We start from the raw sequence: 41,758 nt of genomic DNA, 5'->3' as shown, positions 1-41,758 counted from the left end.
GCGCAGGCTGCGGATCCCGCACCGGAGGCAGGTACGCCGTCTCCGCAGCCGCCACGTCCACCGCAGGCTGCGGCTGCGCGTCGCGGAACCAGGCGTCCGGGACCGCGGACTGCGGCCGGTCCCGTCCCGGCCCCGGGTACGGCGGCAGGTACGCCGTCTCGGCGGCGGCGCCCGCGGCGCCCCCGGCGGAGGCGTCCGGCCACGGCACGCCGCCCCCGGTCCCCTGCGGCGGCCCGGGCTGCCGTACGGGCGGCAGGTACGCCGTCTGGGCGGCCGCGTCGGCCTGCGCCGGGGACGAGGACGGGGGCTGCGCGTCGCGGAACCACGCGTCCGGCACCGCGGACTGCGGCTGCTGCGGCCGGGGCTCCCCCGCACCGGGGTACGGAGGCAGGTACGCCGTCTCGGCGGCGGCGCCCGCAGCGCCCCCGGCGGAGGCGTCCGGCCACGGCACGCCCCCGCCGGTCTGCTGCTGGGGCTGCCCCGACTGCGGCTGGGCGTCGCGGAACCACGCGTCGGGCACGACCGGGGCCTGCGGCTGCGCCTGCCCCGGGTACGGCTGCGCGTACGCGGCGCCGCCACCCGCGGAGGCGTCCGGCCACGACACCCCGCCACCGGTGCCGCCGGCCTGCTGCTGCCACCCCTGCTGCCCCTGCGGAGCAACGGGCGGGGCAACGGGCGGGGCCGCCTGCCCCGGCACCGAGCCGAGCGGCGGCTGCACCGGCTGGTACCCGGTCTCCCAGGTGTCGGCCTGCCAGGTCTGCGTGCTGTACGGGTCCTGCTGGGCGGCGGCCGCCTGCTGCTGCCGCCGCTGCTGTTCCTCGGGAGTGCTCATCTCCACCTCACCCGCCCGCGAACGGCGGGAGCACCTCGACGGTGCCCCCTTCCGTCAGCAGGACGGCCTCGTGCGGGCGCTTGCCCACGGGCTCGTCGTTCACGAGGAAGGAGCAGCGCTGCAGGACCCGGGTCAGCTCCCCCGGATGGCGTTCCCGCACTGCGTCGAGCGCCTCGGCCAGTGTGCGCGCCGAGTACGGCTCCTCCGCCGTCTTGGCCGCGGCCTTGGCCGCCGCCCAGTAGCGGATGGTTCCGGTTGCCACTGCAGCTCCTATCGTGTCGGGCTCCGTCGGATCTCCACCGTCGGCCTCCATGATGACCCCTCCGGCTCGTCACCCCGGCGTGCCTCCGCGCGCCGTCCGTGCGCCCGGGCGGCCCGCAGGGGGTCCACCGATCCGGTGAAACCAGGGCATACGCAGGAGGAAGGCGTGGCGCGAACCACAGAATGCGGTGCATGGCGGCCCTCGGCCCCGAAAGGGCGGGTGGGCTATTCTGGCGGCGTAGAGGATCCGGGCAGTGTGGCCCCCGGGTCCTTTTGTGCTTTCAGCACGTTGAACGGACCGAGAACAGTGGTATCCATCCGGACCCCAGGGCGCGGGGGCCGGACGGCATGCCAGGCAAGTCGTACGAAGCCTTACCACGCACGTCCTCGACGGGACCGAGGAGGAACCGACGTGATGGACCAGCGAAGCAAACAGGGGCACGACCGCCCGACCCGGGCAGGTGGTCGGGCGTGAGCTCTCTCCTGCTGCTGACCAACGCCCTGCAGCCGTCCGCCGAGGTGCTGCCCGCACTCGGACTGCTGCTGCACAACGTCCGGGTGGCCCCGGCCGAAGGACCCGCCCTGGTGGACACCCCCGGGGCCGACGTGATCCTCGTCGACGGCCGCCGCGACCTGCCGCAGGTGCGGTCGCTCTGCCAGCTGCTGCGGTCCACCGGACCCGGCTGCCCGCTGATCCTCGTGGTGACGGAGGGCGGGCTCGCCGCCGTCACCGCCGACTGGGGCATCGACGACGTGCTCCTCGACACCGCCGGCCCGGCCGAGGTGGAGGCCCGGCTGCGGCTGGCCACCGGCCGCCAGCAGCTCGGCTCCGACGACTCCCCCATGGAGATCCGCAACGGCGACCTGTCGGTCGACGAGGCGACGTACTCCGCCAAGCTCAAGGGGCGGGTCCTGGACCTGACCTTCAAGGAGTTCGAGCTCCTGAAGTACCTCGCCCAGCACCCGGGCCGGGTCTTCACCCGCGCCCAGCTCCTCCAGGAGGTCTGGGGCTACGACTACTTCGGCGGCACCCGGACGGTGGACGTCCACGTCCGGCGGCTGCGCGCCAAGCTCGGCCCCGAGCACGAGTCGCTGATCGGCACCGTCCGCAACGTCGGCTACCGCTTCGTCACCCCGGAGAAGGTCGAGCGGGCGGCGGCGGAGGCGGCGGCCCAGGCCGAGCGGAAGAAGGCCCCGGCCGACCGCGGGCAGGCTCCTGCCGAGGCCGCGGCCGAGACCCCGGCGGCCGTCCCCCATTAGGAGGAGCCCCTGTGACCATCCACTCTCCAGGACTCCCTGCCCAGAGGTAGGTCACCCCGCGTAGACTTCCGCGCGTGGCCAAGGTGACGCGGGATGACGTTGCACGACTTGCGGGTACGTCTACCGCCGTCGTGAGCTACGTCATCAACAACGGACCCCGGCCGGTCGCCCCGGCCACGCGCGAGCGTGTACTCGCCGCGATCAAGGACCTGGGCTACCGCCCGGACCGGGTCGCCCAGGCGATGGCGTCGCGGCGCACCGACCTCATAGGCATGATCGTCCCGGACGCGCGCCAGCCGTTCTTCGCGGAGATGGCGCACGCGGTCGAGCAGGCCGCGGCCGAGCGCGGAAAGATGGTCCTGGTCGGCAACTCCGACTACCGGGACGAGCGCGAGGTCCACTACCTGCGCGCGTTCCTCGGCATGCGGGTGTCCGGGCTGATCCTGGTCAGCCAGGGCATGAGCGAGCGCGCCGCGTCGGAGATCGAGGCCTGGGACGCGCGCATCGTGCTGCTGCACGAGCGTCCCGAGGCCATCGACGACGTGGCGGTGGTCACGGACGACATCGGCGGCGCGCAGCTCGCGACGCGGCACCTGCTGGAGCACGGCCACGAGTACGTGGCCTGCATCGGCGGCATCGAGAACACCCCGTCCGTCGGCGACCCGGTCGCCGACCACGTCGAGGGCTGGCGGCGGGCCATGCTGGAGGCCGGCCGCTCGGTCGAGGGCCGGGTCATCGAGGCCCCGTACAACCGCTACGACGCGTACCGGGTCGCCCTGGAGGTCCTGGCCCGCCCGGACCGGCCGACGGCGATCTTCTGCGCGACGGACGACCAGGCGATCGGTGTGCTGCGCGCCGCGCGCGAGCTGCGCATCGACGTGCCCGGGGAGCTGGCGGTGGCCGGCTTCGACGACGTGAAGGAGGCGGCGCTGACGGACCCTCCGCTGACGACGGTCTCCTCGGACCGCCCGGCGATGGCCCGCGCGGCGGTGGACCTCGTCCTGGACGACGCCCTCCGCGTGGCGGGCTCGCGCCGCGAGCGCCTCAAGCAGTTCCCGTCGGCCCTGGTGATCCGCCGCAGCTGCGGCTGCCGCTGACGCGGTTCCCCTGTGACGGGCGGGGTCGCCGCCCCGCCCGTCGCCCGCTCCCCCGGGGCCGGGCCCCGGCCTTATATCGGGCATACACGGTTCTGTCGGGCTTCTCAGCCGGGACTCAGGAAGCTTTCATGATCCGGGGACAGAGTCACGGACATGACCGACAACTTCCGCCGCGAAGGCGAGTACCCGCAGGAGAACCGTCCGGCCCCGCACTCGCCCTTCGGCGAGGAGTGGCAGCGGGGGCGTGACCGGCTGGCCCACGACGCGATGGGCGACGGGTCCTACCCGCCCCCGCCCGCGTACCCCCCGGCGGACCCCGCCCCGGGATGGCACGAGGCGCACCGGCCCCAGGCTCCGGCCGCCCACGGCGCCGACGACCACGGCCACACCGGCCACACCGGCCACACCGGCCACACCGGCCACACCGACGCGAACGGTGCCGCCGGCGGCACCGGCGGGCTCAGCGGCCTCGGCGGGCTCGGCGCCGATAGCGCCCCCGCAGCCCCCGCAGCCCCCGCCGGATGGGCCCACTGGGGAGCCGAGGCCCCCGCCCCCACCCCCGCGCCCCGCGCCAAGCGCCCCGTCGCGCTGCTCGCCGCCGTCGCCCTCGCCGCGGCCGTGGTCGGCGGCGGAACGGCGGCCGCCGTACAGCAGTTCCTCGGCCAGAACGGGTCGGGCGGCGGGGGCTTCAACGGCACCAACGTCTCCCAGTCCAGCAACGGCACCGTCTCCGGCGTGGCCGAGCAGGTCAGCCCGTCCGTCGTCCGCATCGACACCCGCACCGGCTCCGGCCAGGGCACCGGCTCCGGGATCGTGGTCACCGCCGACGGCGAGATCGTCACGAACAACCACGTCGTCAGCGGCGCCTCCGAGATCCAGGTGACGATGAGCGACGGGAAGAAGTACGCGGCCAGGACGCTCGGCACCGACCCCGACAAGGACCTCGCCCTGATCAAGCTCCAGGGCGCGAGCGGCCTGCGGCCCGCCAAGCTCGGCAACTCCGACAACCTCAAGGTCGGCGACCAGGTCGTCGCCATCGGCTCCCCCGACCGCCTCACCGGCACCGTCACCAGCGGCATCGTCTCCGCGCTCGACCGCGAGGTGAACGTGCCCAAGTCGGAGGACCAGCAGCAGCAGCGCGGCCGGCAGGGCGGCGGGGGCGGCGGCTGGCCGTTCTCGTACGACGGCCAGCAGTTCAACGGCAACACCGGCTCGAACACCACCTCCTACAAGGCCATCCAGACCGACGCCTCCCTCAACCCCGGCAACTCCGGCGGCGCCCTCGTCAACATGAACGGCGAGATCGTCGGCATGCCCTCCGCGATCTTCTCCCCCTCCAGCGACAGCTCCAGCGCCGGCAGCGTCGGCCTCGGCTTCGCCATCCCCGTCAACACCGTCAAGGCCGACCTCGACTCGCTCCGCAAGGGCGGCAGCGGATCCGGCGCCGGCTCCGACGGCGGCTCCGACGGCAGCAGCCGCGGCGGCAACGGGTTCGGCATCTCCCTCGGATCCTTCTGACACCCTGGGACGGGACCCGGACGGGCCCGGCCCCGTCCCGCGCACCGACGACCACCACCCCTGGGGGAACCGAATGAATCCCGCCGAAGGCGACCCGCAGCGGATCCTCGTCGTGGACGACGAGCCGGCCGTGCGCGAGGCCCTGCGCCGCAGCCTCGCCTTCGAGGGGTACGACGTGCGGACCGCCGTCGACGGCATCGACGCCCTCGACCAGGCGGCCTCGTACGCCCCCGAGCTGATCGTCCTCGACATCCAGATGCCCCGCATGGACGGGCTGACGGCGGCCCGCCGGCTGCGCGCCGCGGGGGCCGTGACGCCGATCCTGATGCTGACCGCCCGCGACACCGTCGGCGACCGCGTCACCGGCCTCGACGCGGGCGCCGACGACTACCTCGTCAAGCCGTTCGAGCTGGACGAGCTGTTCGCCCGCGTCCGCGCCCTGCTGCGCCGCAGCTCCTATGCCGCGCCCGCCGCCGGCCCCGTCCAGCCCGAGGACGTGCTGACCTTCGGCGACCTGCGCATGGACCTCGCCACCCGCGAGGTCACCCGCGCCGGGCGGCCGGTGGAGCTGACCCGTACCGAGTTCACCCTGCTGGAGATGTTCCTCGCGCACCCGCGCCAGGTCCTGACCCGCGAGCAGATCCTCAAGACGGTCTGGGGCTTCGACTTCGAGCCCAGCTCCAACTCCCTCGACGTGTACGTGATGTACCTGCGCCGCAAGACCGAGGCGGGCGGCGAGCCGCGCCTGGTCCACACCGTGCGCGGGGTCGGGTACGTGCTGCGGGCCGGCGAGGGCGGGCCCGAATGACGAGTCCGGCCGCCCGGTTCCGCGCGTTGCCGCTGCGCTCCCGGCTGGCGCTGCTGGTGACCGTCGCCGTCGCCGTCGCCGTCGCGGCGGTGGCGGGGGTGTGCTGGGTGATGGTGCGGGCGCAGCTCAACGACCAGCTGAACCAGTCGCTGCTCGCCACCCAGCCCGACGAACAGGTGGTGCGCACCCTGCGCGAGGGCTGCGTGACCCGCCCGGCGGTGGGACCGCCCAACATCGCCGAGGAGCTCGGCCCGACCGTGCAGATCGTCACCGCGGACGGCTCCCGCTGCCTGGTGAGCGGACGCAGCGACCTGCCGGTCTCCGAGGCCGACAAGGCCGTGGCCGCCGGCCTGAGCGGCAAGACCCTGCACGACGCCTCGACCTCCGACGGCACCAAGATGCGGGTGTACACGATCAACAAGCGCCTCACCACCGGCGCGAGCTTCGGGGTCTCCATCGCCAAGCCGCTGGCCGACATCGACCAGCCGCTCTCCACCCTGACGTGGGTGCTGCTCCTGGTCTCGGGCATCGGCGTGGTCGGCGCGGGCGCGGCCGGACTGTGGGTGGCCCGGACCGGGCTGCGGCCCGTGGACGAGCTCACCGGGGTGGTCGAGCACATCGCCCGCACCGAGGACCTCACCGTCCGGATCCCCGACGAGGGCGACGACGAGATCGCCCGCCTGTCGCGGTCCTTCAACTCCATGACCGCCGCCCTGGCCTCCTCCCAGGAGCGCCAGGCCCAGCTGATCGCGGACGCCGGGCACGAGCTGCGGACCCCGCTCACCTCGCTGCGCACCAACATCGAGCTGCTCGCGCGCAGCGAGGAGACCGGCCGGGCCATCCCGCCCGAGGACCGCCGGGAGCTGCTGGCCTCGGTGAAGGCGCAGATGACGGAGCTGGCCTCGCTGATCGGGGACCTCCAGGAGCTCTCCCGCCCGGACGCGGCCCCGCACGCCCCGCTCGGGGTGGTGGCCCTGCACGACATCGCCGGGACGGCCCTGTCCCGGGCCCGGCTGCGCGGCCCGGAGCTGCGCTTCGGCGCGGAGCTGGAGCCCTGGTACGTACGGGGCGAGGCGGCCGCGCTGGAGCGGGCGGTGGTCAACCTCCTCGACAACGCCGTGAAGTTCAGCCCGCCCGGCGGGGCCGTCGAGGTCTCGCTGCGGGCGGGCGAGCTGACCGTGCGCGACCACGGGCCGGGCATCCCGCCCGAGGACCTCCCGTACGTCTTCGAGCGGTTCTGGCGCTCCGAGTCGGCCCGCGCCCTGCCCGGCAGCGGGCTCGGCCTGTCCATCGTGGCCCGTACGGCCGCCCGCTCGGGCGGGACGGCCGAGCTGCGGGCGGCGGCGGACGGGGCGGGCGGCACGGAGGCCGTGCTGCGCATCCCGGGCGCCCCGGCGCCGCCGCCCTCGGCGGATCCGCGGCCGCAGGGGTCAGTTGTGCCGGATCAGTGAGGCGACCAGGCCGGAGCGGGTGTTCGGGAAGTCCATGGGGACGATGCCGAGCCCGGTCCGGCCGGCCAGCTCGGAGCCGTCGACGAAGGCGTGGACCTGCGGATTGAGCCGGTCGGAGTTCCAGCGCGGGGGCATGTAGGCGGCGGTGCTGGTGTAGTTCACGAAGAGCCTGCCCGGCTGCTGGACGGCCTTGCGGAACTGGTCCTGGATCCGGCCGATCTTGCCGAAGGGCTCCGTGTTGTAGTCGTCCTGGATGTCGAAGACCCCGCCGTCGCCGTAGCGCAGGCCCGGCAGGCCGGCGTTGTCGGCGAGGAGCACCACCCTGCCGCGGGCCTGGCCGAGGGTGGGCAGGGTGTCGGCGATCCGGAAGAGCGGGCGCCAGCCGCGGTGGTCGAGGTAGTCGTCGAAGACGGCACGGAAGGTGGCGTCGCTCTCGGTGGAGTACTCCTGCTTCACGCGCATCAGGACGGTCTCCGAGGGGTGCGCGGCGAGGAAGTCCGCGCAGGCGACGAGGACGTCCCCGAACATCAGGTTCTGGAAGAACGCGGCGTGGTGGATGGCGAAGGAGCCGCCCGTCACCCGGCAGCGGACGTCGAGGAAGCGGATGCCGGAGTCGAGCTGCTCGGCGATCGAGGTGTTCTGGCAGGCGACGTAGAGGCCGCCCTGGCGGGCGCCGGAGTCGTGGGTGCCGGGGATGGTCATGCGCTGGAGGGCGGTGGAGTCGCCGAGGCCCGCCATCCAGTCCTGGGTGCCGAGGGTTCTCGCGGCCCGGCCTCTCGCGGCGGGTCCCTGCGCCGCGGCCGGGGCGGCCGTGCCCAGTCCGAGTGCGGCGGCTCCCGCTCCCGCCGCCAGTGCGCCGGTCAGGAAGGTCCGTCGGTCCAGTGCCATGCCCGCCCCTTTGTCCGCAGTCCGGTCGTCCGGCCACCGTGGCCGGACGGGATTATGGCGTGCGGAGCGCGGGGTTACTACCCGTCGGTACGGGCCGGTTCGCCGAGCAGCCCGACCATCGCGCGCAGCCCCCGGGCGAGTTCCGCCCCGGTCGGCGCCTGCTCCGGGTCGGTCAGGACCTGCACCATGACCCCGCTCAGCAGGGCGATGTGCAGGGATCCGAGGGAGCGCACGTCCTCCTCCGTCACCGCGTCCTCGGGGACCCCGCGCAGCGCCGCGGCCACCATGCGCCGGTTGCGCCGCTGGCCCTCCGCGAGGATCGCGAGCAGCTCGGGTGAGGACTGGGCGTGGACGAAGGCCTCGACGGACGCGGTCCACAGCCAGCGCATCTCGCCGAAGTCGCGGATCTTGCGGTCCCAGGTGTCGGCGTAGCGCGCCTCGCTCGTGTCGCCCTGCCCGACGAGCCGGCCGGCGCCGGCGGCCCACTCCTCCATGGCGGCGAACAGCGCCTGGTTGAGGAGCACCTCGCGGGAGCCGAAGTGGTAGCCGATCGCGGCCATGCTCACCTGCGCCGCCGAGGCGATGTCGCGCACGGTCGTGCGCAGGTAGCCCTTCTCCTCCAGGCAGCGGCGCGCTCCGGCCAGCAGGTCCTCGCGATTTCCCATGCCGGGATCGTAGCCGGGCCACTGCATTTGGGCGCCCGCCCTACACGTGCGTATTGCGCACTTGCCCAAACCCTGTCAGGCTGAAGCCGTCACCGAGCACCACAGCCGGCAACGAACGGGGAGAGCCGAACCATGCGCCACACACTGGACATCGACGGACGCGCACTGTCGTACCTGGACTTCGGCGGCACCGGCCGCCCGCTGCTCGCCCTGCACGGCGGCATGTCCGAAGCCGCCGCCTTCACCGCCCTGGCCGCCGCCCTCGGCGACGCGTGGCGGGTCATCGCCCCCGACCAGCGCGGCCACGGCGACTCCGACCGCGCCCCGCACTACCGCCGCGAGGGATACGTCGCCGACGCCGTCGCCCTCCTCGACCACCTCGGCCTCACCGAACCGGTCGCCCTCCTCGGCTACTCCCTCGGCGGCCTCAACGCCTACCACCTGGCCGCCGCCCACCCCGACCGGATCGGCGTCCTGATCGGCGTCGACGCCACTGTGGCGATCAACGTCCCCACCGGGCCGAACTGGTTCGACTTCCTCGGCACGCTCCCCTACACCGCGCCCACCCGCGAGGAACTCCTCGCCGCCGTCGACCCGGCCGCCCTGCCCTTCGTCGCCGACGGCGTCCGCCCCCTGCCCGACGGGAGCGGCTGGCGGCTCGCCTTCCACGGCCAGGACATGCTCGACTCCATCTACGCCTGCAACGGCGACCACTGGGACACCTGGCTCGCGAGCACCTGCCCGGCCCTGCTGGTCCACGCCGCCCGCAGCCAGGCCCTCCGCCAGGACGTCGCCGACGCCATGGTCGCCCGCCGCCCCCACACCTCCTACACGGCCCTCGACGGCGACCACTTCGCCCCGTTCACCGACCCGGACGCCTTCCACGCCGCCGTCGCCAAGTACCTCGCCCAGGTCTGAGGACCGGCCGCCCCCGGACATGCGGAAGGGGCGGCGGGCCGCTCCGGCCCACCGCCCCTCCCCGTCCGCTCGCCGTCGGGCGCCGCGGGGCGCCGCCCGACGGCGACTACGCGGCGACTACTTGACGACCGTGATCCGGTCCGCCTTCGGCGGAGCGATCGGCGAGGCCGCCGTCGACTTCGCCAGGAGGTTGTTGAACGCCTCCAGGTCCGGCACGCCGACCAGCTTGTTCTTGTGGTCCTTCAGGACGGTGAAACCGTCGCCGCCGCCCGCCAGGAACTCGTTCATCACGACCCGGTAGGACTTGGCCGGGTCGATCGCCGCGCCGTTCAGCTTCACCGAGTCCACGACGATCCGGTCCGCGCCCGACTTCGTCATGTCCAGGGTGTAGGTCAGGCCCTTCGAGATCTGGAGGATCTTCGGGTTCGGGCCGTTGACCGGGCCGCTGACCTGCTGCTGGAGCGCCGTGACCAGCTGCGCGCCGGTCAGGTCCACCACGTTCAGCAGGTTGTTGAACGGCTGGACCGTGTACGACTCGCCGTACGTGACGACACCGTCGCCCTCGTCACCGGCCGCCTTGTACGCCAGGTCGGCACGGATGCCGCCCGGGTTCATGATGGCCAGCTGCGCCCCGCCCCTGTCGGCCGCGGAGGTCGCGTCCAGCTGCGCGTCGGCGATCAGGTCGCCGAGCGGCTTCTCCGGCGCCTCCGAGCCGCGGCCCGCGATGTCGGCCGAGATGTAGCCCATCGGACGGTTCGCGACCGGGGCCGCCAGCTTCTTCCAGCGGTCGATCAGCTCGGTCATGTCCGGGGCCTTCGGCAGGTCCCGGCTGACGACCTTGTTCACCGGCTTCGGCGACTGCACCGGCGTACGGACGATGTCCTTCGTCGCCTTGTCGTACGTCAGCGTGGTGTCCGTGAACAGCCGGCCGTACGAGGCCGCCGAGGTCACCGTGCGCGGGTTGCCCGCCGGGTCCGGGATGTTGCACGAGTACGCCTGGTGCGTGTGGCCCGTCACCAGCGCGTCGACCTTCGGGCTGACGTTCTTCGCGATGTCGACGATCGCACCCGAGATGCCCGCGCCGGCACCCGGCACGTTGCAGTCGTAGTTGTACGCGCCGCTCGCCGGCAGACCGCCCTCGTGGATCAGCGCCACGATCGACTTCACGCCCTGCTTGTCCAGCTCGGCGGCGTACTTGTTGATCGTCTCGACCTCGTCGCCGAACTTGAGGCCCTTCACGCCGTCGGCCGTGACGACGTCCGGGGTGCCCTCCAGGGTGACGCCGATGAAACCGATCTTCACGTCCCCCTTCTTCCAGATGAAGGTGGGCGACATCAGCGGACGCTTGGTCTTCTCGTCCGTCACGTTCGCGGCGAGGTACTTGAACTCCGCTCCCGTGTAGGTCTTGCCGTACTCGAAGCAGCCTTCGACCGGGTGACAGCCGCCGTACGCCATCCGGCGCAGCTCGTCCTTGCCCTCGTCGAACTCGTGGTTGCCCACGCTCGTCACGTCGAGGTTCAGCTTGTTCAGCGCCTCGACGGTCGGCTCGTCGTGGAAGAGACCGGACAGCATCGGGCTGCCGCCGATCATGTCGCCGGCCGCGGCCGTGACGGAGTACTCGTGGCCCTTGCGGGCCTCGCGCAGACCGGTCGCCAGGTACTCGACGCCGCCTGCGGGTATGGACTTGGTGGTGCCGTCAGCCTGCAGTTCGCCGACCGTGCCCGAGGAGCCCTGCGGGGGCTCCAGCGTGCCGTGGAAGTCGTTGAACGACAGCATCTGTACGTCGACGGTCCGGCCCTTGGCCGGCACACCGCCGCCACTCGCGGCACCGGCCGGCAGTGCGGCGGCGACCATCGCACCGGCACTCGCGGTGAGGGCGAGCGCGCCGAAGGTCAACCGGCGGGCCGTGCGGTGCCGTTGTGGCTTCGCTGACATCTGTTCCCCTTTTTGGACAGCGAGACAACTGGGAAGTGCCCGCAGCCTATGGTCAACGCGCGTAGCGCCAACAGGGGGGTACGGGTTGCGAGCTGGTTACGCGCAACCGTCGGGGGATGTCGGTCGTAGGCTCGGAGCATGACTGACGCAGCAACGGCCCTGGAGCCGGGACGGCACATCGAGATCCTCGACGAACTGACGGAGGAACAGGCCGAGGCGGTCCTCGGGCTGATCCACGAGGCGGCCCGCACCGACGGCACCACCGCCGTCTCCGAGCAGGGCCGCCTCCAGCTGCGCGGCGGCCCCCGCGAGGGCATCCGCCACTTCCTGACCACCGCCGACGGCCGGCTCGTCGCGTACGGGCAGCTGGAGGACACCGACCCGGTGGAGGCCCCCGCTGCGGAACTCGTCGTCCACCCCGCGCTCCGCGGCCGCGGACACGGCCGGGCCCTGGGCACCGCCCTCCTCAACGCCTCGGGCAAGCGCATCCGGGTCTGGGCGCACGGCGGCAAGTCCGCCGCCCGCCACCTCGCGCAGGTCCTCGGCCTGACCCTGTTCCGCGAACTCCGCCAGCTGCGCCGCCCCCTGGGCCCGGACTCGCCGCCGCTCCCCGAGCCGGCCCTGCCCGCCGGGGTGACGGTCCGCACCTTCGTCCCCGGCCAGGACGACGCGGCCTGGCTCGCCGCCAACGCCGCCGCCTTCGCCCACCACCCGGAGCAGGGCTCCCTGACGCAGCGGGACCTCGACGACCGCATCGCGCAGCCGTGGTTCGACCCCAAGGGCTTCTTCCTGGCGGAGCGCGAGGGCGAACTGGTCGGCTTCCACTGGACGAAGGTCCATGCCGAGGAACAGCTCGGCGAGGTCTACGTCGTCGGCGTCCGCCCGGGCGCCCAGGGCGGCGGCCTCGGCAAGGCCCTCACCGCCATCGGCCTCCACCACCTGGCGGGCACGGGCCTGCCGACGGCGATGCTCTACGTGGACGCCGACAACCCGGCCGCCCTGGCCGTCTACGAGGGCCTGGGCTTCACGACGCACGAGGTCGACCTGATGTACCGCACGGAGAGCTGAGGAACCCGCCCGGCACGACCCGCCATCGCCCCCCTGGGGGGGGCGGGGCGGGGGTTCGGCGGCGCACCCGGCCGTGCGGGGGCGGGGACGGCGGGCCGGGACCGGGGGAGGGCGGGACGTGGGCGGGGCGGTCTCAGGGAGGGTTGGGGGTTTCCCGCCAGTCTCATCGTCCTTCCGCGTCGGGCCGGCCTGTCAAGGGCGCTCCCTTCGGTCGCGTCGCTGCGCGATGGCCTTCGGCCACCCTTGACAGGCCGTCCCGCCACGAAAAGCCGAAGACTGCCGGGAACCCCCCAAAGGAACGGGACGGAGCAGAGACGGACACACGGCGGGAGCCGCGATGAGGCGAGGTCGTCGGGGGCCGCCTCACCACTCCTCCGGGCCGACATCCAGTGGAGACCGGGGCCACCCCCACGCATCAGATCGCTACGCGCTCCTCCCATCTCAGCGTCCGCAGCCCGTCCGGGGCCGATCCCCCCGCCGAAGGACGACCGGATCGTCATCCGAGGGGGCGGGCGCATCAGATCGCTACGCGCTCCTCCCATCTCAGCGTCCGCAGCCCGTCCGGGGCTGATCCCTGCACCAGGCGACGACCGGATGGGCATCCGGGGTGGGTGGGCGCAACAGATCGCTACCCGCTGCCCCCGCCTCGGCGCCTGCGGCCCGCCCAGGGCCGATCCCTGCACCAGACGACGACCGGATGGGCATCTACCTGTGCCAAAGGACTGCCTGCGGGGCATCCCAGCCCCAGACGGCCGTCAGACGCTGGGACGGCAGGAGCGCGTAGCGATCTGCGGCGCCCAGACGTCCCGGATGGCCACCTGGTCGCCCTTTGGTGCAGGGATCGGCCCCGGACGGCCGTCGGACGCTGAGACGAGAGAAGCGCGTAGCGATCTGACGCGTGGGGGCGGCCCCGATCGATTCATCAGGCGGCCCGGAGGGGTGGTGAGGCGGCCCCCGACGACCTCGTCTGATTTCCGGCCCCGCCGCGTGTCCGTCTCTGCTCCGTCCCGTTCCTTTGGGGGGTTCCCGGCAGTCTTCGGCTTTTCGTGGCGGGACGGCCTGTCAAGGGTGGCCGAAGGCCATCGCGCAGCGACGCGACCGAAGGGAGCGCCCTTGACAGGCCGGCCCGACGCGGAAGGACGATGAGACTGGCGGGAAACCCCCACCCCTCCCTGAGACCGCCCCGCCCACGTCCCGACCACCCCCGGTCCCGCCCTCCCCCGGTCCCGGCCCGCCGTCCCCGCCCCCGCCCGGCCGGTGCGCCGCCGAACCCCCGCCCCGCCCCCGAACCCCCCACACCCCATCCACCAGCCGGAGCCTGGAAGCCATACGCCATTAACCGGGCATTCAGACGCGCTTGCGAGCCTCCCAGCATGCAGCCCCGACTCCGACTGACGGCGAACACTTCCGACGCGCCTGTCCTGCCCCGTGCGCGGAAGAATGGAGTCATGAGCCACCAGCCCAGCGCAGGCCCCACCGAGGTCCCCGCACAGCACCCGTCTCACCGTTCCGCCTCCTCCTCCGCCGCCTCCGCGACACCGGCGAAGGCCCAGGACAAGGCAGCGGCGAAGACATCGGCAAAGGCAGAGGAAAAGACGGAGGAAAAGGCGCCCACGAGGTCGCGCCTCGGCTCCATAGCCGCCCACCGCCCCCACACCCCGCACGCCACGGGCGGCACCGCCCGCGTCGACCTCGATCCCGACCTCGACGCCGACCTCGACGCCTACGAGGACAAGGACGACGACGGCGAGCTCCCCGCCAACCGGTTCCTCGACCGCGAACGCAGCTGGCTGGCCTTCAACGAGCGCGTCCTGGAGCTGGCCGAGGACCCCACCACCCCGCTCCTCGAACGCGCGAACTTCCTGGCGATCTTCGCCAGCAACCTCGACGAGTTCTTCATGGTCCGCGTCGCCGGCCTCAAGCGCCGCATCGCGACCGGGGTCGCCACCCGCTCGGCCTCCGGCCTCCAGCCCCGCGAGGTCCTCGACCTCATCTGGACCCGCTCCCGCGAGCTCATGGCCCGGCACGCCGCCTGCTACCAGCAGGACATCGCCCCCCAGCTCGCGGAGGAGGGCATCCACCTCATCCGGTGGCCCGACCTCACCGAGAAGGAGCAGGCGCGCCTCTTCACCCTGTTCCGCAACCAGATCTTCCCGGTGCTCACCCCGCTGGCCGTGGACCCCGCGCACCCCTTCCCGTACATCTCCGGCCTCTCCCTCAACCTGGCCGTCGTCGTGCGCAACCCCGTCAGCGGCCACCGCCACTTCGCCCGGGTCAAGGTCCCGCCCCTGCTCTCCCGCTTCCTGGAGGCCTCCCCGCAGCGCTACGTCCCGCTGGAGGACGTCATCGCCGCGCACCTGGAGGAGCTCTTCCCCGGCATGGAGGTGCTCGCGCACCACATGTTCCGCGTGACCCGCAACGAGGACCTGGAGGTCGAGGAGGACGACGCCGAGAACCTGCTCCAGGCCCTGGAGAAGGAGCTCATGCGGCGCCGCTTCGGCCCGCCGGTGCGCCTGGAGGTCGAGGAGTCCATCGACCCCGGCGTGCTGGACCTGCTCGTCCAGGAGCTGAAGGTCTCCGCCGCCGAGGTGTACCCGCTGCCCGGCCCCCTCGACCTGACGGCCCTCTTCGGGATCTCCTCCCTCGACCGGCCCGAGCTGAAGTACCCCAAGTTCGTCGCCGGCACCCACCGCGACCTCGCCGAGGTGGAGTCCGCCTCCGCGCCGGACATCTTCGCCGCGCTGCGCGAGCGCGACGTCCTGCTCCACCACCCGTACGACAGCTTCTCCACGTCCGTCCAGGCCTTCTTGGAACAGGCGGCCGCCGACCCGGACGTCCTCGCGATCAAGCAGACGCTGTACCGCACCTCCGGCGACTCCCCCATCGTCGACGCGCTGATCGACGCCGCCGAGTCCGGCAAGCAGGTCCTCGTCCTCGTCGAGATCAAGGCCCGCTTCGACGAGCAGGCGAACATCAAGTGGGCGCGCAAGCTGGAGGAGTCCGGCTGCCACGTGGTCTACGGCCTGGTCGGCCTCAAGACCCACTGCAAGCTCTCCCTCGTGGTCCGCCAGGAGGGCGAGACCCTGCGCCGCTACAGCCACGTCGGCACGGGCAACTACCACCCCAAGACCGCCCGCCTCTACGAGGACCTCGGCCTGCTCACCGCCGACCCGCAGGTCGGCGCGGACCTCTCCGACCTCTTCAACCGGCTGTCCGGCTACTCCCGGCGCGAGACCTACCGCCGGCTGCTGACCGCCCCGAAGTCCCTGCGCGACGGGCTCATCGCGCGCATCGACAAGGAGGCGGACCACCACCGCTCCGGCCGTCCGGCCTCCGTGCGGCTGAAGATGAACTCGATCGTCGACGAGGCCCTGATCGACGCCCTCTACCGGGCCTCCCAGGTGGGGGTCCCGGTCGACATCTGGGTGCGCGGCATCTGCGCCGTGCGCCCCGGGGTCCCGGGGCTCTCGGAGAACATCCGGGTCCGCTCGATACTCGGCCGCTTCCTGGAACACTCCCGGGTCTTCGCCTTCGGCAACGGCGGCGAGCCCGAGGTGTGGATCGGCAGCGCCGACATGATGCACCGCAACCTCGACCGCCGCATCGAGGCGCTGGTCAGGGTCACCGACCCCGGCCACCGCGCGGCCCTGGACCGGATGCTGGAGACCGGCATGTCCGACGCCACCTCCTCCTGGCACCTGGGCCCGGACGGCGAATGGACCCGGCACAGCACCGACGCCGAGGGCCAGCCGCTGCGGCACGTACAGGAGATGCTCATAGACGCCCGGAGGCGCCGGCGTGGCTCAGCCAAACCATGACCCGACCGCAGGTGACGTGCTCGGCGTGTACCTGCGTTCCCAGGCCACCGCTTTCCTGCGCGCGCTGCGCCTGCATGACGCAGGCGCGGCGGGCGCGGGGGGCGGCCCCGACGCCGGGGACGGGGCGGAGGCGGCGCACGGCCTGCGGGGGGCCGCGCGCCGCATCGCCTCGTCCCTGAGCACGTTCCGGGTCGTCACCCAGTCGGGCTGGGCGGACCCGCTGCGCACCGAGCTGGTCTGGCTCTCCTCCACCCTGGCGGACGAGCACGCGTACGCGGCCCGGCTGTCGCGCCTGATGGAGGCCCTGCAGCGGCTCTCGGCCTCCCCGGAGGTCCCGGCGCCGCGCGGCACCGCCGCGGGCGCGCTCACGGTCGGCTCGGCGCGCGCGGGCGCCCTGCTGGAACGGCAGCTGACCCTCGCCCGGACCCGCGCGCACTCGGCGACCCTCCAGGCGCTCGGGTCGGCGCGGTTCCACGCGGTGGCGGACGCGGTGGCGGTGCTCGCCTCGGAGGTCCCGCTGGACCCGGTGGCGGCCGGCGGACGCCTGCCCGACGTCCTCACCCCGCTGGCGGCGGTGGCCCGGACCCGTCTGGAGGCGGCCGTGGACTCCCTGCCCGCCGCCGACGCCTCCGGCCCGTACTCGGCGCACGCGGACGCCGCCTGGCACGAGGTGCGCCGCCTGCTGCGCGTGCACCGGTACGCGCAGGAGGCCCTGGGGGACGACGCCCCCCGCCTCGCCGCCGCGAGCGAGGCCCTGAACCAGCACCGGGACGCCTCGGAGGCGGCCACCGCCTCGGCGACGGCGGCCCGCACCCCGCGCATCGCCCCGGCGACGGCGTACGCCCTGGGCGTCCTGCACGCCGACCAGCGCCACGCGGTGGAGGCCAGCCGCCTCACCTTCCACACCCTGTGGCAGCCCGCGCCGGCGGTGCCGGCGGGGTCCTGACGGAGGGGGCGGGGCGCGGTGCGCGGCTCCGGGCGGCGGGGCGGACAGGGGGCCGGTGGGCACCCCGGACCGCCCCGCTTCCGTCGTTCCGGCTCCGCCCGGACGCCCCCGCCCCGCCCGGCCGCGACCACGACCGCGCCCCCGCCCGCGACCGGCGAGATCCGGCCACCCCCTCCGGCCCCCGGCCGTACCCCCCGGCCACCCCCTGAGGAAGGTCACGGCCCCATAACGGGCGGATAACGCCCGCTTAATCCCAGGCACAAACCCACCCAACCGCACTCGCCCGTCCGCCATGGTTCACCGTCCGTTCACCAACCCCCGTCGACCCCGTCACCTGTTCTGCCTAATTTCGGTACCGCACGGTGCGAGCCGAACAGGAATGAACGGCCTCGCGCCCCACCCAACCCGTAGTCCTCTTCGCACGCCGCCCCGATACAGAAAGCGGCCGGCGGCTCCCCGGAAGGAACACCCGAACAGTGAAGCTTCAGCGCAAGAACCGGCTTCGTGCCTCCGCCCTCGGGGCCCTCGTCGTGTCCGGCGCCCTGGTCCTCACGGCGTGCGGCTCGGACGACAACACGAAGACCGGCGCCGACGGCACCCCGAAGGCCTCGGCCCCGGCGCCCGGCGACATCAAGTGCGACGGCGCCAAGGGCAAGCTCCTCGCCTCCGGCTCCTCCGCCCAGAAGAACGCTGTCGACCTGTGGGTCAAGAACTACATGGCCGCCTGCTCCGGCGTCGAGGTGAACTACAAGTCCTCCTCCTCCGGTGAGGGCATCGTGGCGTTCAACCAGGGCACCGTCGGTTTCGCCGGCTCGGACTCCGCGCTGAAGCCCGAGCAGGTCGAGGACTCGAAGAAGATCTGCGCCGGCGGCCAGGGCATCAACCTGCCGATGGTCGGCGGCCCCATCGCCCTCGGCTTCAACGTCGCCGGCGTGGACAAGCTGAACCTCGACGCCGCCACGATCGCCAACATCTTCAACGACAAGATCAAGAAGTGGGACGACGAGGCGATCAAGAAGCTGAACCCCGGCGTCACGCTCCCCTCCACCGCCATCCAGGCCTTCCACCGCTCCGAGGACTCGGGCACCACCGAGAACCTGGGCAAGTACCTCAAGGCCGCCGCGCCCGACGCCTGGTCCTACGACGCCTCCAAGAAGTGGCCGGCCCCCGGTGGCCAGGCCGCGTCCGGCTCGGCCGGTGTCGCCTCCCAGGTCAAGGCCGTCGACGGTGCGATCGGCTACTTCGAGCTCTCCTACGCCAGCTCGCAGAACATCAAGACGATCGACGTGAACACCGGCGCCTCCGCCCCGGTCAAGGCCACCCCGGAGAACGCATCCAAGGCCATCTCCGCCGCCAAGATCGCCGGGACCGGCTCGGACCTGGCGCTTAAGCTCGACTACGCGACCAAGGCCGAGGGTGCGTACCCGATCGTCCTGGTCACCTACGAGGTCGTCTGCGACAAGGGCAACAAGCCCGAGACGCTGGGCACCGTGAAGTCCTTCCTGGAGTACACCGCCTCGGACGCGGGCCAGAAGGCCCTCACCGACAACGGCTACGCCCCGATCCCGACCGAGATCAACAGCAAGGTCCGCGAGGTCATCAAGTCCCTCGCCTAAGGCTCAGTCCTTGATCCCCGAGGTCCGGCCCGCCTCCTCCCCCCGACTCCGTCCGGGGGGACCCTCCGGGCGGGCCGGCCCGGGGACCCTCCCCCTCACCCGGGGGATCCGGTGCACCGCCGCCAGGGGGCCTGCCCCCCACACAGACCGGAAAGACCATGGCTTCCAGCACACCCACCCGCATAGACACGGCTCCGCCAGTCGCCAAGAACGGAAGGTCCACCGGACGCGCCGGTGACAAGATCTTCTCCGGGCTCTCCAAGGGCTCCGGCATCCTGCTCCTGGTGATCATGGCGTCGATCGCCGCCTTCCTCACCTACCGGGCCAGCATCGCGCTGTCGAAGAACGAGGGGAACTTCCTCACCACCTTCGACTGGAACGCGTCGGCCAACCCCCCTGTCTTCGGCATCGCCGTCCTGCTCTTCGGCACCGTCGTCAGCTCGATCATCGCGATGGCCATCGCGGTTCCGATCGCTGTCGGCATCGCCCTGTTCATCTCGCACTACGCGCCGCGCAAGCTGGCCTCGCCGCTCGCCTACGTGGTCGACCTGCTGGCCGCCGTGCCGTCGATCATCTACGGCATCTGGGGCGCCCTCTTCCTGGTGCCGCAGCTGAACGGGCTGAACCTCTGGCTCGACGAGTACTTCGGCTGGACCTACGTCTTCGACAAGACCCAGGTCGGCGTCGCCCGCTCGCTCTTCACCGTCGGCATCCTCCTCGCGATCATGATCCTGCCGATCGTGACGAGCGTCAGCCGCGAGGTCTTCCTCCAGGTCCCGCGCATGAACGAGGAGGCCGCCCTGGCCCTCGGCGCGACCCGCTGGGAGGTCATCCGCCTGTCGGTGCTGCCCTTCGGCCGCTCTGGCGTCATCTCCGCCTCCATGCTCGGCCTCGGCCGCGCGCTCGGCGAGACCATGGCCGTGGCCACCGTCCTGTCCCCGAGCTTCCTGATCTCCGGGCACATCCTGGACCCGGGCGGCGGCACCTTCGCGCAGAACATCGCCGCGAAGTTCGACGAGGCCAACGAGTTCGGCCGTGACGCGCTCATCGCCTCCGGCCTGGTCCTCTTCCTGCTCACCCTGCTGGTCAACGGCGCCGCCCGCCTGATCATCGCCCGTCGCAAGGAATTCTCGGGGGCGAACGCCTGATGAGCCACACACTCCAGGACCAGCGGCCCGCTCCGGCCCGCAAGTCCGCCCTCCCCGCCGGCCTGACCCGCGGCGGCCTGCCCCGCTGGGCCCCCGCCGGCATCGCCGTCGCCTCCGCCGTCCTCGGCAGCGTCATCGGCCTGGTCTTCGACCTGAGCAGCAAGGTGCAGTGGGGCCTGATCGCCGCCCTGCTGTTCGTCGCCATCACGTACACCGCCAGCGCGGTCGTCGAGAACCGCCGCCAGGCCAAGGACCGCATCGCGACCTCCCTCGTCTGGGTCTGCTTCGTCCTCGCGGTCGTCCCGCTGCTGTCCCTGATGTGGACCACGCTCAGCCGCGGCCTGAAGGCCCTGAACGCGGACTTCCTCAGCCACTCGATGAACGGCGTGACCAGCTTCGAGCAGGGCGGCGGCGTCTACCACGCGCTGCTCGGCACCCTCGAGCAGGTGGCCCTCGCCGCCCTGATCGCGGCGCCCATCGGCCTGCTGACCGCCGTCTACCTGGTCGAGTACGGCAAGGGCAAGCTCGCCCGGGCCGTCACCTTCTTCGTCGACGTCATGACCGGCATCCCCTCCATCGTCGCGGGCCTGTTCATCCTGACGACCTGGAACCTGATGCTCGGCTTCGGCCCCTCCGGCTTCGCCGGTGCGATGGCACTGTCGATCCTGATGATGCCGGTCGTCGTCCGCTCCACCGAGGAGATGCTCAAGCTCGTCCCGAACGAGCTGCGCGAGGCCGCCCTCGCCCTCGGTGTGCCGAAGTGGCGCGTGATCCTCAAGGTGGTCCTGCCCACGGCCATCGGCGGCATCTCCACCGGCCTGATGCTGGCCGTCGCCCGCATCGCCGGCGAGACCGCGCCGATCATGCTGCTGGTCTTCGGATCGCAGCTGATCAACGGCAACCCCTTCGAAGGTGCCCAGTCCTCCCTCCCGCTGTACATCTGGGAGCAGTACAAGGTCGGCAGTGAAGCCTCCTACGACCGTGCCTGGGCCGCGGCGCTCGTCCTGATCGCCTTCGTCATGATCCTGAATCTGGTGGCCCGCGGCATCGCCCGCTGGAAGGCCCCGAAGACCGGTCGCTAAAAAGCGAGCCCAATTGCGGCTCCGCCGCGTGTGACCACTGAAAGCGAAGTGACCCCTCATGGCCAAGCGAATCGACGTCAGCGGCCTCTCCGCCTTCTACGGCAGCCACAAGGCCATCGACGACATCTCGATGACCGTGGAACCCCGCTCGGTGACCGCCTTCATCGGCCCCTCCGGCTGCGGCAAGTCGACCTTCCTGCGCACCCTGAACCGCATGCACGAGGTCACCCCCGGCGGCCGCGTCGAGGGCAAGGTGCTGCTGGACGACGAGAACCTGTACGGCTCCAACGTGGACCCGGTCGCGGTGCGCCGCACGGTCGGCATGGTCTTCCAGCGCCCGAACCCCTTCCCCACCATGTCGATCTTCGACAACGTGGCGGCGGGCCTGCGCCTGAACGGCAAGTTCAAGAAGTCCGAGCTCACGGACATCGTGGAGCGCTCCCTCAAGGGCGCGAACCTCTGGAACGAGGTCAAGGACCGCCTGAACAAGCCCGGCTCCGGCCTCTCCGGCGGCCAGCAGCAGCGCCTGTGCATCGCCCGCGCCATCGCGGTCGAGCCCCAGGTCCTGCTGATGGACGAGCCCTGCTCCGCCCTCGACCCGATCTCCACCCTCGCCATCGAGGACCTGATCGGCGAGCTCAAGGAGCGGTTCACGATCGTCATCGTGACCCACAACATGCAGCAGGCGGCCCGCGTCTCGGACCGCACCGCCTTCTTCAACCTCGCCGCCGTCGGCCAGCCCGGAAAGCTGGTCGAGATCGACGACACGGACCGGATCTTCTCCAACCCGTCCGTCCAGGCGACCGAGGACTACATCTCGGGCCGCTTCGGCTAGACAGCCGGGGCCGCTCGCGCGGTCGTCCTGCGGTGCTGCATGGCGGTGCCACCGCAGGATGGTAGAAAAAGGGCCGGCTCCCCCTGGGTGGGGGGAGCCGGCCCGTTTCCGTTCCGGTGCCCGTACGGCCGGGCGCTCCCGGCTCAGCCGACGAAGGCCAGGTCCGCGAGCCAGAAGCAGATCGCGGCGACCAGGGCCGCCGCCGGCATCGTGATGAACCAGCCGAGGATGATGTTCTTGGCCACGCCCCAGCGGACCGCGTTGACCCGCTTGGTCGCGCCCACGCCCATGATCGCCGAAGTGATCACGTGGGTGGTGGAGATGGGCGCCTTGAAGAGGAAGGCCGTGGCGAACATGATCGAGGCGCCGGTGGTCTCCGCCGCGAAGCCCTGCGGCGGGTCCAACTCGATGATCTTGCGGCCGAGGGTGCGCATGATGCGCCAGCCGCCCGCGTAGGTGCCCAGCGACAGCATCACCGCACACACGATCTTCACCCAGACCGGGATCGGGTCGTCGGCGCCCTGCACGTCGGCGATGACCAGGGCCATCACGACGACGCCCATGGTCTTCTGCGCGTCCTGGAGGCCGTGTCCGAGGGCCATCCCGGCCGCCGACACCGTCTGCGCGATGCGGAAGCCGCGCTTGGCCTTGTGCGGGTTGGCGCGGCGGAACATCCACAGGATGACGACCATCACCAGGTAGCCGACCAGCAGGCCGACGACCGGGGACAGGAACATCGGGATGACGACCTTGTCGAGCACCCCGCCCCACAGGACCTCGGTCCCGCCGGCCAGCGCCGCGCCCACCATGCCGCCGAACAGGGCGTGGGAGGAGGACGAGGGCAGCCCGAAGTACCAGGTGATCAGGTTCCACACGATGGCACCGACCAGGGCGGAGAAGAGGATCCACATGCCCCGGTTCCCCTGGGGCGTCTCGATGAGCCCCTGGCTGACCGTGTGGGCGACACCGCTGCCGAGGAAGGCACCGGCGAGGTTCATCACCGCGGCCATCGCCAGCGCCGCGCGCGGGGTCAGCGCCCGCGTCGAGACGGAGGTCGCGATGGCGTTCGCGGAGTCGTGGAAACCGTTCGTATACGTGAAGCCGAGCGCGACACCGATGGTCACGACCAGAGCGAAGGTGTCCACGAGGTTCAGGACTCCTTGACGGCGATGGTCTCCACCGTGTTCGCGACGTGCTCGAACGCGTCGGCGGCCTCTTCGAGGACGTCGACGATCTGCTTGAGCTTCAGCACCTCGATGGCGTCGTACTTGCCGTTGAAGAGCTGGGCGAGCAGCTTGCGGTGGATCTGGTCGGCCTGGTTCTCCAGCCGGTTGACCTCGATCCAGTACTCGGTGAGGTTGTCCATGGTCCGCAGGTGCGGCATGGCCTCGGCGGTCAGCTCGGCCGCCCGCGCCAAGACCTCGATCTGCTGCTCGACGCCCTTGGGCAGCTCCTCGACGTTGTAGAGGACGACGAGGTCGACGGCCTCCTCCATGAAGTCCATGATGTCGTCGAGCGACGAGGCCAGGCTGTAGATGTCCTCGCGGTCGAACGGCGTGATGAAGGAGGAGTTCAGCTGGTGGAAGATCGCGTGGGTGGCGTCGTCCCCCGCGTGTTCGGCCGCACGCATCCGTTCCGCGATCTCGGCCCGGGCGGAAGGATCCGCTCCGAGCAGTTCCATCAGGAGCTTGGAGCCCGTGACGATGTTGTCCGCGGATGCGGCGAACATGTCGTAGAAGCTCGTCTCCCTGGGGGTCAGACGAAATCGCACGTGAGGTCCTCGGGGTGCATTGGATTCGGTCAGGCTGATGCTAGGCGTATCCCCCGGCCACGGCTAACCGGCGGTCTTCGGCTGTCCTCCATCAGGCAGAGTGGGCCCTGCGGATCCCTGCCCCTGCGGCCCGGGCGAAGTAACCTATACCCATGAGGGGTATATACCCCCTCGTTCCGGACCACGGGAGGACTCATGACGACCATCGAGGCGGAGGGCTCCGGGGCCGTTCCCGTCCACGGCTATCACCACCAGAAGGACGAGCACCTCAAGCGGCTGCGCCGGATCGAGGGCCAGATCCGGGGCCTCCAGCGGCTCGTCGACGAGGACGTGTACTGCATCGACATACTCACCCAGGTGTCGGCGAGCACGAAGGCCCTCCAGTCCTTCGCCCTCCAGCTCCTGGAGGAGCACCTGCGCCACTGCGTGGCGGACGCCGCCGTCAAGGGCGGCACCGAGATCGACGCGAAGGTGGAGGAGGCCACGAAGGCCATCGCCCGCCTCCTGCGCAGCTGACCGCCGCGGGCTAGGGCCCGACCCCCATCAGCACCTCGTCGATCCGGTCCTGGCTCAGCCGATCCTCGGCCGCGGCCGACGCCGCGATGATCAGCTCCCCGCAGAGCTCGATCTCGGCGAGCGCCACGTGGTCCTGCACCGTCGTACCGCCCGCGGGAGTCACGCGTGTCACCTCTCTCTGCCGCCATCGCCCGTCCGGCACCCGGCTTCCCAGCGTAGGGACCGCCCCTCGTGGCGCGCATGACACGGATGGACCATTTCCGGATAGTGGAGCCATGGCCCGGACGAACCGCCCGGGCCCTTCCGGCCGGCTACTCGGCGATCTTCCCGGCGTAAATGTCCCCCTCTGCGGGCAATACGACGGTCACCGGGGTTCCGAACCCGTACAGCAGCGTCGTCGAGGAGACATCGATCACGCCATTCTTGACGTACGTGAAACGGTGCCGCACCTTCCGCAGACGGCCCTCCTCGTCCAGGTAGGCGTCGAACGGCACGCTGTCCTCGCGGAACCCTTTCGCCGCCGCCTGCAGGGCCTCCTTGACCCCGGGGGAGGCGCTCTGCGCGGCCCGCCCGATGTCCGCCGTCCCCTGGTAGTGCCGCACCCTGGTGCCCGCCAGGTCGGTCTCGCCGACGTACGTCACCTGCCGCGCGCCGCGCAGCAGCTCGGCGGCGGCCAGCGGATCGGTGGCCCCGCCCGTGACGAGGTTGCCGTCGGGCAGGGCCGCCGTGTCGAGGCGGACCCACTTGTCGTCGGGGACGCCGGCGCCGCGGTTCTTCATGTAGAGCGCGCCCGGGACGAGCAGCTCGGTGATCGGCCGGTGCTCGGGCTGCCCCTTAACGTCGGCGGGCAGCATCACCAGCAGCTGGCCCATCCGCTTGCGGAAGTCGACCCCGCCCTCGCCCCGGATGGTCACCCGGGTCCCGCCGGTGGCCATCTCCATCGCGGTACGGGCCCGCGCGCTCCCGGCGACGGCCAGCGCGTCGGCCGCCCCGCGGACCGCCGCCGCCGGATCGCCCGGGGGACGGGCGTCGCCCGCCCCTCCGTCGGCCACCGTCCCGCTCGCGGCGCCGCATCCGCCCAGCGCGGCCACGGCGACGGCCACGCAGACCCCGAGCACCGCCTCGCCCGCACGCCGTCGCCGCCTGTGCTGGTGCACCACCATCGCCTGCCAACCCCCAACGCATGACCGCTGCTTGCCCGAGGCCCCCACCCGCTCCGGTTAACGAGGTCCGGGGTTTCCCGTAACGGTCCGGAAGTGGCCGGGGACCGTACCGGTGCTGGCCCTTCCCCGGTACCGTTGAGGCGTGGATCCGCACACCAAGGCGACGCAGGTCGCTCCGTTTACCGCTGCGCCCGGCCCGCGTCACCCCGCGGACACCGCGCAGGCACCCGCCGGACACACCACGAGCACCGCCGAGCGGGGCTCCTTCTGCCTGGCCGTGTGCAGCTGCGGCTGGACCGGACCGGCCCGCCGCTCCCGCGACCTCGCCCGCAGGGACGCCACCCGGCACACCTCCGCCGCGTAGCCCCCGAGGGCCCGGGCGGTTCGCCCGTTCGGACGCCCCGGCTGGCCGGGGAGGGCGGGACCCGGTGCGCTGGAGGCATGCCAGGAACCGCACCCCGCCTCGCGGCCCTCCTCTGGGCCCTGCTGATCGCGCTCACCCCGGCCGCGGCGGCCTGGGCGCGCCCCGTGGGCTCGGCGGACGGGCCGGCCGACGTGGCGCTGGCCGTCGGGCTCACCACCGCAGCGGCGACGGCCACCGGGCTGTGGCTGCGCTCCCGCTACCGGCGCGAGGAGCCGGAGCGTCCGGGCCGCGGCGGCGAGGGCGGGGACCCGTGACGCCCCGCCCGCGCCCGACGGCGGTGGTGCTGTGCTTCGGCGCGGCGGGGCTGTGCCTGCTGGTGGCGCTGCTGCTCGCGCTGTGGAACCCCTGAAGGGGCCTCAGGCGGCGAGGTCGCTCTCGGCCGGCCGCTGGGCCAGCTCCACGGGCCGGGCCACCACCCGCTCCCGGGCCCGTACGAGCCGGCCCAGGCGCGGGGCCCGCGCGAGCGCCCGCACCAGCGGGGTCAGCCCGGCCATGGCGAGCGGCGCGAGGACGAGCACGACGGCGGTGCCGAGCGCGAAGCCCCCGATGACGTCGGTCGGGTAGTGCACGCCCAGGTAGACGCGGCACAGCCCCTCGGCGAGCGCGAGCCCGATGCCGACGAGGCCGAGCCGGCGGTTGGCGAGGAACACCCCGATGCCCAGGGCCATGGCGAGGGTGGCGTGGTCGCTGACGAAGGAGAACCCGGCGCCCGGCCCCCCGCCCGCGCCCCCGAGCACCTCCAGGCCCTCGTGCGCGACGTACGGGCGCGGCCGCGCCACGAGCTGGCGCAGCGGCACGTTCACGAGCAGGGCGAGGGCGGCGGCCAGCGGGGCCCACACCAGTGCGGCGAACGACTCGGCGGCGGCCGCCTCGTCCTGCCGCCGCGCGGCGCGCCAGCACCAGAGCACGAGCAGCACCATGGCGAGCGGCAGCCCGTAGGACGCGAGCAGGGCGACGCCCCGGTCGAGCCAGCCGGGGGCGTGCCGGGCGACGCTGTTGATCCGGTACAGCAGGCTGACATCCACATTCGGCCCACCGGTCGTGAGTCCAGCCATGTGACGCGGCCCCTTGCTTGCCTAGGTCCCGTGTGGCGCACGGCGGTGTGCGCCCCTCCAAACCCCCCCGCCGATCAACCCCCGTGTCCATGGAACGCCCGTTCCCACGGGCATGGTTCCACTCTCCATCGAATGATCACTGCAACGTTATCCAAGAGTGACTCGTCATCGCAGCTCAGGGCCTGTACTTCACGGAGCGTCACGAGGCCTTCGGAGCAGCCGGCGAACGCTCCGGAAGCGCCTCCGCACCCTCCTTGGTCACCCGGGTCGCACCGAAGTAGTCGGGGGTGTCGATCTTGTCGAAGCGGATGACGGCGCCGGTGCGCGGGGCGTTGATCATGTAGCCGCCGCCCACGTACAGCCCGACGTGCCGGATCTCCCGGGAGTTCGTCAGATCGTCGGAGAAGAAGACCAGATCGCCGGGGAGCAGTTCGGCGCGCGAGGGGTGCGGCCCGGCGTTGTACTGGTCGTTGGCCACGCGCGGCAGCTCGACCCCGACGGTCTCGTACGCCGCCTTGGTCAACCCGGAACAGTCGAACCGCCCGTTGTCCTCGGGCGTCCCGTCACCACCCCACAGGTACGGCGTCCCGAGCTGCTTCTGCGCGAAGTACACGGCGGCGGCGGCCTGCTGAGAGGGCGACACGCGGCCGACGGGACGCGCGAAGCTCTTCGCCAGGTCGGTGATCGACTTCACATAGCCCTGGGTCTCCTTGTACGGGGGCACTCCGCCGTACTTGATGACCGCGTACGCACCGGCGTTGTAGGCCGCGAACATGTTCGACGTCGCGTCACCGGGCACCTTCGCCACGTCCTTGGCGAGCTCGCAGTCGTACGAGGCCGCCGAAGGGATCGCGTCGTTGGGGTCCCAGATGTCCCGGTCCCCGTCACCGTCCCCGTCGATGCCGTGGCCCGCCCAGGTCCCGGGGATGAACTGCGCGATCCCCCGGGCGTCGGCCGGGCTGACGGCCCTCGGGTCCCAGCCGCTCTCGGAGTACAGCTGGGCCGCGAGCAGCGCGGGCGTGAGCGCCGGGCACAGAGTGCCCCATTTCTGCACCAGGTCCTGGTACTTGCCGGGCACCGCGCCCTTCACCAGTCCGAGCGGCCGACCTCCGCGCGCACCGCCCGCGAGTCCGGCCGCCGCCGAGTACGTACCGACCACGATGAGCACGAGGAAGCTCAGACAGACCCCGAGCCCGATTCCGCCTGCCATCCAGAATCTGCGCATCCGTCAACACTCCCCCATCCCCGTCACTTTCACGTGTGAATCGCCCGTGTCGCCGGTCGTACTACCCCACTCGGAAGCCCGAGCAGGCGATGCTCGTGTACTTCGTGGGGTCATCCTCGACGTGGTAGAAGACCAGCGTCCAGTCCCCAGGGTCGTTGGCGATGGGCACGCCGGCGTACGCCCTGCCCTGCACGTGCTCCGCGAAGTCGTCCGGGTAGGTGAGGGTCAGGAACTCGCCCGTGTCCCACTTGCCGTAGATGTCGACCGGCTTGCTCGTGAACCCGACCGTCTTGTTGTCCACCTTGTAGGGCGTGCCCGTCTGCGGATCCAGGTCGTGCGGAGACCGGACCGCCACCGACACGTAGTACGGCTCGGGCCTGGTGTGGTTCAGGTCCGCGTACTTGATCCGCATGTCGACGGCCACGGACTTCCCCGACACCTTGACGGCGTACTGGATGCCCTCGCCGGGCGACTTCTGCTCGGCGGGCAGGTTGCACTGCCCGACCCCGTGGGCGGCCATGTCCGGATCGGCCGACGGCTTCCAGAAGTAGTGGGAGATCTGGTTGTCCTCGATGTACTCGGCCGGGGGCTTGGCACCACCCTTGGAAGCGGCCGGCGAAGCGGGCCCGGCCGTACCGCCGCCGGCCGGGGCCACCGGGGTCTGCGGGGGCGTCGCCGCGCCGGCCGCACCCCCGCCGCGGGCCCGCTCGCCCCGGCCGCCGTTCCCGTCGAACGGGAGCAGCTTCCAGGCCGCCAACGAGAGCGCGAGGACCGCGGCCGTACCCCCGGCGACCCACACCGTACGGCGCCCGGCGCGCCGTACGGGCACGGCCTGGACCGCACCCTGCGTCGGCACGTACGGGTACCCCGGCCCCTGCGTCCGCATCTCGTGGAGCGGGACGGGCTCCCCCAGCGCCAGCAGCGCCGTGTACACGGGGTCGTCCAGCAGCGCGTCCCGCACCCCGCAGCGCCGGATCACCTCGGCCGGGTCCGGACGGGCCGCCGGGTCCTTCGCCACGCAGGCCTCGATCAGCGCCGCCAGCTCCGGTTCCACCCCGGCCACGTCGACCGGCTCGTGCACCGCCCGGTACCCCACGGTCGCCGCCACCCCGGTGCCGAACGGCGCCCGTCCGGTCGCCGCGTACGCCAGCGTCGCGCCGAGCGCGAACACATCGGCCGCAGCGGCGGTCTCACCGCCCAGCAGCACCTCCGGGGCCGTGTAGCCCGGTGTGCCGGGCGCCTGCCCGTCCTGGGTCAGGGCCGTCGCGCCGACCCCGCGCGCGATGCCGAAGTCGATCAGCTGGGGCCCCTGCGCGCCGAGGATGACGTTCTGCGGCTTCAGGTCCCGGTGCGTGACTCCGTACGCGTGCACGCTCGCCAGCCCTTCGGCCAGCGCCGCGCCCAGGCGGCGGCAGGTCTGCGGGGGCAGGGCCCCGCGCGCCCCGACCGCGTGGCCGAGCGTGGGGCCCGCGACGTACTCGGTGGCCAGCCAGAAGGGCGCCGACTCCAGCGAAGCGTCGATCAGGTTCGCCGTGTACGCGGACCGCACGGCCTGGACCGTCCGCGCCTCGCGCCGGAAGCGGGCCAGGGCCTCGGGGTGCCCCGTGATCTCCTCACGCACCACCTTGACGGCCACCAGCCGCCCGCCGGGCGACCGCCCGAGGTACACCTGCCCCATCCCGCCGGCACCGAGGCGCGCCAGCAGCGCGTGTGCCCCTATGGACGCGGGATCGATCTCTCTGAGCGGCTCCACCCGACCGAGACTGCCACACCGACTGCCTTGTTCTGAAGGCGGGTTGACGCCCGCTCGGCGAACCTGGCCGGGCCCGGCACCCGTCGGCGGACCGGCCCGGGACCGTGCCCGGAGGGCGGGACGGACCTCCGGGTTCCACCGCCTCGGGTCCCCGCCCGGCGAACGGCGTCAGCGCGCCGCCACGAACAGGCTCTGCGCGCTCCGCCCGATCGGCCCCTTCTCGTCGTGCAGCCGCGCGTCGGCCAGTCCGATCCCGCCCGCGTCCACGCTCGTCCGCGCCTCGACGCACACCCACTCCCCCACGGGATGCCGGTGCAGATGGACGCTCAGATCACCGTTGACGAAGACGAACCGCCCGAAGTCCATCACCGCGCTGATCCCGTTCCCCGAATCGGCGGCGACCAGCACCCGGTCCAGCGGCCGCACCGCCTCCCCCGCGACGAGCGGCACGCGCATCCGCATCCAGCAGGTCCCCGGCCCCGGGGCGGTGAAGGACCCTTCCGTGAACCGGGTCTCCATCGAGGAGTGGTACCCCGTCTCCCACGGCACGGGGAAGAACGGCGTCACCCCCACCTCCCCCGGCGGCGGCACCAGCGCCCCCTGCCCCACCGCCGGCACCGGCTCCCCGGCCACCCGGATCCGCAGCGCCCGCGCCAGCATCACCGGCGCGTCCGCACCGGCCGGGGTGAGGGCCGCCTCGACCACCTCGGTGCCCCGCCCGGCCCGCAGCACCGACGTGGCGACGGCCAGCTCCCCGATCGGCACCGGCCGCAGGATCTCGTACGTGATCCGGGCGACCCGCATGTCATCGCGCGCCCCCGGCCGCTCCTCCACGGCCCGCCCGAGCAGCGCGGCGGGCGGGCCGGCGTGCTGCGCGCCCGCGTCCCACGGCCCGCGCGTCGCCTCGGTGGCCCGGAAGCGGCCGTCCCCGATCCGTTCGTAGAACCCGTCCTCAGCATCCATGCCGCCGCACGCTACCCACAGGTAACCCGCGGCACCACCCCCGCCACCCGCCTCAGCGGGCGAACCCGAGTCCGACCCCCAGCGCCACCAGGACCGACCCGATGGCCCGGTTCAGCGCCTTCTGCGCCCTGAGCATCCGCTCGCGCAGCGCGGAGTGGGAGAAGAACAGCGCCACCGCCCCGAACCACAGCAGGTGCGCCGCCGACATGAACAGCCCGTACCCGGCCTGCCGCCACGCGGGCGTGTCGGGGTTCACCACCTGCGTGAAGGTGGACACGACGAACAGCGTGGTCTTGGGGTTGAGCACGTTGGTGAGGAACCCGTTGCGCAGGGCCCCCAGCCGCGTCAGCTCCGGCTTCGACGCCAGGTCCACCGTCAGCTCGGCCCGCGCCCGGAAGGTACGGATCCCGATCCACACCAGGTACGCGGCGCCCGCCAGCTTGATCGCCGTGAACAGGGCGGTCGAGGAGGCGATCAGCAGCCCCACCCCGAGCATCGTGTACGAGACGTGCACCAGCACCCCGCCCGCGACCCCCGCGGCCGCGAACAGCCCGGTGGACCGCCCGTACAGATAGCTGTTCCTCACGACCATCGCGAAATCGGCCCCGGGGCTGATGACGGCGAGCAGCGTGATGATCCCTACCGCGATCACTTCTGTCATGCGCAGATCCTCACTCCGGCCCGCACACCCGATCAAGCCCTCCCACCCGAAACCCACTTGAGCCCCACCCCCCGCCCCGGCACCACCGACCCGCACTCCCCACCCGCCGACACCGCGGGCCTGCACGCCCCGCAAGCCCCGCCGCCCTGCACGCCCCGCACCACCACCCCGCGGGCCCCACACCCCGACACCACCACCCCCCGGCACCACCGGCCCGCCACCCCACACGGCCCGCACCCCGGCACCGCCCCGGCACCCCGGCCCCGCACCCCGGCGCCACCACCCCGCGGGCCCCGCACCCCGACACCACCGGCCCGCCACCCCACACGCCCCGCACACCCCGCCCCGGAACCCCCGGCACCGCCGCCCCGCCCCGGGACCCACCGCGACGCCCGCCCTCCCCCCACCCGTCACAATGAACGGGTGTCCAGCACCCCCCGCACCCCCCTCCCCGCCCTCCCCCTCCTCCAGGCGGACTGCGCGAACTGCTTCGCGCTCTGCTGCGTCGCGCTGCCCTTCGCGAAGTCGGCCGACTTCGCCGTGAACAAGGCCGCCGGCACCCCCTGCAAGAACCTCCGGCAGGACTTCCGCTGCGGCGTCCACGCACGCCTGCGCGACCAGGGGTTCCAGGGCTGCACCGTCTTCGACTGCTTCGGCGCGGGCCAGCAGATCTCCCAGGTCACCTTCGGCGGCCGCGACTGGCGCGAGCACCCCGGCACCCGGGCCGAGATGTTCGAGGCCTTCCCGGTCATGCGCCAGCTCCACGAGCTGCTCTTCTACGTCTCCGCGGCCCTGGACCTCCCGGCGGCGGCACCCCTCCACCCGGCCCTGCGCACGCTCCTGGCGAAGACCGAGGCCCTCACCCGGGCGGACGCGGCGACCCTCACCGCCCTCGACGTCCCCGCCCTCCGCCAGGAGATCAACGAGCTCCTCCTGAAGACCAGCGAGCTGGCCCGCGCCAAGACCCCGGGCCGCAGGAAGAACCACCGCGGCGCCGACCTGATGGGCGCCCGCCTCGCCGGAGCCGACCTGCGGGGGGCCAACCTGCGCGGCGCCTACCTGATCGCCGCCGACCTCGGCCGCGCCGACCTGCGCGGAGCCGACCTCATCGGCGCGGACTTCCGCGACACCAACCTCCGGGGCGCCGACCTGCGCGACACCCTCTTCCTCACCCAGCCCCAGCTCAACGCCGCCCAGGGCGACCCCGCGACCCGCATCCCCGCCACCCTCGCCCGCCCCGCCCACTGGACGTGACCCGGCAGGGGGCGGCCCGGCACCGTCCCCGTGCGCCCCGCGCGCACCCACACGCCCCCCGAGCGCCACGCCCGCACCACACCCGCGGCGCGCCGGCCCCCGGACCTCCAGTCATTGCCCGAGGTCACCCCCCGTGATACACAGAGTGACCAGGTCAGGCCATGCGTACGAACGCACACACGCGCATGCGCACACGCGCACGCACCCCCACGCACCGGCACGCACGGCCCAATACGCGGGACATCGGGTAAAGAGACCGGCCAAGTCGACGACGGCCGACGTTTCATCAGCGAAGATAGTGCGTGACCCCTGCCATCGGGCACGGGCTACCGGAACTACCCATACAGGGGCGGTGAGTTACATGATCCTGGCAGCCGAAAAGGGCGACATCACCACCATCATCGGCGGAATCGCCCCGAACTGGGGGCCGTTCGGCAGTCTCGGCAACGAAGCGAAGGTCATGATCGAGGTCATCATGGCCGTGGCGATCCTCCTCTGCCTCGGCATCGCCATCTGGGGCGCCGCCAAGCAGCGCATCGGCGCCACCGCGCTGCGCGACACGTTCAGCGCGGAACAGGGCAAGGGCCTGATCGTGGCCGGTCTGACCGGAGTCTTCATCATCGGCTCCCTCGGCACCCTCTTCACGATCGTCTACGGAATGGCCGTCTAGCAGGACCACCGCGGCCGGCCGCACCCTGATGAGGAATCACCACACCGCGCCTGCGCGGAAACGAGCGCTACCGTCGTACGACGCGGAGGGGGCGGACGACAGGCAATGAGCAACGACGACCAGTACGGCGGGGGCGCCGGCCACGGCGAGGTGGGCGGTACGGGCCAGACCCGTACCCGCCTCCCGGACTCCCCCTCCGACGCCTACGGCACCCCCCGCCGCACCCCCCGCGCCTCGCGCGGCCTGATCACGGTGGTCGGGGTCGTGGTCCTGCTCATCGCCGCCATCGCCTTCGCGAACCGCTCCCAGAACACCCCCGAACCCCCCACATCGAACAAACCCCCAACCACCAACCCCACCAACCCCACGGGCACCGCCCCGGTGGCCAAGGGCTTCGCCCACGACGAACAGGGCGCCCAGTCCGCGGCCGCGAACTACGCGGTGGCACTGGGTTCCGACGGCATGTTCAGGAAAGACACCCGGCACACGATCACCGACGGTGTCTACACACCTGAAGCGGCGGCCCGCCTCAAAGCCCCTCAGGACGCCGCGTACTCCCCGGCGTTCCTCGCCAAGCTCGGACTCGATCCGAACGGCATCCCGCCCCAGGCCAACACCTTCATCAGCCGGACCATCCCCGTGGGCACCCGGGTGGAGAGCTACGCCTCCGGCACCGCCCGGATCTCGGTCTGGGCCACCGGCCTCATCGGTATGTCCGGGGAGAAGTCCACCGACCCCGTCCGGACCACTTGGAAGACCTGGGTCTTCGACCTGGCCTGGTCCGGCGACGACTGGAAGATCTCCGCCGACAGCCAGCAGGACGGACCCGCCCCCGTGCCCGGCGACGTAGCCGCCTCGTCGGCCGACGACATCAGCAAGGCAACCAAGGAGTTCGGAGGGTTCACTTATGCCCGCTAGCCTCCGGCTCCGGGCGGCCGGCGTCATCGCCTCCGCCCATCTGGCCGTCGTGGCACTGGCGACCCGTTCCTACGCCGCGCCCACACCACCCGCCTCCACTTCCCCGGTCCCCTCACTCTCCCCCTCGCCCTCGGCGACCGCACGGGCCAACGAGGACTGCAAGCTCCTCGTCGGGTCGGCCAAGGACTACTGCGAGAAGGGCGACGGCGGAGGCAGCGGCGGCGGCAAGGCAGGCCTCTCCAACGACCCCACCGACGCCCTCAACCCCCTCGCCTCCCTAGCCCGCGGCTGCGCCGACGCGGCCGCCTGGATCGTCGGGAAGCTCAGCGAAGCCGTCAAGGGCACCGCCACCGTCGACTTCACCAACGCCGCCTTCCTCCAGCAGTACGCGGTCGTCTTCGCCGCCAGCACCGTCCTCACCCTCGTCCTCTGGCTCCTGGCCGTCGCCAAGCGCGCCATCCGCGGCGTCCCCCTCTCCACCGCCCTCTCCGAGGCCATCGGCTTCCTCTGGCTGACGGTCCTGGCCTCCGCCTTCACCCCCCTGATCCTCTACACCGTCGTCTCCGCCACCGACGGCGTCACCGACGTCATCGCCTCCGCCACCGGCAGCCAGGGCGACGTCTTCTTCGGCTCCTTCACCGACGCCCTCAAGAAGGGCGAGGACATCGGCGGCGGCCCGATCATGCTGATCGTCGTCGCCCTCGTCACCGTCCTCGCCGCCGGCGTCCTCTGGCTGGAGCTCGTCATCCGCGCCGCCCTGCTCTACGTCGGCGCCCTCCTCGGCACCGTCGTCTACGCCGGACTCGTCGACCGCAACATGTGGGGCCACGTCCGCCGCTGGGCCGGCATCATGATCGCCGTCATTCTCGTGAAGCCGGTCATCGTCATCGTCCTCGGCCTCGCCGGAGCCCTCTCCGGCGAGAAGGGCCCCAACGCCTTCTCCGCCGTCGTCTCCGGCCTCGCCATCATCCTCCTGGCGATCTTCGCCTCCGCCATGATCTACCGGTTCGTGCCCGGCTTCGGCGACGAGATCGCCTCCGCCCGCAGCAACCGCAAGCAGGCCACCGACGGCGCCCAGGCCGCCGCCGTCATCAGCTCCCCGGCCTCCCTCGTCTCCCAGGGCATCAAGACCCACAGCAGCCGCGGCGGCGCCCACCGCGCCGGAGGCGGCGGCTCCACCGGCGGCGACGCCAACCAGATCTCCGGAGGCATGGCCGCCCACAGCAGCCGCGGCTCCGGCAGCGGGACCGGCGGCGGAAGCGTCCCGCCCGCCGCACCCCCGCCCCGCACTGGCTCGAGTACGAGGAACACAGGAGGTGACGGGCGTTGACGACCCAGTCCCACCAGCTCCACCCGGTCGCGCCCCGCCGCACGTATCTCATCGGCCGGGCCCGGCCGAACGCGATCGTCGGCAAGAACCGCGAAACCGGCGAGATCGCGCTGATCATCGTCGGCGCGTTCCTCGGCATGATGAGCGGCCTGCTCGTCCCCGACCTCACCCTGCGCATCGTCAGCCTCGCCGGCTTCCCGCTGCTCGCCCTCGCCGCCGTGTACGTGCCCTACAAGGGCCGCACCTTCTACCGGTGGTTCGAGATCAGCCGCAGCTACAAGCGCACCCTGCGCCGCGGCACCACCTATCGCTCCTCCGCCATGGAGGCCGGCACCCGCGCCGCCGACGGCCGCGAGGTCGAGGTCGGCCCGCCCCCCGGCATCGGCCGCATCAACTGGCTCGCCGCCCCCTTCGGCCCCGACGAGATCGCCGTCCTCCTCCACGCCGACCGCCGCACCGTCACCGCCGCCATCGAGATCGAGGGCCCCGGCGTCGGCCTGCGCGACAGCGAGGACCAGGAAGCCCTCGTCGACCGCTTCGGCACCCTCCTCAAACACGTCGCCAACGGCGACGGCTTCGTCACCCGCCTCCAGATGCTCGCCCGCACCCTCCCCGCCGACCCCGACGCCCACGCCAAGGACGTCGCCCAGCGCGGAGACACCACGGCCCCCACCTGGCTGCGCGACTCCTACGAGCAGCTCCAGTCGATGGTCTCCACCTCCTCGGAGCAGCACCGCGCCTACCTCGTCGCCTGCATGCACTACACCCGCGAGCTCGCCGCCGAGGCCACCACCATCGCCCGCGCCGGCAGCACCAAGGGCCGCAAGCTCGACCGCGACGCCGGCCTCGCCATCGTCATGGCCCGCGAGCTCACCGACATCTGCGCCCGCCTCGCCGAAGCCGACATCCGCGTCCGCCAGCCCCTCGGCCAGGGACGCCTGTCCTCCCTCGTGCACTCCATGTACGATCCGGACCACCCGATCGACCACATCCAGGCCATGACCAAGCGCAACGCCTGGCCCGCCGAGCTCGACGCCGTGGAGCCCACCTACCTCCAGGCCAAGACCCGCGAATCCTCCACCCGCGCCCCCTGGTGCCACGCCACCGCCTGGGTCAAGGAATGGCCGATGACCCCCGTCGGCGTGAACTTCCTGGCGCCCCTCCTCGTCCACACCCCGGACGTCATCCGCACCGTCGCCGTCACCATGGACCTCGAACCCACCGAGATCGCCATCGAGCGCATGCTCACGGAGAAGACGAACGACGAGGCCGACGCCTCCCGCGCCGCCAAGATGAACCGCACCGTCGACCCCCGCGACATCGCCGCACACGGCCGGCTCGACCAGAGGGGTGAAGATCTCGCCAGCGGCGCTGCCGGGGTCAACCTCGTCGGGTACATCACGGTGTCCTCGCGTTCCCCCGAAGCCCTCGCCCGCGACAAGCGCACCATCCGCGCCTCCGCCGGCAAGTCCTACCTGAAACTCGAGTGGTGCGACCGCGAGCACCACCGCGCCTTCGTCAACACCTTGCCGTTCGCCACCGGCATCCGACGCTAGCTGGAGGGAAGAGCCGCCCATGCGAGATCCCATGTCCGCGCTGACGGACGCCTTCACCAGCTTCCTCTTCGGCAAGGTCGAGACCACCCGCCTGCCCGTCCGCACCTCCACCGGCCAGGCCCAGGCCGTCTACCTGCCCACCGCCGCCCCCGGCCTCGGCGACTCCGGTGTGATCATCGGCCGCGAGGTCTACAGCGGCAAGGGCTACATCTACGACCCCTTCCAGCTCTACGGCCAGCAGCTCCCGGCCCCCCACTGGCTGGTCCTGGGCGAATCCGGCAACGGCAAATCAGCCCTCGAAAAGACCTACGTCCTGCGCCAGCTCCGCTTCCGCGACCGCCAGGTCGTCGTCCTCGACGCCCAGGGCGAGGACGGCGTCGGCGAGTGGAACCTCATCGCCCAGCAGCTGGGGATAACCCCCATCCGCCTGGACCCCATCGCCGCCAACGACGACGGGATCCGCCTCAACCCCCTCGACCCGGCGATCACCACGACCGGCCAGCTCGCGCTGCTCCGGACCATCATCGAGGTGGCGATGGGCCACGGCCTGGACGAACGCTCCGGCTTCGCCCTCAAGGTCGCGCACGCCTACGTCGTCGACACCATCCGGGACCGCCAGCCCGTCCTCACCGACATCGTCGAGCAGCTGCGCCACCCCGAACCCGAGTCCGCCCTCGCGATGAACGTCGACATAGACGACGTCCGGGCCTGGGGCCTCGACGTCGCGCTCGTCCTCGACCGCCTCGTGGACGGCGACCTGCGCGGCATGTTCGACGGCCCCACGACGGTCGGCATCGACCTCGACGCCCCCCTGATCGTCTTCGACCTCTCCCACATCGACCGCAACTCCATCGCCATGCCCATCCTCATGGCGATCGTCGGCGTGTGGCTGGAACACACCTGGATCCGGCCGGACCGGAAAAAACGGATCTTCCTGGTCGAAGAGGCCTGGCACATCATCAACAGCCCCTTCGTGGCCCAGCTGTTCCAGCGCCTCCTGAAGTTCGGCCGTCGCCTCGGCCTGTCCTTCGTCGCCGTCGTCCACCACCTCTCCGACGTCGTCGACGGAGCCGCCGCCCGCGAGGCCGCCGCCATCCTCAAGATGGCCTCGACCCGCACCATCTACGCCCAGAAGGCCGACGAGGCCCGCGCCACGGGCCGCGTCCTCGGCCTCCCGCGCTGGGCGGTGGAGATCATCCCGACCCTCACCCCCGGCATCGCCGTCTGGGACGTCAACGGCAACGTCCAGGTCGTCAAACACCTGATCACCGAGACCGAACGCCCCCTCGTCTACACCGACCGCGCCATGACGGAGTCCTCCACCCCCCAGCAGCTGCCCGACGACCTGCTGGCCGCGGAACTCGAAGCGGAGGAACGCGCCCTGTACATCGAACGCCAGCGGGGCACCGGCCCCGGATCCGCGACCACGGTGGCCTGACCGACATGCACGACGCCAGAGGTACGGAGCCCCGCGCACGCGGCGGCGGCATCCCCGACGGAGCACTGGTCGGCCTCCTGGCCTTCCTCCTCGGCCTCGCCGTCCTGGTGTGGTCGGCCACCGGCCTGGCGGCCCTCTTCGCGAAGGGCGCCTGGCCGGCCACGGTCACCTTCACCCGCACCCCCGGAGCCGTCCGCGCCCTGATAGCGCAACCGCACGACATCCCCGGCGCCTGGCCCGACACCGCCCCGGCGGCCCTCTCGGGCTGGGGCCTGTTCTGGGGCCTGTTCATCAGCCAGCTCCTGGTCCTCCTGGTCCTGACGATCTTCACCCTGGGCGTGGTGGCCCGCACGAAGGCCCGCCGCAGCACCCGCTCCCGCCAGCGGTCGAAGACCACGGACGAAACCGCGTCCACGGACCGGCACCCGGGCCCGAACACGGACACGGACGACAGCCCGAACGCCACCGCAGGCACGCACCGTCAGAGGGGCACGGGCGGCAACCCGGACGCACCCGCCAGCACGGACCGACGCAGGGGCACGGACTACAGCCCGAACGCCACCGCAGGCACGCACGGGCACACGACCGCAGGCACGCACCGGGCCGCGGTCACGGGCGCCAACCCGGGCCCCGTACCGGAAGGGCCCCGGGCCCCGTCCGATCACCCGGGCTCCCGCACGGCCACCGAAGCCGAACGGGGCCGGACCCCGAGCACGGCCGCGGCCCCCCGCACGGGCACGCCCCCGACCCCGGCCTCCGGGACACAACGGAACCCGGCCCCCGGCCCGCCCCCGGGCCCCGCCGGAGCGCGCCCGGACGCGGACCAGAACGGCACCCGACACGCCTCCCGCAGCGGAAACCCGTACGCGGACCGGCACGGAAACCCTCACGTGGACCGGCACGTGGACCCGAACGAGGACCCGCATACGGACTGGCGCGGAATCCCGGACGGAGAACGGCACAGGGACCCGCACACGGACCGGAACGGGAACCCGCACGGAAACCCGCACGCCCCCCGGAGCGGGACCCCGGACGAAGAGCCGGCGCCGGCGCCCGTACCGGCGCCCCCGGCCCCCTTCCCGGGGCCGTCGCAGCCCGCGGCGGCCGCCCCCCTGCCCTCCTCCGCCGCACACGCCCCGGTGTCCGCACCGGCCCCACGACACGGCCCGGCGCACCCGTCCGACTCCCCCCGCACCCCGGCACCCGCCCAGGAGGCCTACCGCTACGGCTTCGGCTACGCCCCGCCCGCCCGGACGGCACCCGCCCCGGCGGCCCACCGCCTCGCCTACGCAGCCCCCGCCGAACGCCACCACCTCGCGGCCCGGGCCGTCTCCGCCGCCGAGGGTTCCGTCCTCGTGGTCACGTCCTCCCCCGCCCTCTGGCAGGACACCAAGGACGCCCGCGCCAAACTCGGCCCGGTCCTCCTCTACGACCCCTCGCACCTGTGCGACACCCCGGCCCGCATGCACTGGAACCCCGCCGACGGCTGCGCCGACCGCGACACCGCCGCCGCCCGCGCGGTCGCCCTGCTGGCCCCCGTACGCCCCCAGGCCCGGCTCGACGCCGCCGTCGCCGACACCGCGGAGACCCTGCTGCGCAGCTGGCTCCAGGCGGCCGCCCTCGACGGGCTCCCGTTCAAGCAGCTGGCCCGCTGGGCCCAGGGCAACGGCTCCCAGGAACCGGTCCGGATCCTGCGGACCCACCCCCAGGCCGCCCCCGGCGCCGCCGGCGAACTCGAAAGCGCCCTGATCGCCCACCCCGAACGCCGCGAGCAGGCCCAGTACCTGACGGCCCGTGCCCTCTCCTGCCTGACCTCGGTCCACATCCGCGAGGCCTGCAACCCGAACCGAACGGACGCGCTCACGCTCGCATCGTTCGCGGCCGAAGGGGGCACCCTCTACGTAGTGGGTGAGTCCCTGGAGGACCCCCGCACCCGCCCGGGTGCGATGCCCCTCCTCACCGCACTCGCCTCGCACGTGGTCGAGCACGGCCGCCGCATGGCCGTACGGTCATCCCACGGTCGGCTCGACCCACCAATGACGCTGGTCCTGGAGGACGTGGCGGCCGTCGCCCCCGTCCCCCAGCTCCCCAGACTCCTCACGGACCGGGCACTGCCCCTCCTCGCCCTGTGCCGCAGCCGCGAACAGGCCCGCACCCGCTGGCCGGACTGGCCCGCCGACATCGGCTAGGGGCGGGAGATGACGTACTCGTGCTCCTTCGCGGACGGGTCGTCAGGCTTGGGGACCACCAGCCCGCTCGCCCGGAACCCGAACCGCCGGTAGAAGCCGGCGGCCCGCTCGTTCTCCTCGTGCACGAACAGCCGCGCACGCCCGAGCACCGGCTCCTGCCGCGCCCACACCCACTCCAGCGCCGCCTCGAACAGCGCGTCGGTGAGCCCGCTGCCCCGCTGCCCGGGCCGCACGAACACGCCGACGACGTGAGCCTGGTCGACGTCCACGACCTGGCCGAGGAAGTCGGATGTCCCCACGTCCTCGATGAACACGGACACGGACCCGTCCCACCGCCCGTCGGGCGCCTCGGCGATGATCTGCGCGACGTCCACGCCCTCCGCCGCGCCGGCTGCCCGCTCCTGCCAGAACTCGTCGGGCTTGGCCGCGGCCTGCTCGTAGGTCTCCAGGAAGGCCAGCGACGCGACAGGATCACGCAACGCGTCCAGCCTCAGCCCCCTGACCTTCTCCCACTCGTCGGCCCGCACGGCCCGGATCACATGCTGCTTCTGTTGCTCCATACCCACGCATCCAAACGCCCCGCGCACCGCAGGTCAACGAAATATCGACACCCGTACCGGCACCGGCCCGTAAACGCAGAAAAGCCCCGCACCAGAAGGTGCGGGGCTTTCCCACAATGATTGTTCGGCGGCGTCCTACTCTCCCACAGGGTCCCCCCTGCAGTAC

Annotated in this window: 37 protein-coding genes and 1 pseudogene; 23 read left to right on the top strand and 15 right to left on the bottom strand. The window is 72.4% G+C overall.

Annotation, left to right across the window (positions count from 1 at the left end; all coding sequences use genetic code 11):
- Together ACIRBY_RS21415 and ACIRBY_RS21410 are read right to left on the bottom strand one after the other, a co-directional pair.
- A pseudogene (locus ACIRBY_RS21415) lies at window positions 1–832 on the bottom strand (hypothetical protein); the annotation flags it as partial.
- A gap of 7 nt (window positions 833–839) precedes the next feature.
- Window positions 840–1,094: a MoaD/ThiS family protein gene (locus ACIRBY_RS21410; RefSeq protein ID WP_403902414.1), complete on the bottom strand. Its 255-nt coding sequence runs from the start codon at window positions 1,092–1,094 to the stop codon at window positions 840–842.
- A 470-nt stretch (window positions 1,095–1,564) separates the two neighbouring features.
- On the opposite strand from ACIRBY_RS21410, the gene ACIRBY_RS21405 reads away from it, so the two are divergent.
- From ACIRBY_RS21405 to ACIRBY_RS21385, 5 genes are all read left to right on the top strand, one after another.
- Entirely contained in the window at window positions 1,565–2,353 is a 789-nt protein-coding gene (locus ACIRBY_RS21405; protein WP_042812371.1) for a response regulator transcription factor, read from the top strand.
- Window positions 2,354–2,427: 74 nt separating this feature from the next.
- The gene (locus ACIRBY_RS21400) at window positions 2,428–3,450 is read left to right on the top strand and encodes a LacI family DNA-binding transcriptional regulator (protein WP_042812372.1); all 1,023 of its coding nucleotides are present in this window, start codon (window positions 2,428–2,430) and stop codon (window positions 3,448–3,450) included.
- Window positions 3,451–3,603: 153 nt separating this feature from the next.
- Window positions 3,604–4,968, top strand: a complete 1,365-nt coding sequence (locus ACIRBY_RS21395) for a S1C family serine protease (RefSeq protein WP_403902412.1) — start codon at window positions 3,604–3,606, stop codon at window positions 4,966–4,968.
- Between the two features lie 73 nt (window positions 4,969–5,041).
- Window positions 5,042–5,776: a response regulator transcription factor gene (locus ACIRBY_RS21390; protein WP_403902410.1), complete on the top strand. Its 735-nt coding sequence runs from the start codon at window positions 5,042–5,044 to the stop codon at window positions 5,774–5,776.
- On the top strand, window positions 5,773–7,227 hold the full coding sequence (locus ACIRBY_RS21385) for a sensor histidine kinase (RefSeq protein WP_403902408.1): 1,455 nt from the start codon (window positions 5,773–5,775) through the stop codon (window positions 7,225–7,227). Before ACIRBY_RS21390 ends, ACIRBY_RS21385 begins: the two co-directional genes overlap by 4 nt.
- Here ACIRBY_RS21385 and ACIRBY_RS21380 read toward each other — a convergent pair.
- Both ACIRBY_RS21380 and ACIRBY_RS21375 read right to left on the bottom strand, forming a co-directional pair.
- Window positions 7,207–8,115: a phosphatidylinositol-specific phospholipase C gene (locus tag ACIRBY_RS21380; protein ID WP_403902406.1), complete on the bottom strand. Its 909-nt coding sequence runs from the start codon at window positions 8,113–8,115 to the stop codon at window positions 7,207–7,209. The genes ACIRBY_RS21385 and ACIRBY_RS21380 overlap by 21 nt on opposite strands.
- Before the next feature lie 77 nt (window positions 8,116–8,192).
- Window positions 8,193–8,780, bottom strand: coding sequence for a TetR/AcrR family transcriptional regulator (locus ACIRBY_RS21375; protein ID WP_403902404.1), 588 nt, complete (start codon window positions 8,778–8,780; stop codon window positions 8,193–8,195).
- 132 nt (window positions 8,781–8,912) lie between these two features.
- Between ACIRBY_RS21375 and ACIRBY_RS21370 the strand changes: the two genes are divergently transcribed.
- Entirely contained in the window at window positions 8,913–9,698 is a 786-nt protein-coding gene (locus tag ACIRBY_RS21370; protein WP_403902402.1) for an alpha/beta fold hydrolase, read from the top strand.
- Window positions 9,699–9,815: 117 nt separating this feature from the next.
- Here the strand turns inward: ACIRBY_RS21370 and ACIRBY_RS21365 are convergent, their stop codons facing one another.
- Entirely contained in the window at window positions 9,816–11,633 is a 1,818-nt protein-coding gene (locus tag ACIRBY_RS21365; protein WP_403902400.1) for a bifunctional metallophosphatase/5'-nucleotidase, read from the bottom strand.
- Window positions 11,634–11,771: 138 nt separating this feature from the next.
- Between ACIRBY_RS21365 and mshD the strand changes: the two genes are divergently transcribed.
- The 7 genes from mshD to pstB all read left to right on the top strand — a co-directional run bounded on the left by mshD (window position 11,772) and on the right by pstB (window position 22,146).
- The gene (gene mshD / locus ACIRBY_RS21360) at window positions 11,772–12,701 is read left to right on the top strand and encodes a mycothiol synthase (RefSeq protein WP_403902398.1); all 930 of its coding nucleotides are present in this window, start codon (window positions 11,772–11,774) and stop codon (window positions 12,699–12,701) included.
- Between the two features lie 1,448 nt (window positions 12,702–14,149).
- The gene (locus tag ACIRBY_RS21355) at window positions 14,150–16,519 is read left to right on the top strand and encodes an RNA degradosome polyphosphate kinase (protein WP_403902396.1); all 2,370 of its coding nucleotides are present in this window, start codon (window positions 14,150–14,152) and stop codon (window positions 16,517–16,519) included.
- A complete protein-coding gene (locus ACIRBY_RS21350) occupies window positions 16,500–17,465 on the top strand; it encodes a CHAD domain-containing protein (RefSeq protein WP_403902394.1) in 966 nt (321 codons plus the stop codon). Before ACIRBY_RS21355 ends, ACIRBY_RS21350 begins: the two co-directional genes overlap by 20 nt.
- Before the next feature lie 476 nt (window positions 17,466–17,941).
- A complete protein-coding gene (gene pstS / locus ACIRBY_RS21345; RefSeq protein WP_403902392.1) occupies window positions 17,942–19,081 on the top strand; it encodes a phosphate ABC transporter substrate-binding protein PstS in 1,140 nt (379 codons plus the stop codon).
- A 158-nt stretch (window positions 19,082–19,239) separates the two neighbouring features.
- Window positions 19,240–20,229: a phosphate ABC transporter permease subunit PstC gene (pstC, locus tag ACIRBY_RS21340; RefSeq protein WP_403902391.1), complete on the top strand. Its 990-nt coding sequence runs from the start codon at window positions 19,240–19,242 to the stop codon at window positions 20,227–20,229.
- Window positions 20,229–21,311 (top strand): phosphate ABC transporter permease PstA, encoded by a 1,083-nt coding sequence (pstA, locus tag ACIRBY_RS21335; RefSeq protein WP_403902389.1) that lies wholly within the window; start codon window positions 20,229–20,231, stop codon window positions 21,309–21,311. The genes pstC and pstA overlap by 1 nt, the downstream gene beginning before the upstream one ends.
- Before the next feature lie 58 nt (window positions 21,312–21,369).
- Window positions 21,370–22,146, top strand: coding sequence for a phosphate ABC transporter ATP-binding protein PstB (gene pstB, locus ACIRBY_RS21330; protein WP_366456443.1), 777 nt, complete (start codon window positions 21,370–21,372; stop codon window positions 22,144–22,146).
- Window positions 22,147–22,289: 143 nt separating this feature from the next.
- Here pstB and ACIRBY_RS21325 read toward each other — a convergent pair whose 3' ends face one another.
- A complete protein-coding gene (locus tag ACIRBY_RS21325) occupies window positions 22,290–23,291 on the bottom strand; it encodes an inorganic phosphate transporter (RefSeq protein ID WP_042818431.1) in 1,002 nt (333 codons plus the stop codon).
- 5 nt (window positions 23,292–23,296) lie between these two features.
- Complete coding sequence (locus ACIRBY_RS21320) at window positions 23,297–23,917, bottom strand: DUF47 domain-containing protein (RefSeq protein ID WP_042818429.1); 621 nt, start codon at window positions 23,915–23,917, stop codon at window positions 23,297–23,299.
- Window positions 23,918–24,112: 195 nt separating this feature from the next.
- Here ACIRBY_RS21320 and ACIRBY_RS21315 point away from each other — a divergent pair, with 195 nt between their 5' ends.
- A complete protein-coding gene (locus ACIRBY_RS21315; protein ID WP_042818427.1) occupies window positions 24,113–24,433 on the top strand; it encodes a metal-sensitive transcriptional regulator in 321 nt (106 codons plus the stop codon).
- Between the two features lie 10 nt (window positions 24,434–24,443).
- On the opposite strand, the gene ACIRBY_RS21310 is transcribed toward ACIRBY_RS21315, so the two are convergent.
- Both ACIRBY_RS21310 and ACIRBY_RS21305 read right to left on the bottom strand, forming a co-directional pair.
- Window positions 24,444–24,596, bottom strand: a complete 153-nt coding sequence (locus tag ACIRBY_RS21310; protein ID WP_366456448.1) for a hypothetical protein — start codon at window positions 24,594–24,596, stop codon at window positions 24,444–24,446.
- 148 nt (window positions 24,597–24,744) lie between these two features.
- Window positions 24,745–25,596, bottom strand: a complete 852-nt coding sequence (locus ACIRBY_RS21305) for a hypothetical protein (RefSeq protein ID WP_403902388.1) — start codon at window positions 25,594–25,596, stop codon at window positions 24,745–24,747.
- A gap of 142 nt (window positions 25,597–25,738) precedes the next feature.
- Between ACIRBY_RS21305 and ACIRBY_RS21300 the strand changes: the two genes are divergently transcribed.
- Together ACIRBY_RS21300 and ACIRBY_RS21295 are read left to right on the top strand one after the other, a co-directional pair.
- Window positions 25,739–25,960, top strand: a complete 222-nt coding sequence (locus ACIRBY_RS21300) for a hypothetical protein (protein ID WP_366456440.1) — start codon at window positions 25,739–25,741, stop codon at window positions 25,958–25,960.
- A gap of 77 nt (window positions 25,961–26,037) precedes the next feature.
- Window positions 26,038–26,274: a hypothetical protein gene (locus ACIRBY_RS21295; protein ID WP_403902387.1), complete on the top strand. Its 237-nt coding sequence runs from the start codon at window positions 26,038–26,040 to the stop codon at window positions 26,272–26,274.
- A 102-nt stretch (window positions 26,275–26,376) separates the two neighbouring features.
- Here the strand turns inward: ACIRBY_RS21295 and ACIRBY_RS21290 are convergent, their stop codons facing one another.
- From ACIRBY_RS21290 to ACIRBY_RS21270, 5 genes are all read right to left on the bottom strand, one after another.
- A complete protein-coding gene (locus ACIRBY_RS21290; protein ID WP_403902386.1) occupies window positions 26,377–27,075 on the bottom strand; it encodes a phosphatase PAP2 family protein in 699 nt (232 codons plus the stop codon).
- Window positions 27,076–27,274: 199 nt separating this feature from the next.
- Window positions 27,275–28,285, bottom strand: coding sequence for an NlpC/P60 family protein (locus tag ACIRBY_RS21285; RefSeq protein ID WP_403902879.1), 1,011 nt, complete (start codon window positions 28,283–28,285; stop codon window positions 27,275–27,277).
- A gap of 76 nt (window positions 28,286–28,361) precedes the next feature.
- On the bottom strand, window positions 28,362–30,053 hold the full coding sequence (locus ACIRBY_RS21280; RefSeq protein ID WP_403902384.1) for a serine/threonine-protein kinase: 1,692 nt from the start codon (window positions 30,051–30,053) through the stop codon (window positions 28,362–28,364).
- 168 nt (window positions 30,054–30,221) lie between these two features.
- The gene (locus ACIRBY_RS21275; protein WP_403902382.1) at window positions 30,222–31,016 is read right to left on the bottom strand and encodes a thioesterase family protein; all 795 of its coding nucleotides are present in this window, start codon (window positions 31,014–31,016) and stop codon (window positions 30,222–30,224) included.
- Between the two features lie 52 nt (window positions 31,017–31,068).
- Window positions 31,069–31,677 carry a LysE family transporter gene (locus ACIRBY_RS21270; protein WP_403902381.1) on the bottom strand — a complete coding sequence of 203 codons (609 nt, stop codon included), beginning with the start codon at window positions 31,675–31,677 and terminating at the stop codon, window positions 31,069–31,071.
- Window positions 31,678–32,100: 423 nt separating this feature from the next.
- Here ACIRBY_RS21270 and ACIRBY_RS21265 point away from each other — a divergent pair, with 423 nt between their 5' ends.
- The 7 genes from ACIRBY_RS21265 (at window position 32,101) to ACIRBY_RS21235 (ending at window position 41,032) form a co-directional block, all read left to right on the top strand.
- Complete coding sequence (locus ACIRBY_RS21265) at window positions 32,101–32,931, top strand: pentapeptide repeat-containing protein (RefSeq protein WP_403902379.1); 831 nt, start codon at window positions 32,101–32,103, stop codon at window positions 32,929–32,931.
- Window positions 32,932–33,292: 361 nt separating this feature from the next.
- Window positions 33,293–33,601 (top strand): hypothetical protein, encoded by a 309-nt coding sequence (locus tag ACIRBY_RS21260; protein WP_042818271.1) that lies wholly within the window; start codon window positions 33,293–33,295, stop codon window positions 33,599–33,601.
- 105 nt (window positions 33,602–33,706) lie between these two features.
- A complete protein-coding gene (locus tag ACIRBY_RS21255; RefSeq protein ID WP_403902377.1) occupies window positions 33,707–34,519 on the top strand; it encodes a hypothetical protein in 813 nt (270 codons plus the stop codon).
- On the top strand, window positions 34,509–35,849 hold the full coding sequence (locus ACIRBY_RS21250; protein WP_403902376.1) for a hypothetical protein: 1,341 nt from the start codon (window positions 34,509–34,511) through the stop codon (window positions 35,847–35,849). The genes ACIRBY_RS21255 and ACIRBY_RS21250 overlap by 11 nt, the downstream gene beginning before the upstream one ends.
- On the top strand, window positions 35,846–37,405 hold the full coding sequence (locus tag ACIRBY_RS21245; protein WP_403902375.1) for an SCO6880 family protein: 1,560 nt from the start codon (window positions 35,846–35,848) through the stop codon (window positions 37,403–37,405). The genes ACIRBY_RS21250 and ACIRBY_RS21245 overlap by 4 nt, the downstream gene beginning before the upstream one ends.
- Window positions 37,406–37,424: 19 nt before the next feature.
- The gene (locus ACIRBY_RS21240; RefSeq protein ID WP_366456430.1) at window positions 37,425–38,843 is read left to right on the top strand and encodes an ATP-binding protein; all 1,419 of its coding nucleotides are present in this window, start codon (window positions 37,425–37,427) and stop codon (window positions 38,841–38,843) included.
- A gap of 5 nt (window positions 38,844–38,848) precedes the next feature.
- Complete coding sequence (locus ACIRBY_RS21235) at window positions 38,849–41,032, top strand: hypothetical protein (protein ID WP_403902374.1); 2,184 nt, start codon at window positions 38,849–38,851, stop codon at window positions 41,030–41,032.
- On the opposite strand, the gene ACIRBY_RS21230 is transcribed toward ACIRBY_RS21235, so the two are convergent.
- Entirely contained in the window at window positions 41,029–41,592 is a 564-nt protein-coding gene (locus ACIRBY_RS21230; RefSeq protein WP_403902373.1) for a GNAT family N-acetyltransferase, read from the bottom strand. The two genes, ACIRBY_RS21235 and ACIRBY_RS21230, sit on opposite strands and share 4 nt — an antisense overlap.
- Between the last annotated feature and the right edge of the window lie 166 nt (window positions 41,593–41,758).

The organism is Streptomyces sp. NPDC096136 (genome assembly GCF_044763325.1).
In the GTDB taxonomy this organism is placed as follows: domain Bacteria; phylum Actinomycetota; class Actinomycetes; order Streptomycetales; family Streptomycetaceae; genus Streptomyces.
The sequence above is the reverse complement of the archived record's forward strand: the minus strand, read 5'-3'. Positions and strand labels throughout refer to the sequence as shown.

Excerpts from the sequence above, each read along its gene's own strand:
- ACIRBY_RS21395 (WP_403902412.1), top strand. The coding sequence starts at position 3,604 with ATGACCGACAACTTCCGCCGCGAAGGCGAGTACCCGCAGGAGAACCGT.
- ACIRBY_RS21390 (WP_403902410.1), top strand. The coding sequence starts at position 5,042 with ATGAATCCCGCCGAAGGCGACCCGCAGCGGATCCTCGTCGTGGACGAC.
- ACIRBY_RS21385 (WP_403902408.1), top strand. The coding sequence starts at position 5,773 with ATGACGAGTCCGGCCGCCCGGTTCCGCGCGTTGCCGCTGCGCTCCCGG.
- ACIRBY_RS21380 (WP_403902406.1), bottom strand. The coding sequence starts at position 8,115 with ATGGCACTGGACCGACGGACCTTCCTGACCGGCGCACTGGCGGCGGGA.
- ACIRBY_RS21375 (WP_403902404.1), bottom strand. The coding sequence starts at position 8,780 with ATGGGAAATCGCGAGGACCTGCTGGCCGGAGCGCGCCGCTGCCTGGAG.
- ACIRBY_RS21370 (WP_403902402.1), top strand. The coding sequence starts at position 8,913 with ATGCGCCACACACTGGACATCGACGGACGCGCACTGTCGTACCTGGAC.
- ACIRBY_RS21365 (WP_403902400.1), bottom strand. The coding sequence starts at position 11,633 with ATGTCAGCGAAGCCACAACGGCACCGCACGGCCCGCCGGTTGACCTTC.
- mshD (WP_403902398.1), top strand. The coding sequence starts at position 11,772 with ATGACTGACGCAGCAACGGCCCTGGAGCCGGGACGGCACATCGAGATC.
- ACIRBY_RS21355 (WP_403902396.1), top strand. The coding sequence starts at position 14,150 with ATGAGCCACCAGCCCAGCGCAGGCCCCACCGAGGTCCCCGCACAGCAC.
- pstC (WP_403902391.1), top strand. The coding sequence starts at position 19,240 with ATGGCTTCCAGCACACCCACCCGCATAGACACGGCTCCGCCAGTCGCC.
- pstA (WP_403902389.1), top strand. The coding sequence starts at position 20,229 with ATGAGCCACACACTCCAGGACCAGCGGCCCGCTCCGGCCCGCAAGTCC.
- pstB (WP_366456443.1), top strand. The coding sequence starts at position 21,370 with ATGGCCAAGCGAATCGACGTCAGCGGCCTCTCCGCCTTCTACGGCAGC.
- ACIRBY_RS21315 (WP_042818427.1), top strand. The coding sequence starts at position 24,113 with ATGACGACCATCGAGGCGGAGGGCTCCGGGGCCGTTCCCGTCCACGGC.
- ACIRBY_RS21305 (WP_403902388.1), bottom strand. The coding sequence starts at position 25,596 with ATGGTGGTGCACCAGCACAGGCGGCGACGGCGTGCGGGCGAGGCGGTG.
- ACIRBY_RS21295 (WP_403902387.1), top strand. The coding sequence starts at position 26,038 with ATGCCAGGAACCGCACCCCGCCTCGCGGCCCTCCTCTGGGCCCTGCTG.
- ACIRBY_RS21290 (WP_403902386.1), bottom strand. The coding sequence starts at position 27,075 with ATGGCTGGACTCACGACCGGTGGGCCGAATGTGGATGTCAGCCTGCTG.
- ACIRBY_RS21285 (WP_403902879.1), bottom strand. The coding sequence starts at position 28,285 with ATGGCAGGCGGAATCGGGCTCGGGGTCTGTCTGAGCTTCCTCGTGCTC.
- ACIRBY_RS21275 (WP_403902382.1), bottom strand. The coding sequence starts at position 31,016 with ATGGATGCTGAGGACGGGTTCTACGAACGGATCGGGGACGGCCGCTTC.
- ACIRBY_RS21270 (WP_403902381.1), bottom strand. The coding sequence starts at position 31,677 with ATGACAGAAGTGATCGCGGTAGGGATCATCACGCTGCTCGCCGTCATC.
- ACIRBY_RS21260 (WP_042818271.1), top strand. The coding sequence starts at position 33,293 with ATGATCCTGGCAGCCGAAAAGGGCGACATCACCACCATCATCGGCGGA.
- ACIRBY_RS21255 (WP_403902377.1), top strand. The coding sequence starts at position 33,707 with ATGAGCAACGACGACCAGTACGGCGGGGGCGCCGGCCACGGCGAGGTG.
- ACIRBY_RS21250 (WP_403902376.1), top strand. The coding sequence starts at position 34,509 with ATGCCCGCTAGCCTCCGGCTCCGGGCGGCCGGCGTCATCGCCTCCGCC.
- ACIRBY_RS21240 (WP_366456430.1), top strand. The coding sequence starts at position 37,425 with ATGCGAGATCCCATGTCCGCGCTGACGGACGCCTTCACCAGCTTCCTC.
- ACIRBY_RS21235 (WP_403902374.1), top strand. The coding sequence starts at position 38,849 with ATGCACGACGCCAGAGGTACGGAGCCCCGCGCACGCGGCGGCGGCATC.
- ACIRBY_RS21230 (WP_403902373.1), bottom strand. The coding sequence starts at position 41,592 with ATGGAGCAACAGAAGCAGCATGTGATCCGGGCCGTGCGGGCCGACGAG.